The organism is Streptomyces sp. NPDC007346 (assembly GCF_040703535.1).
Taxonomy (GTDB): Bacteria; Actinomycetota; Actinomycetes; order Streptomycetales; family Streptomycetaceae; genus Streptomyces.
The window spans coordinates 1-56014 of the sequence record NZ_JBEYKR010000014.1 but is presented as its reverse complement, the minus strand read 5'-3'; the positions used below and the strand labels follow the sequence as shown (position 1 = coordinate 56014).

The window sequence follows — 56014 nt, the reverse complement described above, 5'->3', positions numbered from 1 at the left end:
GGACGGCACGGGCGATGGCCACGCACTGGCGCTCGCCGCCGGAGAGGGTGCCGATGGGCTGGTCGACGTCGCGCAGGTCGATGCCCATGCGCAGCAGCTCGGCGCGGGTCGTCTCGCGCATCCGCCGGACGTCGAGGCGCTTGAAGGGGCCGGTGCCGAGCGTGGGCTCGGAGCCGAGGAAGAAGTTCCGCCAGACCGGCATCAGCGGGACGACGGCGAGATCCTGGTAGACGGTGGCGATGCCCCGGTCCAGGGCGTCGCGCGGGTTGGCGAGGGTGACCTCCTCCCCCTCGATCAGGAACCGGCCGGCGTCGTGCCGGTGCAGCCCCGCGATGATCTTGATGAGGGTGGACTTGCCGGCGCCGTTGTCCCCGAGGACGCAGGTGATCCCACCCGCGTGGACCTCCAGCGAGACGTGTTCCAGGGCTTTGATGTTGCCGTAGAACTTCGATACGTCGTCCAGCTCGACCAGGGGGCCCGCGCTCTTCTCGGACGTGGCCGTCATGTTGTCGCCTCCGCGCGCTTGCGCACCCACGCGTTGAGCAGGGTGGCCAGGAGCAGCATCGCTCCCAGGAAGAATTTGAACCAGTCCGGGTTCCACTCGGCGTACACGATGCCCTTGCTGGTCATGCCGAAGATGAAGGCACCGACCGCCGAGCCGATCGCGGAGCCGTAGCCGCCGGTGATCAGGCAGCCGCCGATGACGGCCGCGATGATGTACGTCAGCTCGTTGCCGACGCCCTCGCCGGACTGGACGACGTCGTAGCTGAAGAGCAGGTGCTGTCCGGAGACCCAGGCGGCGAAGGCGACACCCAGGTAGAGCCCGATCTTGGTACGGATGACGGGGACGCCGACCGCGCGGGCGGCGTCGGCCTCGCCGCCGACCGCGAAGATCCAGTTGCCGAAGCGGGTACGGAGCAGGATCCAGGTGGCGAGCGCGACGAGCGCCACCCACCACAGGATCGTCACCTTGAACTCGACGCCGCCGAGGGTGAGCGTCGAGGCGAACAGGGCGCGGGCGGACTCGAAGCCCTCCATGTCCCCGATGGCCTTGGTGGAGACCGTGCCGCTGATCAGTTTGGTGAGGCCGAGGTTGAGCCCGGTGAGCATCAGGAACGTACCGAGCGTGATGATGAAGCTCGGCAGCTTGGTGCGGGTCAGCACGAACCCGTTGAACGCGCCGATGGCGAGCGTGACCAGCAGCGAGACGAAGACGCCGACCCAGACGTTGGCCGTCATCTGGTAGCTGAACATCGAGGAGATCAGCGCGGAGCTGGTCACCAGGACACCGGCGGAGAGGTCGAACTCGCCGCCGATCATCAGCAGCGCGACCGGGGCGGCCATGATGCCGAGGACGGAGGCCGCGTACAGCACGGTCCCGAAGCTGGAGGCCTGGAGGAAGCTGTCGGCGACGATCGCGAAGAAGAGGAAGACCGCTGCCGCGCCGACGACCGAACCCAGCTCGGGGCGGCCGAGCAGCTTGCGCACCGGCGAGGTGCGCACCAGGCGCTCGTCCGCCTTCGTCGGCTTCTCCGGGGCGGCGGCTGTGGAGCCGCTCATCGGGTGCCCCGCTTGGTGTAGTCGGCCAGGGCGTCCGCGTCGTCGGCGGTGATGATCTGCGGGCCGGTCAGAACGGGCTGGCCGCCGCCGAGGACGTTGAGGTTGGAGCGGTAGAGCCAGAGCAGGTCGACGGCCTGGTAGCCCTGGAGGTAGGGCTGCTGGTCGACGGCGAAGCCGAGCTTCTCGGTCTGGAGGCCGGTGGCGACCTTGGCGTTCAGGTCGAAGGTGTCGATCTCGGCCTTGCTGCCCGCCGTCTGCTTGGCCTGGACGGCGGCGTCGGCGAAGGGGGCGCCGAGGGTGACGACCGCGTCGATGCTCCTGTCCGACTGGAGCTTGGCCTCGATGGACGCCGTGACGTCGGGCATGTTGGTGCCGTCGACGTACAGGTTCAGCATCGTGCCGTCGAAGGTCTTCTTCGCCCCGGCGCAACGCTGCTCGTGGCCCACGTTGCCCTGCTCGTGCAGGACGCACAGCGCCTTCTTGCGGTCGCGCCTGTTCAGCTCGTCGCCGACGGCCTCGCCGGCGATCGACTCGTCCTGGCCGATGTGGGTCAGGGCGCCGAACTCCTTGGACTCGGCGGAGCCGGAGTTCACCGTGACGACCGGGATGCCCGCCTTGACGGCCTTGGCGACCACGGCCTTCATGGCGTCCGGCTTGGCCAGCGAGACGATCAGCCCGTCGACCTTCTTGTCGATCGCGGTCTGGACGAGCTGGGCCTGCTGGTTTCCCTCGTCGTTGTGCGAGTAGAGGAAGTTGATGTTGTCCTTGAGGGCCGCCTGCTCCGCGCCCTTCTGGACGATGTCCCAGAAGGTGTCGCCGTCGCCCGAGTGGGTGACCATGGCGAAGGTCCAGCGGGGCGTGTTCACCGCGGCCCGCCCCTCGGCGGCCTCGGCCGCGCGCTCTTCCGCCCGCTTGCCGCCGGTGCTGCTGCATCCCGCGAGGGAGGCGCCCAGCACCACTGCCAGCACGGCGCCCATCGCGCGTACCCCTGTCCGAACCCTTGCCACGACGCCGTGCCCTTCTACTGCTGCTCGCTGTGCGCTTGACCGGGCCGGGGAGCGTACGGCCCCGGGCCGGCTGCCCAGTATCCCCGAGCCTGGGCCTGGCGCGCCCGGCAGGGGCGGCGGGATCCCCCTGCCGGGCCGTGCGGGGCTCTGCCGGCCCGTCCTCGAACGCCGGACGGGCCGGAGCCGACGGGCCGGCGGTGGCGCCCCTGCTCAGGGGCGGGAGAGGAGCTGGAAGGCGAACGCGTAGCGCGAGGCCCGGTAGACGTGCGCGCCGAACTCGACCGCGCGGCCGGTGTCGTCGTACGTCGTGCGCTCCATGGTGAGCAGCGGCGCGCCCGGCTCCTCGTCCAGGGCCTCGGCCTCCCCGGCCGTGGCGGCGCGTGCGCCGACGGACTGGCGGGCGCTGTGCAGCGTGATGCCCGAGGCGCGCATCATCCGGTAGAGCCCGGTGGACTCCAGCTCCCGCACCGGCAGGGCGAGCAGGTCCGGGGGCAGGTGGTTGAGCAGGAGGGCCATCGGCTCGTCGTGGGCGTAGCGCAGCCGCTCGACGCGGTGGACCTCGGTGCCCTCGGCGACGCCGAGTGCGGCGGCGATCTCGGCGGTGGCCGGCTCCGTGGCGATGCGCAGGACCTTGGTGGCGGGGCGCTGGCCGGCCGCCTCCAGGTCGTCGTAGAGCGAGCTGAGCTCCAGCGGGCGGCGGACCTGGCTGTGCACGACCTGGGTGCCCACGCCCCGGCGGCGCACCATCAGCCCCTTGTCGACGAGCGACTGGATGGCCTGGCGGACGGTGGGGCGGGAGAGGCCGAGGCGGGCGGCGAGCTCGATCTCGTTGCCGAGCAGGGTGCCGGGGGCCAGTCGGCCCTGTTCGACGGCGGCCTCCAGTTGCTGCGCCAGCTGGAAGTAGAGCGGCACCGGGCTGGTGCGGTCCACGCTCAGCGGCAGCGGCTGATCGGCTCCTTGTGCGGTCACGGAGCGAGCGTAGTTCGATTGTCCGGACAAAGCCATGGCAGGCGGGAGGGGGAACCGTCGACCGATGCGGCCTCCCTGCGCATGTGTACGGCCGCCCTGCGCACCCGTACGGCCGCCCTGCGCGTCGGTCCGGCCGCCCTGTGTATCGGTGCGGGCGCCCTGCGTATCGGTGCGGGCGCCATTTGTCAGGACAAACGCTTGACATGATGACCGGGCAACGCCACCTTGGGGCCCATGCGCATCGGACTGATCGGAACGGGACGGATCGGCACGTTCCACGCGGGGGTGCTGAGCCGTCACCCCGCGGTGGAGACGCTGCTGCTGGCGGACGTGGACCCGGAGCGGGCCGCGGTGGCCGCCGCACGGACGGGGGCGACGGCGGTGTCGGTGGACGGCCTGTTCGCCGGTGGGGGCGAGGCGGGGGGCCCGCCCGACGCCCTGGTGATCTGTTCGGCGACCGCGTCCCACGCCCCGCTCATCGCCCGCGCCGCGCGGGCCGGGCTGCCCGCGTTCTGCGAGAAGCCCATCGCCCTGGACCTGCCCGGCACGCTCGGCGCCCTCGCGGAGGTCGAGGCGGCGGGCAGCGTCCTCCAGCTGGGCTTCATGCGGCGCTTCGACGCCGGGTACGCCGGGGCGCGGGCGGCGGTCCGGGAGGGGAGGCTCGGGCGGCTGCACACCGTACGGGCCGTGACCTCGGACCCCGCCCCGCCGCCCGCCGACTACCTCCCGCTCTCCGGCGGGCTCTACCGGGACTGCCTGGTCCACGACTTCGACATCCTGCGGTGGGTCACGGGCCGCGAGGTCCGCGAGGTGTACGCCACCGGGTCGGACGCCGGGCCCGCGATGTTCCGCGCGGCGGGCGACGTGGACACGGCCGCCGCCCTGCTCACCCTGGACGACGGCACGCTCGCCACCGCCACCGCGACCCGCTGCAACGGCGCCGGGTACGACGTCCGCATGGAGCTGGCCGGTGAGCTGGACCAGCTAGCCGTCGGCCTGGACGACCGTACGCCGCTGACCTCGGCCGAGCCGGAGGGGCCGGGCGCTCCGCCGAAGCCGTGGCCGGGGTTCCTGGAGCGGTTCGCCCCGGCGTACGAGGCGGAGCTGGACGCCTTCCTCCGGGTCGCCCTGGGCGAGCTGGCCAACCCGTGCGACGGGCGAGAGGCCCTGCACGCGCTGCGGATCGCCGAGGCCTGCGAGACCTCCCGCCGCGAACGGCGCCCGGTGGCACTGGAGGAGATCCCGGGCGGGTGAGCCAGGAGCTGGGGTTGGGGGGTGAGCCGGGGCCGGGCGGGTCAGCCGGGGCCGGGCGGGTCAGCCGGGGCCGAGCGGGTCAGCCGGGGACAGGCAGGTCAGCCAGGACCGCGCCGGTCAGCCGGGGACAGGCAGGTCAGCCGAGGCCGCGCAGGTCGGCCAGGGCCAGGCGGGTCAGCCGAGGCCGCGCAGGTCGGCCAGGACCGCGCCCGCCGCACCAGGGGCGGGGCGGGCGCGGTGTTTCCGTACCCCCTCTACCAGGCCACCGGCAGGCTCAGCGGCCCCCGCATCAGGATGCCGGTGCGCCAGTCGAGCGTGGCCGGGTCGGCGGTCAGGCGCAGTTCGGGGCAGCGCTCCAGCAGCGACCGGAGGGCGACCCGGGCCTCGATCCGGGCCAGCGGGGCGCCCAGGCAGTAGTGGATGCCGTGCCCGAAGGCGATATGGCCCCGGGCGTCCCGGGTGATGTCGAAACGGGCCGCGTCGGGATACCGGGCGGGGTCCCGGTTGGCGTCCGACATCGCGACGAGGACCAGTTCACCGCCGCCGGGGATCACCGTGCCGCCGATGTCGATCGATTCGGTCGTGAAGCGGTACGTCGGGGTCTCCACGGGCCCCTCGAAGCGCAGGATCTCCTCCACCGCGCTGTCGATCAGCCCGAAGTCGGCACGCAGGGCCGCGAGTTGGTCCGGATGGGCGAGGAGGTTGTGCACGCCGTTGGTGATGAGGTTGACGGTGGTCTCGTGACCGGCGACGAGCAGCAGCCAGGCCATGCCCATCAGTTCGTCGGCGGAGAGCCGGTCGCCGCCCTCGTCGGCGGTGTGGATCAGCGCGCTCATCAGGTCGTCGCCCGGCCGCTCCCGCTTGTCCTGGAGCAGTCCGGTCAGGTAGGCGGCCATCGCCTTCCTGGACGAGTCACGCTTCGATACGTCGACCGAGGAGACCGCCTGGTCGGACCACTCGCGGAAGGCCGTCCGGTCCAGGAACGGCACACCGAGCAGCTCGCAGATGACGTTCATCGGCAGCGGGTAGGAGAGCGCCTCGACGAGATCGGCCCGCCGGTCCGGTGCGGCCAGCATCCGGTCGAGCAGTTCGTCGGTCATCTCCTGGACGCGCGGGGCCAGTTGCTCCATCCGGCGCGGAGTGAACTCCCGGGCGACGAGTTTGCGCAGCCGGGTGTGGTCGGGGGCGTCGCTGCCGAGCATCGAGGTGCCGGCGGAGACCTTGGTGACGCCGAGCGCGGGCGAGGCGTTGGCCCAGTCCTTGGAGAGCCGCTGATCGGCGAGGAGTGCCCGCCCGGCCTCGTACCCGACGACGAGCCAGGCGTCGGAGCCCTCGGGGATGCGGACCCGGTGGACCGGGCCCCTGGCCCGTAACGCGGCGTAGACGGGATACGGGTCGCGGGTGAACGCGTCGCCGAGCGCGGCGAGATCAACCAGCGCATCGGTTCCTGAGGTCGCTTCGGCGGTCAACGCGGTTTCCTTCCGGGAGAGTTGTCGATGCGCACCGGACTCACCACCGCACCGGGAGCCGCCGCACACCGCGCATCAGCAGGCCGGGCAGCCACTCGGGCTCCCCTCCCGCCGGGTCGCGGGCGAGGTCCGGGCAGCGCTCCAGCAGGGCCCCGATCGCGATGCGCGCCTCCATACGGGCGAGCGGGGCGCCCAGGCAGTAGTGCGCCCCGTGCCCGAAGGCCAGGTGCCCCTGGGGTCCGCGGCGGATGTCGAAGGTGTCCGGCTCCTCGAACCGTTCGGGGTCCCGGTCGCCCGAGGCGAGGGCGACGAGCACCGCCTCGTCGTGCGGGATCACGGTGGAGCCGACCGTCACCTCTTCACGGGTGAAGCGGAAGGTGGCCGTCTCCACCGGGCCGTCGTACCGCAGCATCTCCTCCACCGCCCCGTCGAGCAGCCCGGGATCGGCGCGCAGCAGGGCGAGTTGGTCCGGGTGGTCGAGCAGCGCCCGTACCCCGTTGGAGATCAGGTTGACGGTGGTCTCGTGCCCGGCGACGAGCAACACGAAGGCCATGCCGACCAGTTCGTCGGCCGACAGCCCGTCGCCGCCCTCGTCGCGGCTCCTGATCAGCGCGCTCATCAGGTCGTCGCCGGGCGAACTGCGCTTGTCCTCGATGAGTTGGACGAGGTAGGCGCTCATCGCGCCGACCGGGTCGGCCTCCCGCTGCGCCGGGGTGGGGGTCACGATGCCGTTGGAGAGCGTACGGAAGGTGTCCCGGTCGATGTCGGGGACGCCGAGCAGTTCGCAGATGACGGTCATCGGGAGCGGGAAGGCGAGCGCGTCGACGAGATCGGCGGAGCCGGCCGGGACCATCGCGTCGAGCAGCTGTGTGGTGATCTCGGTGACCCGGGGGCGCAGCGCCTCGATGCGGCGGGCGGTGAACTCACGGGCGACGAGCCTGCGCAGCCGGGTGTGGTGCGGGGCGTCCAGCTCCAGCATGTTGGCGCTGATCGGGTTGGCCTCGGCGGCCCAGCGCCCGGTGGTCCGCCAGTCCTTGCCGAAGCGCTGGTCGGCGAGGACCGAGCGGGCCTCCTCGTACCCGACGATCAGCCAGATCCGCTCCATCTCCTCGGTGCGCACCGTGTGCACCGGACCCTCGGCGCGCAGCTTCGCGTAGTACGGATAGGGATTCGCCGTGAAATCCGGCAGGTCCCGCAGATCGAGCACAGCCATCGTGGTCAGCCCCCTCTTCCCGGTTCGGACCACTCAGCGTAGGCTGCCGCTCCCCTCGTCGCCCATGTCGAGGAGGCCGGCGTCGTGAACCAGCAGCGCGATCTGTACCCGGTTGTTCAGGTCGAGTCTGGCGAGAATGCGCGAGACATGGGTCTTGACGGTGGCGACGCTGAGGTACAGCTCGCCCGCGATCTCCGCGTTGGAGTGCCCGCGTCCGACGGCGAGGGCCACCTCTCTCTCCCGCTCCGCCAGCTCCGCGAACCGCCCGCGGGCGCGCTCGGTCCGGCTGGTGCGGTCGTCCCGCGCACCGCCCGCGGCTCGGGCCATGAGCTGCCGGGTGACGGCGGGCGAGAGCACCGGGTCCCCGGCGGCGACCCGGCGGACGGAGTCCACGATCCGGGCGGGCGGGGTGTCTTTCAGGACGAATCCCGCCGCTCCGGCGCGGATGGCCCGCAGGACCTGTTCGTCGGCGTGAAAGGTGGTCAGGACGACGACTTCGGGCGCGTCGGGGCGGCGGCGCAGCTGCTCGGTCGCGGTGAGCCCGTCCATGCCGGGCATCCGGATGTCCATCAGGACGACGTCGGGACGCAGCCGTTCGACCAGGGCGGCGACCTCGCTGCCGTCCGCGCCCTCCCCCACGATGTCGATGTCCTCGGCCCCGCCGAGCATCAGCGTGAGCCCGGCCCGCACGAGCGGGTCGTCGTCGACGATGAGCAGCCGGACGGGCGGGGGCGCGGAAGGGGTCGGGGAGGCCGGAGGGGTCGGGGAGGCCGGAGGGGTCGGGGAGGCCGGAGGGGTCGGGGAGGCTGGGGTGGTCATGACGGCCACCGTAGCCAGCCGGTCCGGCGGGCCGGTGGGGTGGGCGCCGTACGGGGGTGGCCGGCGCGTGGGCCGCGCCACGGACCCTTCCACCTGCCGCGGACCACGCCGGCCAAGCCCTCCCTCCCACCGCGGGCCACGCCAGCCGGGCCCGTCCTCACGCCGATGGCCACGGCAGCGGGTCTCCGTCTCCCACCGTGGGCCACGCCAGTCGGCTCACTCCTCCCACCGCCGGCCACGCCAGCCGGGCCCGTCCTCACACCGATGGCCACGGCAGCGGGTCCCCGTCTCATGCGGCGGCGGGCCACGGCAGCCGGGCGCGGACGACGAAGCCGCCGTCCGCCGTAGGGCCGTGTTCCAACCGGCCCCCGGCGAGGTTGGCACGTTCGGTGAGGCCGATGAGGCCCTGGCCGGAACCGGGCACCCGTTCGAAGGGTTCAGTGGGGGCCGGGTTCGCCACCTCGATGGTGAGCCCCTCCCCGGGCCCGCCGGTCACCGTGACGGTGACCTCGGTGCCGGGTGCGTGCTTACGGGCGTTGGTCAGGCACTCCTGGGCGATGCGGTACACCGTGCGGCCGGTCGCGGCGGGGGCGTCCGCCGGGGCGGCGACGCGCTGGTCGACGGTGACCTTCATGCCCGCCCGGCGGGACTCGTCGATCAGGGCGTCCAGGGTGGCGAGGGTGGGCTGCGGCCGCTCACCCTCGCCGGTCTCCCCGGGGCCGCGCAGCACGCCGATGATCTCCCGTAGATCCTGGAGCGCCTCGTGGGCGCTGTCCCGGATGACCCCGGCGGCCCGAGCGATCTCGGCCGTGGGGGCGTCGGGCCGGAATTCCAGGGCGCCGGCGTGGACGCTGAGCAGGGTGAGCCGGTGGGCGAGGACGTCGTGCATCTCCCGGGCGATGGCCTCGCGGGCCAGTCGCTGGGCCTGTTCGGCCCGGAGCTCCGCCTCGGCCTCGGCGCGGCGCGCCCGTTCGCGGAGCGTGAGCACGAGCTGGCGCCGGGAGCGTACGACCATGCCCCAGCTGAGCACCAGCAGGACGAGCAGGAGCCCGATGATGGACGAGGCGACGAAGGAGGTGGCCGGGTCGGGGCGCAGGATGGGCTGGAGGGGCGTGACGGCCAGCGCCCCCGCGCCGACGATCGCCACCGGCTTGAAGGGGCGGTGCACGGCCAGGCTGAAGAGGGCGACCAGCAGTGCGCCGGCGGCGACGGGTTCGACGATGGAGACGACGGTCAGGCCGACGGCGAGTCCGACGGGCCAGCGCCGCCGGAGCCAGAGCGCGCAGCAGGCCGCCGCACCGATCACCGAGTCCACGAACACGACCGCGTCCGCCGTGGTGTCGTCGGCTTCGATCGCGGCGAGGACGAGCAGGCCGAAGAGGGCCGAACAGAGGAAGACCGTGATGTCGACGGCCCAGTCACGCACGGTCCGCCGCGTCCGGTTCCGGTCGCCGGGCAGCTCGGGATCGGCCATCGCCGAGGGGAGCAGCCAGCGGTACTCGGTGCGCGTCATATCGACAAAGTTACGCAGACGGGCAGCCGGGACGGACCCCGCGCGACCGGGGCGCGACCAAAGTCGCAGGGTTCGCTACTTTCGGCGCGACAGGGGCGACCGGTGGCCGACGCGGCGGGGGCGGGGCGGACGGGAGGCTCGGCGCATGAAGAAAATCGTCGAGACGATCGGGTTCCTCGTCTTCATCCAGGGCGTCGGCGGGCTGCTGTACGAGTGGACCGGCTGGTTCCGGCTGGGGACGCTGGTGCGGCACATCGACTTCCTCAGCGACCACTCGCTCTTCGTCAACATCGTGCTGGTGGTGACAGGGGTCGCCGTCATGGTCGCGGCGGACGCGATCAAAAACTGAGGCAAGACCTGGGACGAGACCTGAGACGGGGCCTATCCCGAGACCAGACCCGGCCCCGGCCCCGGCCCCGGCCCCGGCCCCAGTCCCACTCCCACTCCCAGCGCGACACATGACCCGAGCCCCGGCCCAAGGCCTGGTCATGCACCTGTCCCTCCTTTGTGGTCCCCCCGTTCCACGCCGCGCCACCCCCACGCAGTGCCCGCCAAAACAGGCAGGTCGGTCACCCAGGCCCTGTGAAGTGGCGCGAGGTGGCGCGAGGGCGGACGCGGCGGAAGGGAACACCTGTCTCACCGGACGCATCCCGCCCGGATCATCCGCCGGCATCGCCCGTGGTCAGAGGCGGGCGCACCGCCGGACGGCCCGGTCGGCCGGGCGGCGGGTGGTCCGGCGGCACCTTCGGCCGTCCCTAGAATGACGCCTCGATAACTCTGAGGTACGGAGTGGTCACATGGCGGCAGTACGGCTGGACGGGCGGGTCGAGCGGGGCAACCAGACGCGGCAGCTGATCCTGGGGCGGGCGGTGCAGATCGCCTCGGTGGAAGGGCTGGAAGGGCTCTCCCTCGGGCGGCTGGCCACCGAGCTGAGGCTCAGCAAGAGCGGTGTGTTCGCTCTCTTCGGATCGAAGGAGGAGCTGCAACTCGCCACGGTGCGCGCCGCGGTGGCGGTCTACGTCGACCATGTGCTGCGTCCGGCCCGCTCGGTGGAGCCGGGGATCGGCCGGGTCTGGCGGATGTGCGAGGCGTGGATCGCGTACTCGCGGGAGCGGGTCTTCCGGGGCGGCTGCTTCTTCTACGCCGCCACCGCCGAGTTCGACGCCCGTGGCGGCAAGGTGCACGACGCCCTGGCCGCCGCGCAGACAGGCTGGGTCACCTTCGTGGAGGAGACGATCGAGGAGGCGCGGGCCGCGGGCGAGCTGGCCGGGGACACCGACGTACGGCAGCTGGCCTTCGAGGTGATCGCCTTCCTGGAGCTGGCCAACGCGGAGTCGGTGCTGCAGAACAACAGCCACGGGTACACCAAGGCGGCACGGGCGATCCTGGCACGGCTGCGGGCGGCGGCGACGGAGACGGCGCCGCCACTCTGAGCTTCCCGAGCTCAGAGCGCGAGTTCGATTCTCGTCACCCGCTCTTCCCACGAACCCTCAGGTCAACGGCCTGGGGGTTCGTCGTTTCCTGGACGCCGTGTGGGCCGCGTGCCTTCTACGCGACCCAAGTCGACGTACGGTGCCCTCCTCGGGGCGCTCATGTACGGCGCTGGACAACTCGGCGCCTGGGCACGCCGGGTAGCGAATGGCCCTTCCTTCGCCCTGCACGCGTGCCCTCGGCGCCCACCAGCCACCGCGGGGAAGCCCAGATCGGGTTTCCTGATCGCGGCAGGAGCCGCATCCGAGGGCATCCGCCCCTCGGGCCACGAGAGTTTTCGGTCCTGCGACCGGCAGCAATCCGCCGATGTCCCTCTGCAGCGTGAGGGGAGCATTCTTCAGCGGGCTGAATGATTCCCTGCCCATACCGTGGGGATTCGGCCTGACCACGGACTTGCCTGTTCGAGTTGTCCGGCGAGGCGGAAGAGCCGGCCTTCGAGGCCATATCCGGCGGCGAACTGCATGCCGACCGGGAGCCCCGTCCCTGCGTCGGCCGTCACGGGTACGGATATGGCGGGTGTGCCTGCCACGTTGAACGGCATGGTGAACGGCGACAGGTCATTGATGCGCTCGATCCAGCCGAGGCCGTCCAGTGCCTCCGCACCCTCCGTGTGAGTGCCGAGAGACACGGGAGGCTCCGGCAGGGTTGGCGTGAGGAGGATGTCGTACTCGTCGAAGTACCGCGCCAGGCTTCGGGCCACCCGGTTCCGCATCGCGAGAGCAATGTGGAATTGCGCGCCGCCGACCCGATGCCCGTAGTGGTAGCCGGCGAGGGTCGCCGGTTCAAGGGTCGAGGAGTCGATGGGACGGCCGAAGGCGGCGGCCAGCCCGTCGACCAGGGTGGTGAGGTTCACCGTCATGAGTCGGGCGTTGGCCAGGACGAATTCCTCCCAGCCGACGCCGAGGCCGACCTCAACCTCCGTTACCTGATGACCAAGGAATTCAAGCAACCGCACGGTGCGGGAGAGGGCGTCGGTCACCGGTGCGGTGGTGCGGCGTCCGCCCCACGCCTGGGCGAGAACACCGATGCGCAACGAGCCCGGATGACGGGTGACTTCCTCCGCGTACGGCCGTGACGGCTGCGGGGCGAAGTAGGGGTCGCCCGATTCCGGGCCGCGTATCTGGTCGAGCAGTACCGCACTGTCGCGTACGGTGCGGCTGACGCTGCCGTGGACGGCCAGGCCGCTGAAGACCTCGTCGACGTCGGGCCCCATGGACACCCGGCCACGGGTCGGCTTGATCCCGAAAAGGCCGTTGTAGGCGGCGGGGATACGGAGCGATCCGGCGGCATCGGTGCCATGGGCGACCGGAACCACCCCGGCGGCGACAGCGGCGGCAGCGCCTCCACTGGACCCGCCTGCGCTGCGCTCCAGATCCCACGGGTTACGGGTCACGCCGTACAACGCAGATTCCGTCGAGATGCCATAAGCCATCTCCGGTGTCGCGGTGCGCCCGAACGTCACGAGGCCCGCGCGCCGGAAGCGCTGCATCAGCGAGGAGTCGGCGCCGGCGACGTTACCGGCCGCCAGGCGGCTTCCCAACTCCATCCGCCTCCCGGCCATGGCCACCGCGATGTCTTTGATCAGAAAGGGGACGCCGGCCAGTGGTGTGCTGCCAGGGGCAGGTTCGTCGTCGGTCAGCCAGGTCTCCACGACGGCGTTGATCTGCGGATCAACTGCCTGCACAGCTTGGCGTGCGACTGCCTCCAACTCGGCGGGGAGTACCTCGCCCTCGGCCACCAGCTCCGCCAGCCCGACCGCGTCGAAACTCACGTACTCAGAAGCTTTCACTGCCACTCCCCACCAAGAAAGATACCGTTGAGTGCCGAACGATACCCAACGGTATCGAGTGGGTCCGACTGGTACCATGGCGTGAACCGCACGATCGACCGGAGTAGTCATGGCATCGACCTTCAGCAGGCCGAGCAGAGTGGCGAAGCTGCCGCCTCGTGAGCGCATCCTCGACGCCGCCGAAGAGCTCTTCGAGAGAGAAGGGATCCGACTGGTGGGGGTCCAGGCGATCGCCGACAAGGCCGAGACCACCAAAATGGCGATCTACCGGCACTTCGAGACCAAGGACGCGCTGGTCGCGGAGTGGCTGCGGATCGTCGCCGCGGACTATCAGGCGGCTTTCGACCGGGTGGAAGCCGAATATCCCGACCAACCCGAGGAGCAGATTCTGGGCCTGGCCCGATTCATCGCCGAGGGGCTGTCGGCGATCTCATACAGGGGTTGCCCGTTCATCAACTCCCTCGCCGAGCTTCCCGACCGCCTTCATCCGGCACGGCAAGTGATCGAGGACCACAAGGCCCGCCAGACCCACAGGCTGATCGGCATGTGCACCGAAGCGCAGATGCGCGACCCCGGACAGGCCGCGGCCGAGATCACCTTCGCACTCGAAGGAGCCCAGGTCAGCACACAGAACGGAAGCATCGATCAGACGGAAGACCGCCTGATGAAAGTTGTCGAGGGAATCGTGGACCGGCACCGCTCCCCCCTCGGCGCACACAGCGCGGCCGACTGACCGTCCGCGCCCCGGCCCGAATCCCACTCAATGCAGGCATGCGAGTGCGTGGCCGTACCTTGGGATCGTCGTGGTCGTCTGCGTGATCGACGCACTGAGTTGGTCGACCGAGAGTGGCGGACCCGGAGACGTCAGCCGGGCGGACTCGAGACCCACGCAGCCCCTCGTGCCGAGGCCGCGCTCCTGGAGGCGGATAACAGCGGATGAAGGCCCTGAATCAATGACGGGGGCCCTTCGCTTGCTCACCAACAGGATCGGCCCGTGGCCTCCCCCACCGCTGACAGCCAGGGCGCAGTAACCCTGTTCACCGTCCGGACCCTGCCCTCTCGGCGTTCAGCATCGAGAGCAGAAGCCCAGGCGGTGCGTGCATACTCCAGCATGCTGGGTTCATGTCCTCAACGACTCGCATCACCGTCACGCTTCCCAGCGACCAGGTGGCGGAGCTTCGCAAGCTCACGGACAACGTCTCCGGCTATGTGGCGGAGGCCGTGGCCCGCCAGATCCGGCACCAGCTCCTGGACGACGACCTCCGCCGCCATGAGGAAGAACACGGCTCCTTCAGTGACGAGGAGCTCGCTGCGGCTCACGCGAAGATCTTCGGCTCCGCCGGCTCTTCCCAGGGCGCGGACGCCGCGTGAGCGAGCGCATCGAGACCGTCGTCCTGGACTCGGAAGGACTGTCCGCCTGGATCGCACAGGACCGCAAGCTCCTCGCGATGCTGCAGGTCTTCCACGACATGGGAGCCGACCTCGTGATCGGGGCGAACACCATCGTGGAAGTCAGCCACTCCCGCACCGACATGCCCCGCCTGAACTGGGCCCCGTCCCGAGTCAAGGTTGAGCCCGTCACCGAGCAGGCGGCGAAAGCGGCGGCCGAGCTCCTCAAAGGCGCCGGACTGCACGGCCACAAGTACGCCATCGACGCCACGGTCGCCGAGGTCGCGCTCCGCCAGCCGAAACCCGTCGCCCTACTGACGTCCGACAGCGATGACATGACCAAGCTCTGCGGCAGCCAAGTCCGCATCATCCCCCTCTGACCAGCCGGCCCGCCCGGAGCGCGCGTCGCACTGCTGGTCTTGTGCCCCATCCGTGCCCAGCAGAGCGGGCAACAGCGGTCAGATACGGTTCCCAGAGAGCGGGAGCCGCTCATCTGACCAATTCAAAATTGCAGGTCAGAGCCTCTGCAGCAACCTAGGAACCGGTGATTCTCCAGCTCGGAGCGCGAGTTCGATCCTCGTCACCCGCTCCATGAAAAAGCCCCAGGCCAACGGCCGGGGGCTTTCTTGTTGGCCCGGAGCGGAACGCGGATGTCGCCCACCGGCTTCGGTCGTCGGCCAGGCCGGGGAGTCAGGCGGCGATGAGGTCCTGCTCACGGTCCGGCGTTCCGACTTTGGGCCGCTTGTTCGGCAGGGAGAGCCGGAAGACCTTGTGCCACGCGGAGAACACCTGCTTGGGCAGCGGGCCGGTGACGTACTCCAGCTCGTACTTCTCGAACAGCGCGCGCACCTTCACCGCGACCTCGGCGTACCGGTTGCTCGGCAGGTCCGGGAACAGGTGGTGCTCGATCTGGTGCGACAGGTTGCCAGTCATGAAGTGCATGGCCTTGCTGCCGCTGATGTTCGCCGAGCCCATCATCTGGCGCAGGTACCACTGGCCGCGTGTCTCGCCCGTGATCGACCGGCGTTCGAAGACCTTTACGCCCTCGGGGAAGTGCCCGCACATGATCACTGAGTGGGTCCAGATGTTGCGGACCAGGTTCGCGGTGAACGTGGCGGCGAGCGTGGTGAGGAATGAGGGGCCCGAGAGCAGCGGGTGGATCACGTAGTCCTTGAGCACCTGCTTGCGGATCTTGCGGCCCACGGCCTTGGCCCGCGCGCGGAACTCCGGGTTCTTGCGGCGGCGCTTGTGGAGGTTCTTGCCGAGCTCCAGGTCGTACGCGGCGATGCCGTACTCGAAGAAGCAGGCGTTGAGGAAGTTCCACAGCGGCTGGCCGAGGTGGAAGGGGTGCCACTTCTGGTCCTCGTCGACGCGCATGATGCCGTAGCCGAGGTCGTTGTCCTTGCCGATCACGTTGGTGTACGTGTGGTGCAGCTCGTTGTGCGAGTGCTTCCACTGATCGGACGGCGAGACGTGATCCCACTCCCAGGTGGTGGAGTGGATCTTCGGGTCGCGCATCCAGTCCCACTGGCCGTGCAGGACGTTGTGGCCGATCTCCATGTTGTCCATGATCTTCGCCACGGACAGCCCGGCGGTGCCGATCAGCCACGCGGGCGGGAAGATCGAGAACAGCAGCACACCCCTGCTGACCAACTCCAGCTTGCGCTGCGCCGAGATGATCCGCCGGATGTAGGCGGCGTCCTTCTCGCCGCGGTCGGCGATCACCTCGTCGCGGATGGCGTCCAGCTCGCGGCCCAGTTCCTCGATCTGCTGCGCGGTCAGGTGGGCGGTGGGGTCGATGGCGGTCAAGGTGCTCCTACCGTTCGATGTCGCAGGGGCCCGCCGCGGCGGACACACAGGTCTGGATGAGGACGCCCGGCTCGGCCTCGGTGATCTCGCCGGTACGCAGGTCGCGGACAGCGCCGGCCTTGAGCGGCGTGACGCACCCGAAGCAGATGCCCATACGGCACCCGGAGGGCATGAGCACGCCGGCTTCCTCGCCGATGTCCAGCAGCGGCGTGGCGCCGTCCGCGTCGACGGTCTTGCCGGTGGTGCTGAACGTGACCTCGCCGCCGTCGCCGACGACGGCGATGCCGGGGCGGAAACGTTCGGTGTGCAGGCGCTCATGGACGCCGTGCTCGGTCCAGTGCTCCTCGGCGGCGTCGAGCAGGCCCGCGGGCCCGCACGCCCAGGTCTCGCGCTCGGCCCAGTCGGGTACGAGTTCGTCGAGACGGGCGATGTCGAGCATGCCGTCCGTGTCGGTGTGCACCTCGGTGAGCCGCAGTTTCTCGTCCGCGACCAGGCCGTGCAGTTCGTTGCGGAAGATCACGTCTTGCGGCTGTGGCGCGCAGTGGACCAAGACGACGTCGTCGAACGCGGTGTCGCGCAGCATGCCCATCACAGGCGTGATGCCGCTGCCGGCCGTCAGGTAGAGCACCTTGGCGGGCTTGGCCCGCGGCAGCACGAAGTCACCGGTCGGCTGGTCGATCTGGATCAGCGTGCCCGGTTTCGCCCTGCGGACCAGGTAGTTGCTGACCTTGCCGTCGGGGATCGCCTTCACGGTGATCGTGACGCGGCCGTCCTGGCGATTCGTCGGTGAGGTGATGGAGTAGGCACGCCACAGACGCACCCCGTCGACGTCGACCCCGATCCGCACGTACTGGCCGGCTGTGTGGCCGCGCCAGCCCCGTCCTGGCCTGATCACGACAGTCGCGGCGTCATCCGTCTCGGGGTGTACGGCCTCGATGCGCCCACGGAGGTCGGCGCCCGCCCGCAGTGGGCTGACCAGGTCGAGGTAGTCCGACGGCAGCAGCGGCGTCGTGACCATCTCCAGCAGTTTCCACGCCCTGCTGCGGAGGGCTGTACTCGTCATGGCTCCAGCTTGCTGTGCTTCAAGGTGTAAAGTCCTGACCGCAAGACGTGAATCTGGTCGGCGGAATTGTTCGCAAGGAACAAAAAGTGAGTCATGCAGTCCGGAGGGCCAGCGAGCTGGCTCTGGATGAGACGACGGTCACCGCACTTCGGGCCGCGTTGAAGACCACCGCCGACGAGGTCGTCCAGGCGATCATCGACGAGGTCCCGTCCTACGCCAACGCCCTTTCGGGCCGCATGGGCGGCACCATCCGCCGGGCCGTCCGCACCGCCCTGGGGCACTACCTGGACCTTGCGAGCGGGAATGCCACAGGCGGCGACGGCGATGACGCAGCCTACGAGCTGGGCCGCGGCGAGGTGCGCGACGGGCGTTCGATGGACGCCCTGCTCAGCGCCTACCGCGTCGGCGCCCGCGTGGCCTGGCGATGCCTGGCAGCGGGTGCCGTACCCGCTGGGCTGCCTGCCGCCGAGGTCGCCAAGTTCGCCGAGCTGACCTTCGCGTACATCGACGAGCTCTCCGCCGCGAGCGCTGCGGGCCACGCCGACGAACTGGCCGCCCGGGGCAGGGCCCACGAGCGCCACCTGGAACACCTGGCCCGCGAGCTCCTCGCCGGCGCCAGCTCGGACGTGCTGCTGGCCTCCGGCCAACGGGCCGGGTGGCAGCCTCCGGTCTCGCTGACCGCGGTGCTGCTGCCCGCCGCCCAGGCCCGACCTGTCTACCGTGCGCTCGACCCGAGCACCCTAGTCCTCGACGATCTGCCGGATGCCACCGGTGTGCTGCTCGTCCCCGATGCCGACCGGTCACGTCTCCTGCGGCAGCTGACCGACCGCGCCGCCGTGGTCGGCCCGGCCCGGCCGTGGATCCGCGCGTCCGCCTCGTACGCACGAGCCGTACGCGCACGCGCCCTCTCCTCCGATATTCGCGACACCGAGGATCACCTGCCCGACCTGGTGCTCAGCGCCGACGTGGACGCGTTCGCAGACCTGCGCGCCCGGGCCCTCGCACCGTTGCAGACCCTGCCTGCCGCAACCGCACGACGGCTGGAGGAGACGTTGCGGGAGTGGCTGCTGCATCAGGGCAGGCGGGACGAGGTCGCGGCGGCGTTGTTCGTCCATCCCCAGACGGTTCGATACCGGATGTCGCAGCTGCGGGAGCTGTTTCCCGATCTCGCATCACCACACCGGGTCCTTGAACTGACGCTGGCGGTCGGTCTCCGGGTCCGCTGACGCGTCACCCGTCCACCGCCGCGTCCGCGAGCGTCGGAAATCGTGTTCGCTCCCGGTGCCGAACCGCTATGACCCTGGAAACGGCTTTCCGGTCGTCGTGACAAGGGGCCGGGCCGCTCGTCCCAGGGACCACCGCCGTCCTGCGACAGCCCGTACCTCCCTCCCGGCAGCCGGCTGGACGACCGGCCGGGGCCGACCTGGCACACCGCGCGAGGGATGATGGGATGGAGTACGAAACCTGAGGTCAGGAGCTCCCATGACACAGCTGGTTCACCGACCTCGTGAGGACGCGGAGTTCGATTTCATCCTCGGGAGAAGCAAGGTTCCGGTTCTCGCATACTTCACCGGAGCATGGCCCAAGGCAATCGAGCCCTGTCGGGCGATGGACTTCGTCGCGGGCGACATCGCCGCCGCCTACACGGGCCGCCTGATGGTCGTCCGCACCGACATCACGCGTTGCCCGGCGGCAACCGAGCGATACGGGATCACCGGAGCCCCGTCCTGCCTCCTGCTGAAGGAGGGAGCGGCGGTGGCGCACGGCACGGGGCCTATGACCGTCGACGAGGTACGGAAGTTCCTGGACGATCACCTCTGAGCGGCCGCTGCGGCGCCCGGACCGCCGCTTCTCGTCGCGTTCGAAGCGGACGCGGGCGGTTGGCAGCCCCTCGCCCGCCTTACCACCGCAGGGCGGTTCGAGGTCGTGCGCGAGACCGTGCTCAGGTACTGGCGGGACAATGCAGCCCCCGGTCAGAGCTTCGCTTCGTGGGTGCGGCCTCCGATGTAACGAATGCGTCGTGGCGGCGCTCCGCGATCTGCTCCCGAGAACTCTCTTCACGACGTCCACCCCTACATCTACATCCCGCCCGGAGACTGTCACGGACGCGGCCGTCGCGGAGGTCCCACTGGAGGACTGCCCGACTCGGCCGGTGAAGCCCTTGGCCGCCGCCTCCGCTCGTGCCCCATCCGTGCCCAGCAGAACGGGCACCAGCGGTCAGGTACGGTGCATCGAGGCCGCCCCCACCCTGTGCGTCTCGGCCACCCGTGCAGGTCAAGGCAGGAAAGACCGCTCAAGAACCGCTGATTCCCGAGCTCAGGAAGCTGCGGGCACGGTTCGTTTCCTGCCGCTCTGCCAAGAGCCTCCGGCGTCAAGAAGGTGCCAAGCCAGCAGCACATAGGAACGCCACCAGGGCCGGCTCATCGCGGTGCCGGCCCTGGTGGTGTGCCGATGTACTCAAGGGCTCAGAGCGGTGCCTCGGCTCCGAGGCTCCCCTCACTGATGGCTCCCCGTAGGACGTGGGCGATCTCCTCGGGCTTGAGGTCGATGCCGTCGATGCCTTCGGGGGTCAGTGGGACCTCTTCCAGCGCGTACTCGCCCCGGCCCTCGGCGCTGAACTCGGGCCCGGTGCGGTCATCGAAGGACCAGGTCGCGATGCGGGCGAGATAGAAGAGCTGACGTTCGTCGTCGGACTCCATCGTGTGGAGGAGACGGATGATGTCGGCCTTTCCCGCGATCTCCTCGTGGATCTCCCGGTGGAGGGCGGCCTCCCGGGACTCGTCGCTCGGTTCGACGCCGCCGCCGGGCAGGACCCAGTATTCGGGGATGCCGGGTCCTGGTGCGGCGGATGACCAGCATCGTGTCATCAGCGGTGACGAGGACGGCACGGACTCGTTCGATCATTTCGGTTCGTCTCCTTGCTTGTCGGCGGTCTCAGTGCAGCAGCCAGCCGCCGTCGACGTGGACGGATTGCCCAGTGATGAACGAGGCGGAAGGGGCCACGAGAAACGCCACCAAGGCCGCGACGTCTTCGGGCCGGCCACGGCGCGGGACGCACTGGCGCTTGATCTGTTCCTCGGGCCGGGCACGGTGCTGGGCGGGGAGGGCATTCTCGGCCTCAACCTGGATAGCCCCGGGCATGACGGTGTTGACGCAGATCCCGTACGGGCCTAGTTCGCGGGCGAGGGAGCGGGTCAGTCCCAGCAGCCCTGCCTTCGCGGTGCTGTACGCGACAAGGTTCGTCCGGCCGGCGCGGGCGTTGACGCTGCCGACGTTCACGATCCGGCCCCAGCGGCGCTCGACCATGCCGGGGGTGAACGCGTGGCAGGTGCGGTAGTGGGCGGTGAGGTTCACGTCGAGGGAGTAGCTCCAGGCGGTCTCGTCGGTGTCCTGCCAGGCGACGCGGGGGTAGGCACCGGCGTTGTTCACCAGGATGTCGACGGGTCCGATCTCGGCGCGGACGAGGTCGGCCATGGTCTGGACGGCGCCCAGGTCGGTCAGGTCGGCGTTCACCGCGATCCCGGGGCTGCCCCGGTGCGGTAGCGCCTTCGGCCCTGGGCGGGCGGTCACACCATGTCCGATTGCCGCCGGTCTCCGGGCCCACGGGCGACTTTGCTGGTTCCTGTCGCCGGATCGGCGGCACTCCCACGAAGTCAAGGAACCCCACCATGTCCAGCACCACCAGCACCACCAGCACCGCCCCCGCTCCCCGCGCCGCCCTGGTCACCGGAGGCAGCCGCGGGATCGGCGCGGCCGCCGCCCTGCGGCTCGCCGAGGCGGGGGCGGACGTCGCCATCACCTACGTACAGGACGAGGAGGCCGCCCGTGCGGTCGTGGCGAAGATCGAGGGAAGGGGCCGGCGCGGGGTCGCCCTGCGCTGCGACGCGGCGGACGCCGGGGCCGCCGCCGGAGCGGTGCACGGCGCGGCGGACGCGTTCGGCCGGCTCGATGTCCTGGTCAACAACGCGGGCATCGGCGTCCTCGGCCCGATAGGGGGCCTGCCGGACGCCGAGGTCGAGCGGGTCCTGGCGGTGAACGTGCGGGCGGTCTTCCTCGCCTGCCGGGCGGCGGCGGACCGGCTGGCCGACGGCGGCCGCGTCATCTCGGTCGGCTCCGCGCTGAGCCGGTACGCGGGCGGGCCCGGATCGACGCTCTACGCCATGAGCAAGTCGGCCCTCGCCGGGCTGACCAAGCCGCTCGCCCGGGAGCTGGGGCCGCGCGGCATCACGGTGAACCTGATCCAGCCCGGCCCGGTGGACACCGACCTCAACCCGGCCGGCGGGCCGTTCGCCGAGGGCCAGCGGGCGGCCACCGCCCTGGGCCGCTTCGGTACGGCGGACGAGGTGGCGTCCCTGGTGGCGTACCTGGCGAGCGCGGACGCCGCGTACATCACCGGCACGGAGGTCGTCGTGGACGGCGGCCACGCGGCCTGACCCCGGCCGCGCCCCCTCCCGGCCGCGCCCCGTCGAGCTGCCCCGTCCCTTCCGCCCGCCTACGCTGGCCGGGACGGGGCAGGACGTGACGTGACAAGGGGCTTACGGAAAGGTCAGGACGGACCATGGGCGAGACACCGGTTCACCAGCTCAACGACGGCACCACCCTGCCGGCGGTGGGCCTCGGCACCTACCCGCTGGACGACGCGGAGGCGGAGGAGGCCGTCGCGAGAGCCCTGGGGCTCGGTTACCGGCTCGTCGACACGGCCCTGAACTACGGCAACGAGACCGGCACCGGCCGGGGCATCGCCCGCAGCGGCGTCCCGCGCGAGGAGGTCCGCCTCACCACGAAGGTGCCGGGCCGGCATCACGGGTACGAGGAGACCCTGGCCTCGTTCGAGGAGTCGCGGGCCCGGCTGGGCGTCGACTACGTCGACCTGTACCTGATCCACTGGCCGCTCCCCCGCATCGACAAGTACGTCGAGACCTGGAAGGCGATGATCAGGCTCCGCCAGGACGGTCTCGTCCGCTCCATCGGCGTCTCCAACTTCACCGCCGCCCATCTGGATCGGCTGGAGCGGGAGACGGGCGTGCTGCCTTCGGTGAACCAGATCGAGATGCATCCGCTGCTCCCCCAGGAGGAGTTGCGCGCGGTGCACGCGACGAAGGGCATCGTCACGGAGTCCTGGAGCCCGCTGGCCCGGGGCCGTGAGGTGCTGGAGGACCCCTCGACGGTGGCCATCGCCGAGGATCACGGGGTGACCCCGGGGCAGGTGGTGCTCCGGTGGCACACGCAGGTCGGTGCGGTGCCGATCCCGAAGTCGGCGGATCCGGGGCGGCAGCGGGAGAACCTGGACCTGTTCGGGTTCGAGCTGACGGCGCAGGAGCTGACCACGATCGCGTCCGGGCGGCAGCGGCGCTTCGGCGGTGACCCGGACACGCACGAGGAGGTCTGAGCAGCCGGAGGCGCCGGGGATGTCAGTGGCCCGGCGCCATCGGTGATGCGGACCGCCCGGCGTGCCGCCGCGACCCCCCGCGGTCGTGGCGGCGCGCCGCTCCGGTGTCAGCCGCCGAGCAGCCGGTGGCGGGCGGCCAGCGCGTCCGCTCCGTCCTCGGTGAGGGAGCCGTACAGCCGGAGCCGTGAGATGCCGCCGTCCGGGAAGATGTCGACGCGTACGTGGGTGGCGCGCACCGGACCGTCCAGGACGAAGCGGTGGTCGGTGTCGGGCTGGAGCCGGGTCCGGGGCAGGATCTCCGACCAGTCGCCGTCCTCGCCGTCCCGTACCGAAAGGCTCGCCCAGCCCGCCGAGTTGCCCTTGAGGTAGGCGGTGTCGATCTCGACGGCCCGGATCTCGGACCGGGCGGCGAGCCGGTAGCGGATCCAGTCGTTGCCCCGGTCGCGTCGGCGGCGGGTCTCCCAGCCGTCGTCCATCTTGCGGGAGCGGCCGGGCTGGATGGTGTGGGTGGCCGGGGAGTAGAAGCGGTCGGAGGCGTCCTCGACCTGGCCGCCGTTCTCCAGGGCCGCGAGGTCGAACGTACCCAGGGCGGTGAGCCAGGCGGGGTCCGGGGCGACCTCTCCGTACACGCGCAGCCGGGCGATCCCGCCGTCCGGGTGCTGGTTGATCCGCAGGTGGGTGAAGCGCTGCTCGGCGTCGACGGCGAAGCCGTTGGCCGCGTGGCCGCCGACCGGCGTGCGCGGGACGAGCGTCGTCCACTTCACGTCGGGGGCGAGGAGGTCGTCGGGGGACGGGGCACCGGGCAGCGAGGTGCCCTCGACGGAGACCGCCTGCGGGTAGTTGCCCCGGAAGTGGGCGGTGTCCAGGACGATGCCCCGGATGACGCCGGGGGCGCCGAGGCGGACGAGGGCCCAGTCGTGGTCGTCCGGGGTGGGGTGCGGCTCGGCGGCGCTGACACCGCGTCGGCGGCGGGTCTCCCAGCCGTCCATGATCTTGCCCTTGTGGCCGAAGTGCTCGGGGTCGAAGACGGCGGGCCCCGGCTTCAGCAGGTTCTCACGCTCGGCGAAGAACTCGTCGTTGGCGGCGATGGCCCCGGCCCCCAGGCGGCGGTCGGCCAGGTCGACGAGGTGGGCGAAGGGGAAGTCGGCGGTGCGGTGGTCGGCGTACGGGTCGCCGCCCGCGTACGGGCGGGCGTCACCGGTGAAGCGGGGTATCGCGGCGTCCGTCATGGTCAGGGGTCCTTTCGGGGGCGGGCAGTGGTCTCGTACGGAGAGCCCGCCGGGCGGGCGGGTGGTGAACGTGGTCAGTGGTTCCGTTCCAGGAGGCGGCCGGTGGGCTCGGCGAGGACGCCGTCGGCCGCGATGCGGACACCGCGCAGCCAGCTGGAGCGCACCACGCCGTGCAGGGTCCTCCCGGCGTAGGCGGTGACCTGGTTGCGGTGGAAGAGCTCGGCGGGGTCGACGGTGAAGGTCGCCTCGGGGGCGAGGACCGCGAAGTCGGCGTCGCGCCCGGCCTCGATGGCGCCCTTGCGGCTCAGCCCGGCGAGGGCGGCGGGGGCGGCGGACATCCAGCGGGCGACGTCGTCCAGGGTGTGGCCGCGCCTGCGGGCCTCGGTCCAGATGGCGGGCAGGCCGAGCTGGAGGGAGGAGATCCCGCCCCAGGCGGAGGCGAAGTCCGGGGTCTTCAGGTCGGTGGTGCAGGGCGAGTGGTCGGAGACGATCGCGTCGATCGTACCGTCGGCGAGCCCGGCCCACAGGGCGTCCTGGTTGGCGGCCTCGCGGATCGGCGGGCAGCACTTGAACTCGGTGGCCCCGTCCGGGACCTCCTCGGCGGTGAGGGTGAGGAAGTGCGGGCAGGACTCGACGGTGACCCGGACGCCCTCCCGTTTGGCGGCGGCGATCAGCGGCAGAGCGTCGCCGGAGGAGAGGTGCAGCACGTGGACCCGGGCGTTCAGCCGCTCGGCGTGGGCGATGAGCCCTTCGATCGCGGTGTTCTCGGCGTCGCGCGGGCGGGAGGCGAGGAAGTCGGCGTAGGCGGGGCCGGGGCGCTGCGGGGCCTCGGCCAGGTGGTGCGGGTCCTCGGCGTGGACGATGAGCAGCCCGCCGAAGCCGGCGATCTCCGCCAGGGAGCGGGCCAGCTGCTCCTGGTCCAGCTCGGGGAACTCCTCCACCCCGGAGGGCGAGAGGAAGCACTTGAAGCCGAAGACCCCGGCCTCGTACAGCGGGCGCAGGGCCTTGACGTTGGAGGGGATCGCACCGCCCCAGAAGCCCGTGTCGACGTGTGCCTTGGGGGCGGCCACCCGCTGCTTGGTCCGCAGGTGCTCGACGGTGGTGGTCGGCGGGAGCGAGTTGAGCGGCATGTCCAGGAGCGTGGTGATGCCGCCGGCCGCCGCCGCGCGGGTGGCGGTCCAGAAGCCCTCCCACTCGGTGCGGCCGGGGTCGTTCACATGGACGTGGGTGTCGACCAGGCCGGGGAGCAGGACGTCGTCGCCTAGGTCCTCCAGGCGGGCGCCCGGGGGCGCCCCGGTGTCGTACGGCAGGACCGCGTCGATGGTGCCGCCCGCTACGGCGACGGTCGCGGGGCGGGTGCCCTCGGGGGTGACGACGCGCGTCGAGCGCAGTACCAGGTTCACGTCCGGACCGGACACCCGTGCTCCTCACACTCCAGAAATGATCACGGCAGGGATGATCACGACGAGAATTCAACGAACTGTTGAAGTTGCCGAGGAGTCTTCACTCGGGAGCCACCCTCGTCAAGACCCCACCTTCCACCGGGAGGGAGTCCACCGGGTCGCCGAGAGGGGCGTGACGGGCCACCGAGAGGGGGCGGGACGGGCCGGCGAGGGGGGCGGGACGGGCCGGCGCTCACGGCTCGGCCCGATCCGGCGGAACCCGGAGAGAGCCGACTGGAGGTTTCCACAAAGTAGAAGTCACATTTCGGAGTGTGGAACGTAGCATGGGCCAGGAGAGACAGCACCACCCCGTCGCACCGGCGGTCGGCACCCGGACAAAACAGCCCCTGACCGGCACGGACGCCGTCCGGACGGCTGTGGGCCGATCGGGAAGCGCCCGGTAGGCTGCTGTCTTGCCTTCCGCTTCGAAAGGACCGTTGACGTGCCGCCGTCCCACGCCAGCACAGCCGACTCCAAGCCCTCCGGTTCCAGCGGCGGGGTGCAGTCCCTCGAGCGCGCCTTCGACCTGCTGGAGCGGATGGCCGACGCCGGGGGCGAGGTCGGGCTGAGCGAGCTGTCCGCGAGCAGCGGCCTGCCCCTGCCGACCATCCACCGGCTGATGCGGACGCTGGTCGTCTGCGGTTACGTACGCCAGCAGCCCAACCGCCGCTACGCGCTGGGCCCCCGGCTGATCCGCCTGGGCGAGTCCGCCTCCCGGCTGCTCGGCACCTGGGCCCGCCCCTACCTCCAGCGGCTGGTGGAGGAGACCGGCGAGACGGCGAACATGGCCCTGCTGGACGGCGACGAGATCGTGTACGTCGCCCAGGTGCCCTCCAAGCACTCCATGCGGATGTTCACCGAGGTCGGCCGCCGGGTCCTCCCGCACTCCACCGGCGTCGGCAAGGCGCTGCTCGCCGACACCCCGGCCGACGAGGTCCGCGCGCTGCTCGCCCGTACCGGCATGCCGGCCGCGACCGAGAAGACGATCACCACACCCGAGGGCTTCCTCGACGCCCTGGAGCAGGTGCGCCGGGCCGGATACGCGGTGGACGACAACGAGCAGGAGATCGGGGTCCGCTGCCTGGCGGTCTCCGTGCCGAACTCCCCCACCTCGGCCGCGATCTCCATCTCGGGCCCGGCGGGCCGGGTGACGGAGAGCGCGACCGAGCGGATCGTGCCGATCCTCCAGCAGGTCGCGGGCGAGCTGTCGGACGTGCTGGCGAACAACGGCACGGGCGGCTGAGCGCCGTAGCGCCTGTGCGCTTCAGGCCGGTGCCGGTACGGTCAGCCGGCCTGAGCGCCGTAGTGCCCGTGCGCCTCAGGCCGGCGCCGGTATGGTCAGCCCGCCTGAGCGCCGTAGCACCCGTGCGCCTCAGACCGGCGCCGGTATGGTCAGCCCGCCTGAGCGCCGTAACGCCCGTGCGCCTCAGACCGGCGCCGGTACGGTCAGCCGGCCGTCGTCCATGCTCACCGTGCGGTCCATCCGGTCCAGCTGCGCCAGGTCGTGGGTGACCAGCACCGTGGCGGTGGCGCGCTCCCGGGTCAGGGTGACCAGCAGGTCCAGCACGGCCGCGCCGCGCTCGTGGTCGAGCGCGCTGGTCGGCTCGTCGACGAGGAGCACCTCGGGCTCGTTCATCAGGGCGCGGGCGATGTTGATCCGCTGGCGCTGACCGCCCGAGAGCTGGTGCGGCCGCCGGTCCGCCCGGTCGGCCAGGCCCACCGCGTCCAGCAGCTCCAGCGCCCGGCGCCGGGCCGTGCGGGCCGAGCCGCCCGACAGATGGGCCATCACCTGGAGCTGCTCGGCGGCGGTGAGCGAGGGCAGCAGGTTCGGCTGCTGGAAGACGATGCCGATGTGCTCCCTGCGCAGGGCCGCCCGCGCCGCCGGGGTGAGCGGCCCCGTCCGCGTACCGGCCACGACGACCTCGCCGGAGTCCGGGGTGACCAGGGTCGCGGCGGCGGCGAGCAGGCTGGACTTGCCCGAGCCGGAGGGCCCGACGACGGCGGTGAGCGTGCCCGCCACGGCCTCCAGCGAGACCCGGTCCAGGGCGGTGAGCCGCCCGTCGCCGTCCGGGTAGGTGAGGGTCACATCGGTGAGGGTGAGCGTCATCGGGCACTCCCGAGTGCGGTGAGGGGGTCGACGGCGGTGATCCGCCGGATGGACAGGGCGGCCCCGAGGGCGCCGAGGGCGATCATGATCACGGCCGGGACCAGGACGGTCGCCGCGTCCAGCACGAACGGCACCGGCCCCCCGCCGATCAGGAACCCGGCCCCGGCGGCGAGCGCGGTGCCCAGCCCCGTACCGAGGGCGAGCATCACCACGGCCTGCCCGAGCGCGTCGCGCAGGAGGTACGGGGTGGAGGCGCCGAGCGCCTTCAGTACGGCGACGTCGCCGCTGCGCTGGATGGTCCACACGGTGAAGAAGGCGCCGATGACCAGGGCGGAGATGGCGAAGAGGAAGCCGCGCATCAGTTGCAGCGAGCCGTTCTCCGCCTGGTAGGAGCCGATCGCGGTGAGCGAGTCGTCGAGCGAGAGCGTGCGGGTGCCCGCCGCCTCGTCCCCGGCCGCCAGGTCGGCGGAGCCGGTGGTGGTCAGGGCGATCACGGTGGCCTGTTCGGCGGGGCCCGCGCCGTCGTGGCCGATCTGCTGCCAGTCGTCGAGGGTGGTCCAGACGACGGGCGTGTGGCTGTACGAGGCGTCTCCCGCGACGGCGGCGACCTCGCGCTCCGCCCGGCCGAGCGCGATCCTGTCCCCGGCCGCGGCGCCGAGCTCCTCGGCCGCCTTCTCCGAGAGCACGACCCGCCCAGGGCCGATCCCGGCGGGCCCCTGCCCGCCCGGCGCGAGGGTGCCGTCCGGCTCGACGCCGAAGGCCGACACCACGGCCGTACGGTCACCGGGTGCGGTGGCGTTCAGGGACCGGATGCCCAGCGGCTGGGCGGCCTCGACCCCGGGGCGCTCGGCCCAGGCCCGCCAGGCGTCCTCGCGGACGGTCGAGTTGGTGAAGGACACCGACTGGTCGCCCGGTGGGGCGGCGAAGGCGAGGTGGTCGGCGTCGAGGCCGGTGACGGCCGAGACGTTCTCCCGGGCCAGGCCGGCCGTCAGGCCGGACAACAGGCCCACGAGCAGCGTGATCAGGACCACGACCGATCCCATGAGTGCGAAACGGCCCTTGGCGAACCGAAGGTCTCTCCATGCGACGAACATGGCTCCATCGTCGGCCGCCCGGGGCGCGGAAACATCGCGCGGGGGACGGGCCGCCAATCAACCTTTCGATTGACCGCCGGCGCGGGGGCCGCCGCTACGCTGGACGAACCATGGATTCGCGTTCGCACACCCACGTCACCGCTGCCCTGCGGCTCTGCCTGCACGCGCTGCTGACGGGCCTGCTGGCCCTGGTGGCGGTGCGCGCGGTGGGCGAGGGCGCGCCGCACGCGGGGGCGGTGGTGGCGCTGACACTGGTGACGGCGGGGGTGTACGGCGCGGGCGCGCTCGCCGGAACACCGGGACGGTGGGGGCCCCGGACGCCGACCGGGAGGCCGGAGCGAACCGGCCCACGGACCCCGACCGGGCCCCCGGAGCAAACCGGCGCACAGACACCGCCCGGACCGCCGGGGCGGACCGAGGCGCTCACCCCGTCCGCGCGGCCCCAGACGGTCCCCCCGTCCGAGCCGCTCGAAATGGTCACCCCGACCGGGACGCCGGGGCGAACCGAAGCACTCACCCCCTCCACCCGGCCCCGGACGGCCACCCCGTACGTGCGGCCCGGGACCAGGGCGGCGGCCCTCTGGCTGGCCGTGCTCTGGGCCCTGTGGCTCGCGCTGCTCGTCCTCTCCCCGGACGCCCTGTGGGTCGCCTTCCCGCTCTACTTCCTCCAGCTGCACCTGCTGCCCACCCGCTGGGGCGTGGCCGCCGTCGTCGTCACCGCGGCGGCCGCCATCACCAGCTTCGTCGCGCACCGGCAGGAGATCGCCCCGGGCGCCTTCATCGGCCCGCTGCTCGGCGCGGCCGTCGCCATCGCCACGGTCCTCGGCTACGACGCGCTGTTCCGGGAGAGCGAGCGGCGCCGGGAGCTGATCGTGGAGCTGGTCGCCACCCGGGCGGAGCTGGCCGAGGCGGAACGTACGGCGGGCACCCTCGCCGAGCGCGAACGTCTGGCCCGGGAGATCCACGACACGCTCGCCCAGGGCCTGTCCAGCATCCAGCTCCTGCTGCGCGCCGCCGAGCGCACGCTCCCCGAGGACGCGCCTGCCGCCGCGCACGTCCGCGCCGCCCGTGAGGCCGCCCAGGCCAACCTGGCCGAGGCCCGTTCCTTCGTACGCGCCCTGACCCCGCCGGACCTGGAGCACGGTTCGCTGGCGGCCGCGCTGGAGCGGCTCTGCGCCCGGACCACGGGGCCGGACCTCACCGTGCGGTTCGCGGTCAGCGGTACGCCGGTGGAGCTGCCGACACCGTACGAGGTGGCGCTGTTGCGCACCGCCCAGTCGGCGCTGGCCAACACGGTGCGACACGCGGGGGCGAGCCGGGCGGAGATCACGCTGAGCTTCATGGACACCTCCGTGGCGCTGGACGTCGTGGACGACGGGCAGGGCTTTGACCCCTCAGGAGCACCGGTGGACGAGCGCGGTGACGGTGGTTTCGGGCTGCCCGCGATGCGGTCGCGGGCCGCCACGCTGGGTGGCACGCTGAGTGTGGAGTCGGCGCCGGGCCAGGGCACAGCGCTGGCGGTCACCCTGCCGATGGCAGGTCCGCCCCAGGACCGCACGACCGGCCGGGAGCGCGCCGCATGAACGAGGAGAACGCCATCCGACTGCTGCTGGCCGACGACCACCCCGTCGTCCGGGCGGGGCTGCGCGCGGTCCTGGACACCGAACCGGACTTCCGCGTCGCGGGCGAGGCGGCCACCGCGGAGGAGGCCGTGGCCCTGGCGGCGGCGGGCGGTTTCGACGTCGTCCTCATGGACCTCCAGTTCGGTCCTGGGCCGGGCATGCACGGCTCCGAGGCCACGGCGGCGATCACCGCCGTACCGGACGGCCCCCGCGTCCTGATCCTCACCACGTACGACTCCGACGCGGACATCCTGGCGGCGGTCGAGGCGGGCGCGAGCGGCTACCTGCTGAAGGACGCGCCCCCGCAGGAGCTGGCGGCGGCGGTACGCACGGCGGCGGCGGGCCGCTCCGCACTGGCCCCCTCGGTGGCCCACCGGCTGATGGACCGGATGCGTACGCCCGCCGAGGCGCTGACGCGGCGGGAGCTGGAGGTGCTGCACCTGGTCGGGGAGGGTCTGTCGAACCTCCAGATCAGCAAGAAGCTGTTCCTGAGCCAGGCCACGGTCAAGTCCCACCTGGTGCACATCTACGCGAAGCTGGGCGTGGACTCCCGTACGTCGGCGGTCGCGGCGGCGACGGCCCGCAGGCTGATCCGCCGCTGAGGCCGGGGCCGCCGCTGAGGCCGGGGGCCGCCGCTGAGGCCGGGGGTCGCCGCTGAGGCCGGGGGCCGCCGGCGCGGGCCTCACCCGCGCGGCGGCTCCCCGAAGAGATCCACCGCGTTGCGTACGTCGCGCAGCGCGGCGGCGAGAGCGCTCACCGAGCCGATCGACCCCGCGATCAGCAGCAACGAGCTGCGCATACGCGGAATCTCCGGGACCCCGCCGACCGCCATGGCATCGAGCGCCGCGAGCTCTTCCTCCGCGATGGGCCGGTCGGGGAATTCGAAGGCGAGTGAGGCCAGTTCGCGGCGGAGCCGGGAGACGGCTATCCGCAGCTCCGCCACCCTCGGGTCCTCGCCGCTGCCGGTGACCCGCTTCTGCCCCACGCTTCGCAACACAGCACTCCCCCTCGCACGTCCTTGTGCCGGTGTGACCGCCGAGCCCCGGACGGTGGCCAAGTGCCGGGGTTCGTCCGCAAGTTAACGCCATGACAGGCAGTGCGCGCCACTCCACGGACAGAAATCAGGGTGACCCCTGAGAGTGACATGCGTGTCGCGTGTGCGAACGGCTCGGTGGTATCCAGGGCCCATGGCTTATCGAGCGAAGAATCCCGAGGTGGCGGGGGTGCTGCTCGCCGCGGGCGGCGGCCGGCGGCTCGGCGGCCGCCCCAAGGCCCTGCTGGAACACCGCGGCCGCCCCTTGGTCGAGCACGCCCTGCGGGCCCTGCGCAACGGCGGCTGCGGCCCGCTCCACGTGGTGCTGGGGGCGGCCGCCGACGAGGTGCGGGCCCGCGCGGACCTGACGGACTCGACGGTGACCGTGAACCCGGGGTGGGAGGAGGGCATGGGCTCCTCGCTCCGGCTGGGCCTGGCCGCCCTGACCGGTACGGGGGCGGACGCGGCGCTCGTGCTGCTGGTGGACCAGCCGGGGATCGGCGCGGAGGCGGTGGCGCGGGTGCGGGCCGCCCACCGGTCGCGGACGAGCCTGGTGGCCGCCTCGTACGACGGGGAGCGCGGCCATCCGGTGCTCTTCGGGGCGGAGCGGTGGGCGGACATCGCGGCGGGGGCGGTGGGCGACCAGGGGGCTCGGGCGTATCTGCGGGAGCACCGCGATGCGATCACGCTCGTGGAGTGTTCGGATGTGGCGCAGGCGTACGACATCGACACGGCGCGGGATCTGAGCCGTCTGGAATGAGCCGGACGGACGCTCCGTACCCGCCCTGGCACGCCGCGCCACCGAGGGGGCGTTTCTGTCGACCCGGAGAATCTCGACATCAACAAACCATTGAACTTCCACCATGAGGAAACTACTATCCACTGATCAGAAGCCCTCTGAACCTCAGACGGCACCCACGGCCGTATCCCCGGAGCCACGGCACGCCGTGCCGTCTCAGGCGACCCGGCGGCCCTGAGACGCCGCCGCCCGCTGAAGGAGTGACCGCTCATGTCCGCACCAGCGCCGTCCACGCTGGCCATCGTCGACGCCGAGCCCCTGCCCCGGCAGGACGAGGTCCTGACCGACGCGGCCCTCGCGTTCGTGGCCGAGCTGCACCGGCGGTTCACGCCGCGCCGCAACGAGCTGCTCGCCCGGCGCACCGAGCGCCGCGCCGAGATCGCCCGTACCTCCACGCTGGACTTCCTGCCCGAGACGGCGGCGGTCCGTGCGGACGACTCCTGGAAGGTCGCGCCGGCCCCGGCCGCTTTGAGCGACCGCCGGGTGGAGATCACCGGTCCGACCGACCGCAAGATGACGATCAACGCGCTGAACTCGGGCGCCCGCATCTGGCTCGCCGACTTCGAGGACGCCTCCGCTCCCACCTGGGAGAACGTGATCCTCGGCCAGCTCAACCTGACCGACGCCTACGAGCGCCGCATCGACTTCACCGACCCGAGGTCCGGCAAGTCCTACGCGCTGAAGCCCGCCGAGGAGCTCGCCACGGTCGTCACCCGCCCCCGCGGCTGGCACCTGGACGAGCGCCACCTCCAGCTGGACGGCACCCCCGTGCCCGGTGCGCTGGTCGACTTCGGCCTCTACTTCTTCCACAACGCCCAGCGCCTGATCGACCTCGGCAAGGGCCCGTACTTCTACCTGCCGAAGACGGAGTCGCACCTGGAGGCCCGCCTCTGGAACGACGTCTTCGTCTTCGCCCAGGACTACGTCGGCATCCCGCAGGGCACGGTCCGCGCGACGGTCCTGATCGAGACGATCACCGCCGCGTACGAGATGGAGGAGATCCTCTACGAGCTGCGCGACCACGCCTCCGGGCTGAACGCGGGCCGCTGGGACTACCTCTTCTCCATCGTCAAGAACTTCCGTGACGGCGGCCCCAAGTTCGTCCTGCCGGACCGCAACGCGGTGACGATGACCGCCCCGTTCATGCGGGCCTACACCGAACTCCTGGTCCGCACCTGCCACAAGCGCGGCGCGCACGCGATCGGCGGCATGGCGGCCTTCATCCCCTCACGCCGGGACGCCGAGGTCAACAAGGTGGCGTTCGAGAAGGTCAAGGCCGACAAGGACCGCGAGGCGAACGACGGCTTCGACGGCTCCTGGGTCGCCCACCCCGACCTGGTCCCGATCGCCCTGGCCTCCTTCGACGCGGTCCTCGGCGAGAAGCCGAACCAGAAGGACCGGCTGCGCGAGGACGTCTCGGTGGCGGCGGGCGACCTGATCGCCATCGACACCCTCGACGCCAAGCCCACGTACGACGGCCTGCGCAACGCCGTCGCGGTCGGCATCCGCTACATCGAGGCCTGGCTGCGGGGGCTGGGCGCCGTCGCCATCTTCAACCTGATGGAGGACGCGGCCACCGCCGAGATCTCCCGCTCCCAGATCTGGCAGTGGATCAACGCGGACGTGGTCTTCGAGAACGGCGAGCACGCCACCGCCGACCTCGCCCGCAAGGTCGCCGCCGAGGAACTGGCCGCGATCCGCGAGGAGATCGGCGAGGAGGCCTTCACCGCCGGCACGTGGCAGCAGGCCCACGACCTCCTGCTCCAGGTCTCCCTGGACCAGGACTACGCGGACTTCCTGACCCTGCCGGCGTACGAACAGCTGCGCTGACCCCTCCCGTACGGGCCTCGGCCCCCGGCACCGCGCCGGGGGCCGAGGCGTTCGTCCCACGGCGCACCCCCTCCTCACGTCCACACCGCCCCCAGCGCCACGAACCCGCAGATCAGGACGGCCAGGACGGCCAGCAACGACCGTCCGGGGTCCTCGCGGACGCGGCCCGCGTACCGGAGCACGTAGGCGATCGTCACCCCCGTCAGCACCACCCACATGATCGCGCGCAGCACGATGCCGTCGCCGGGTGACGGTGAGCTGGATGCCGGACCGGCGGGAGGACTCCGGATGGGTGACGGACGGGCCCGGCCGCTCGACGCGCTCGACGCTCGCGCCGTGCGGCAGGTCCACCGGGAGGTCGTGGACCTGCCGCACGGGCTCGGGCGGGAAGCCGGGGAAGGCGGTGGAGGGGACGGCCTCCGACCGTTCCCGGCGGGCGGCGAGACCGCCCGTCAGCGTGTCGGCCCGTGTGCCCGGGTCCTCTCCCAGGTCCATGGTTCAGCCCCTTCGGTCCGCCGGCCCCTTCCGGGACCAAGGGACTAAGGGACCAAGGGACCAAGGGGCCGAGTGCCGCACGCCTGGGAGGCGAATGCCGCGACGGGGCGTCAGTCCGCCAGGACGATGGTGGGCTGGGCCGAGAAGTCACCCCACTTGCCGTCCGGGAGCTTGGCCCTGAGCTTCACCGAGTAGCGGGTGCCGGCCGGGTCGGACAGGTGCAGCCGGTAGGTGGCCCGGCCCTTGGGAGGGGTGCCGCCCCAGACGATGGTGGTGGTCAGCTTGCCGTTCATGTAGAGCTGGTAGGCGGGGATGACCCCGCCCGTGTCGGGCTGGTCCCAGGACAGGTCGACGGTGAACTCCCCGCCCTCCTTGCCGATCTCGCTGCGCAGCCCGGTGGGGGCGGTGCTCGCGGGGGCGCCGGGGGCGGAGGCGGTGGTGAGGTCGAGCGCGTTGCTGTCGGCCGAGGACTTGTCGGAGGCGTCCCGGGCCCGGACGGTGAAGGTGTAGACGGTCCCCGGGCGCAGACCGGTGAGCTTCGCCGTCGTCTCGGAGGCCGGGACGCTGTGGATCCGGGAGCCCTCCTGGTAGACGTCGTACGAGGTCACGCCGACGTCGTCCGTGGAGGCGCCCCAGGTGAGGGTGGCCCCCCGGCTGCCGTCGGCGGTGCCCGTCAGCTTCGTCGGCACGGTGGGGGGCGCGTCGTCCTTGGGCGGGGTGGCCTGGGTGGTGACGGGGATGGCCTTGCTGGGCTCGGAGAGGTTCCCGGCCGCGTCCTTGGAGCGGACGGAGAAGGTGTAGTCCGTCGAGGCCGTCAGCCCGTTGACGTCGATCATGGTCTTCGTCGCCGGAACGCTCTTGACCTTGTCCTTCCCGCGGTAGACCTCGTAGCCGGTGACCGCCTTGTTGTCGGAGGCGGGCTCCCACATGACGTGCACCGAGGTGGAGCTGCTGGCCTGCGCGGTCACCCCGCCGGGGACGCTGGGGGGCTGCGTGTCGGCTTCGGCGGTGCCACCGCAGGCGGTGAGGAGAGGCGCGAGGAGCAGGCCGGCGGTACAGGCCAACGCGGCAGAGATGTGGGGGCGTTGCACGGTGGTGCCTTCCATCCGGACAGCAATGGTCCAGACCTGTATGACATGGCGCGGGGGTCGCCGACAAGAGGACGGCGAGGAACCTTCCGCTATGTGGTGGTGTGCGCCGCACACCTCCCCCGGTCCGGCAGCCCTGCGCCCGGCCCTCGCGCCCCGCACCGGCCGACCCGAGCACGGATCGGCGGCCGGCCGGACGGAGGGGCGGGCGGCTCCGCGCATCCCTGACCGATCGGTCAGTTATCATGACGCATGCCTCGTCCGCGTTCCGAGATGCGCCAGCACATTCTGGTCACCGCCCTGCGCCTGTTCGCCCAGCACGGCTTCAAAGGCGCGTCCTTGCAGGACATCGCGGCCGATGTGCCGTGCTCGAAGGCGTCCCTGCTGTACCACTTCGCCGACAAGGACGCGATCCTCGCCGAACTGCTGACGCCGCCGGCCGGGGGGCTCTCCGCCCTGAGCGAGGAACTGTCCGCCCTGGACGGCCCGCGAGCGGTACGGCCGGCCGTGACGGGCTACGTCGACCTGGCGATGCGCTTCCGCCTGGAGCTCAAGATCATCTTCGCGGAGCTGCCGGAGATGCTCGGTCATCCGGTCCTGGCCGTCATCCCCCCTGCCGTCGACCAGCTCGCGGATGCGCTGGCGGGCCGCTCGCAGGATCCCGGTGCACTCGTCTCGGCCCGCATGGTGATCGGCGGCGTGGCCGTCGCCGTCGCCGGCGGCGTCGATGTCCGACCGGACGCCGTGCGCGACGAATTGATCCGAGGGTCACTGAGGACCCTCGGGCATCCTCACAGCTGAGACAAGCTGTGCAACCGAAGAGAAAGGCGCCGCTTCGCATGGCTGTCCTCCTGTACCGGCTCGGCCGGCTGTCCTTCCGCCGCCGAGGCCGCGTACTCGCCCTGTGGCTGTTGCTGCTCGCCCTGCTCGGTGGCGGTGCGATCGCCTTCAGCGGCCCCACCACCAGCGAGTTCTCCATACCCGGGACGGAGTCCCAGAAGGCCCTGGACGCGCTGTCCCGGGAGTTCCCGCAGGCCGGGGGTGCGACCGGCACGATCGTGGTGGCCGCCCCCGAGGCCGAGAAGCTCACCCCCGCCGCCGTCGCCCCGGTGGTCGAGGACGCGGCGAAGGTTCCCGGCGTCCTCGCGGCCATCGACCCGTTCGCGTCGCAGGCCGTGTCGCAGGACGGCCGATACGCCCTGGTCCAGGTCCAGTTCGACGCGGTGGCCGACAGCATCACCGACGCGCAGCGGGAGGCCTTCACCGCAGCGGGCGCCTCCGCCGAGAACGTACGCGTGGAGCACGGCGGCGAGATCATGCGGGGCGCCCCGGAGATCGGATCGACCGAGATCGTCGGCGTCGGCGTCGCCGCCCTCGTACTGATCCTCACGTTCGGCTCCCTGGTGGCCGCCGGAATGACCCTGCTCAACGCCCTCGTCGGGGTGGCCGCCGGCATGGCGGGGCTGTTCTCCCTCAGCAGCGTCGTGGAGCTGACCAGCACCGCGCCCATCCTGGCCCTCATGCTGGGCCTGGCCGTGGGCATCGACTACGCGCTGTTCATCACCTCCCGCTACCGGCAGTACCTCGCGGAGGGCATGGACGGGGAGGAGGCCGCCGGACGGGCGACCGGGACGGCCGGTTCCGCGGTCGTCTTCGCCGGCGCCACGGTCGTCATCGCGCTGGCGGGACTCGCCGTCGCCGGTGTCCCCTTCCTGACGGTCATGGGCCTCGCCGCCGCCGCCACGGTCGCCCTGGCGGTGCTGGTCTCCCTGACCCTGCTGCCGGCCGTCCTCGGGTTCGCGGGCGTACGCGTCCTGCCCCGCGCACGCCGTACGCAGGACCGCACGCCCTCGTCCGACGGCGCCAGGACGGCCTTCGGCTTCCGCTGGGGCCGGATCGTGGCACGGCTGCGCGTCCCCGTCCTCCTCGTCGGCGTGGTGTGCCTCGGTGCCCTCTCGCTGCCCGTACTGGACATGCGCCTGGCCCTGCCCGACGCGAGCACCGAGGCGGCGGGGTCGCCCAACCGCGAGGCCTACGACCTGACGACCGAGGGGTTCGGCGAGGGCTTCAACGGGCGCCTGGTCGCCGTCGTGTCGGCGCCCGGCCGGGCGGCGACCGCTCGGGCGGCCGAGGAGGCCACCGCCCTGATCTCGGACACCGACGGGGTGCTGGCCGTCGCCGCCCCGCAGTTGAACGAAGAGGGCACGACCGCCCTGCTCGCCGTGATCCCCACGACGGGACCCACCGCGGCCGCGACCGAGGACACCGTCAACGAGATCCGTGACCGGGTGGCGGGCGTGGCGGGCGCCGACATCGCGCTCACCGGCGTGACCGCGGTCGGCATCGACGTCTCGGAGAAGCTCGCCGCCGCCCTGCCGGTCTATCTCCTGCTGGTGGTGGGGCTGTCGGTCCTGCTGCTCATGCTGGTCTTCCGGTCGGTCCTGGTCCCCCTCAAGGCCGCCCTGGGCTTCCTGCTCACCATCGGGGCCACCTTCGGCATCACCGTCGCGATCTTCCAGGAAGGCCATCTGGCGCGGCTGGTCGGTCTCGACACCCCCGGCCCGCTGGTGAGTTTCCTGCCCATCCTCCTGATCGGCATCCTCTTCGGCCTGGCCATGGACTACGAGGTCTTCCTCGTCTCGCGGATGCGGGAGGACTTCGTCCACGGGACCGAGGCGCGCGAGGCCGTCATCAGCGGCGTCGGCCACAACGCACGGGTGGTCACCGCGGCGGCGGCCATCATGACCGCGGTCTTCGGCGGGTTCGTGTTCATGCACGACCCCGTCATCAAGTCCATCGGATTCGCCCTCGCCATCGGCGTGCTCATCGACGCCTTCGTCGTCCGCATGGCCCTGGTGCCCGCCGTCATGCACCTCCTGGGCCGTACCGCCTGGTGGCTGCCCCGCCCGGTGGACCGCGTCCTGCCCGACCTCGACATCGAGGGCGAGCGGCTGCAACAGGAGATCCCCGTCCAGCGACAGCGGGAGGAACTCGTGGGGTCCTGAGCCCGGTTCGGCGGCGTCGGCGCCCGCCCACGGCAAAGGCCCAGGTCACCGGCCTGGGCCTTCGCCGTTGAGCGGTGTCCGACGAGAGGGCCACCGACGGCATGGCCACCGTGAAGGGCGCTCCCGAGCCGCCGAGGCCGCGGTGGCCCCGTGGGACGGACGGAGCCCGTCAGCTGGTGAAGAACTCCGTGATGTGCGCGGCCACCTGGTCGGCGCGGGTCTCGTGCATCGTGTGGCCGCCGGGGACCGTGATCAGCCGGCAGTCCGGGATCAGGGAGGCCATGTCGGCCTGGCGCTCCTGCGGCATGCGGCTCTCGGGGCCGCCGCTGATGATCATCGTGGGGGCGACGATCTCGCCGAGGCCCTCGGCCGCGTCCGGTCCGGGGTCGGCGAGCTGGTCGCGTACGGCGGGCACCGCGTTCTCGTCGTAGTCCACCGGGCCCTCGGGCCGCCCGGCCGGGCCCGGGTCGCCGGGGAACGGGGCCGGGGTCTCCACCAGCACCAGCCGCTCCACCCGGTCGGAGTGCTCGTGGGCCAGCAGCCGGGCGACGACGCCGCCCATGCCGTGGCCGACCAGGCCCACCCGGTTCAGCTCCAGCTCGTCGAGGAAGCCCACGACGTCCTCGGCCATCAGCTCCAGCTCGTACGCGTCGGGCCAGTCGCTCTCGCCGTGGCCGCGCAGGTCCAGGGCGAAGACCCGCCACTCCTGGCCCAGCAGGGGGCCGGCCGCCTCCCAGTCCGCGGCGGAGCCGCCGAGCCCGTGCAGCAGCACGACGGGCGAGCCGAACGGATCGCCCCAGGTCCGGTACGCGAGGCGCACATCGCCGACATCCACAACTGACTGATCTTCCATACCCCTGACGCTACAGCCGCCGGGCGGCCCTCCGCTCCAGGGCCCCGGCCTGGCAGGCTGGGCGGGTGAACCGCTTCGTCCGCGCCCTGCGCCTCCCTCTCGCCGTCACCGCCCTCACGGCCGCCGCCCTGACCGGCTGCTCCGGATCCGCCCCCGGCTCCCCGGACGCGGGGCTGGCCGACCCGGCGAAGAAGGGGATCGCCATGCGGCTGGTCTCCAGCGCGGAGAACTCCTCGCTGGACTGGGAGGCGCAGTACCCGTACATCGAGGACATCGGGGACGGGCGGGGGTACACGGCGGGCATCATCGGGTTCTGCTCCGGCACCGGTGACATGAGGAGCGTCGTCGAGCGGTACGCGAAGGCGCGCCCCGGCAATCCGCTGGAACGCTTCCTGCCCGCCCTGCGCGCGGTGGAGGGCAGCGACTCGCACGCCGGGCTCGGTGAACCGTTCACGAAGGCGTGGGCGAAGGCGGCCGAGGACCCCGCCTTCCGTGGAGCGCAGGACGCGGAGCGGGACGCCTCCTACTTCGACCCGGCGGTGGAGCAGGCTCGGAAGGACGGGCTCGGGGCGCTGGGGCAGTTCATCTACTACGACGCGTACGTGATGCACGGCGCGGGTGACACCGAGGGCTCGGTCGGGTTCCGGACGATGCGCGGCGAGGCCCTGGCGGCGGCCACGCCGCCCGCGCGGGGCGGCGACGAGAAGGCGTATTTGAACGCGTTCCTCGATGCCCGGGTCGCCGCGATCGGCCGGGAGACCTCGCACACCGACACCAGCCGGGTGGAGAGCGCCCAGCGGGTCTTCGTACGGGAGGGGAAGCTGCGGCTGGAGACGCCGCTGCGGTGGAAGGTGTACGGGGACAGCTACCGCATCGACGAGGCGTGAGGCGCAACCTCCGCCAGGCGCGCGGACGCGGCCGAAGCCCCGTGCGGGGCACAGGGCTTCACCGGGCGGCGGGTGGCCGATACGTCAGTGCACGCCCACCCCGGCCGCCGCCGGCACGACGTGTTCGCCGCTGCGCTGCTCCTCGTCCTCCGCGTCCGGCTTGCGGCCGAAGTGGTTGAAGGCGAGGTTCAGCACGATGGCCACCACGCAGCCGGTCGAGATGCCGGAGTCCAGGACGACCAGCAGGTCCTCGGGGAAGGCGTGGTAGAACTGCGGCGCCGCGATCGGGATCAGGCCGATGCCCACGGCCGCCGCCACGATCAGCGCGTTCTCGCCCTTCTCCAGGGCGGCGGTGGCCAGGGTCTGGATGCCGCTGGCCGCGACCGTGCCGAAGAGGACGATGCCCGCGCCGCCGAGGACCGGCAGCGGTACGAGGGCGATGACGGAGGCGGCGACGGGGACCAGGCCCAGCACGATGAGGATCACGCCGCCCGCCGCGACGACGAAGCGGCTGCGGATCTTCGTCATGGCGACCAGGCCGACGTTCTGGGCGAAGGCACTGCACATGAATCCGTTGAAGACCGGGCTGATGGCGCTGCCCAGGGTGTCGGCGCGCAGGCCGCCCTCGATGATCTTCTCGTCGGCCGGCCGGCCGACGATCTTCCCCAGGGCCAGCATGTCGGCGGTGGACTCGGTCATGCAGACCAGCATCACGATGCACATGGAGATGATGGCGGCGATCTCGAACTGCGGGCCGCCGAAGGCGAACGGCGTCGGGAAGCCGACCACGTCGGCGTCCTTGATGGCGCCGAAGTCGGTGATGCCGGCGGGGATGGCGATCAGGGTGCCGACCACCAGGCCGAGCAGGATCGCGATCTGCTGGAGGAAGCCCCGCAGCAGCTTGCGCAGGGCCAGCACGATCACCAGCGTCACGGCGGCCATGGTGATGTTGGTCATCGAACCGTAGTCGTCCGCCGCCGCGTTGCCACCCTGGGACCAGTTGAAGGCGACCGGCAGGAGCGAGACACCGATCAGGGTGATGACGGTGCCGGTGACGACCGGTGGGAAGAAGCGGACGAGTTTGCAGAAGTACGGGGCGAGGACGAAGCCGAGCACGCTGGCGACGATGATCGCGCCGAAGATCACGGCGATGCCGTCGTGTCCCCGGTCCTTGCCTATCGCGATCATCGGGGCCACCCCGGCGAAGGAGACACCGTTGACGAAGGGCAGCCGGGCGCCCACGCGCCAGAAGCCGATCGTCTGGAGCAGGGTGGCTATCCCCGCGGTGAACAGGCTCGCCCCCATCAGGAAGGCGGTCTCCTTGGCGGTGAGGCCGACGGCCGGCCCCACGATGAGCGGCGGGGCCACCACGCCCGCGTACATCGCGGCCACGTGCTGGAGGCCGCTGGTGAACATCTTCAGTGGAGGCAGGGTCTCGTCGACCGGGTGTTTCCGGCCGTCCGTCGCTTCTGCGACGGCGTCGTCCGTCGCGTCGGGGGCTGCTGCTTCTGCGTCTTTGCGAAACCTGGGCTTGGCGGCCACGGCGGTTCCTCCGGTCGGTTACACGTCGTCGGCGACGTGGGTGTCAGGGAGGTGGTGCGTCAGTGGTGCGGTGGTGCGGCTCTCTCAGGTGGTGCAGGGCGTGCGGAGGGGGTACGGGGAGGCTCACGCGGTCACGGTGCGTGCCGGGCGCGCGGTCGAAGCGCGTGCGGGGAGCGCGGTCAGGGTGCGTGCCGGGCGCGCGCGGTCGGGTGCGTGCGGGCAGCGTCGGTCACCGGTCCGGCGGGCGCCCACCATCGGGTGCGCGTCCGCCGGACCGGCTGTGCCGAGGACCCCGCTCGGGTCCACGGCGGCCGGTCTCGGGCCGTCCCCCTCGACCGGCCGGTTCCGGGGATACCGCCGGGTCAGGGAGTGTCGGACACCTCTACGCCCCGGCGGCGATCTGCGCGAGGCGGCGGGCCTCGTCGCGGGTGGTGCGGGCGATGGCGTCCTCGTCCACCGTGGTGAGGTGGTTGCCCTCGACGACCGGCTTGCCGTCGACGAGGGAGAGGGTCACCGGGGCGGCCGCGCCGAAGATGAGCGCGGTCACCGGGTCGGCGATCGAGGAGTGGGCCAGGGTGTCCAGCTTCCACAGGACGAGGTCGGCGAGCTTGCCGGCCTCCAGGGAGCCGATCTGGTCGGCGCGGCCCAGGACCTGGGCCCCGCCGAAGGTTCCCAGGCGCAGGGCCTGACGGGCGTTCAGGGCGGCCTCGCGGTGGGCGCCGAGGCGGTTGATGAGCAGGGCGTTGCGCAGCTCGGTGTGGAGCTCGCCGGACTCGTTGGACGCGGTGCCGTCCACGCCCAGGCCGACCGGGACACCGGCGGCGAGCATGTCGGGGACCCGGGCGATCCCGGCGGCGAGGCGGGCGTTGGAGGACGGGCAGTGGGCGACGCCCGTTCCCGTACGGGCGAAGGCGGCGATGTCGGAGTCGTTCATGTGGACGCAGTGCGCCATCCACACGTCGTCGCCGAGCCAGCCGGTGGACTCGAAGTACTGGGTCGGGCCCATCCCGAACAGCTCCTTGCAGAACTGCTCCTCCTCCACGGTCTCCGAGCCGTGGGTGTGCAGCCGTACGCCTCTCCTGCGGGCCAACTCAGCACCCTGGCGCATCAGTTCGGTGGAGACCGAGAACGGTGAGCAGGGGGCGACGGCGACCTGGGTCATGGCGTCGAAGGAGGCGTCGTGGTGGGCGTCGATGGTGGCCTCGGTGGCGGCGAGCGCGCCTTCGAGGGTCTCGACGGCGAAGTCCGGGGGCAGGCCGCCGTCCTTCTCGCTACGGTCCATGGAGCCCCGGGCGAGGGTGAACCGTACGCCCGTCTCGCGGGCGGCGCCGATGATGGCGCCGGACAGGTCGCCGGAGCCCTTGGGGTGGACGTAGTGGTGGTCCATGGCGGTGGTGACCCCGCCGCGGGCCATCATCGCGAGCGAGCCCTGCGCGGCGGCGCGGGCCATCGGCTCGTCGATGCGCGCCCAGGTCGGGTAGAGGGCGACCAGCCAGTCGAAGAGGTTGTGGTCGGTGGCCAGGCCCCGGGTGATCCACTGGTAGAAGTGGTGGTGGGTGTTGACCAGGCCGGGCGTCGCGAGGTGCCCGGTGGCGTCGATGCGCCGGACGACCCCGGTGAGGCCCTGCGGCGCCTTGCCGGCGCCGACGGACTCGATGCGGTTGTCCGCCACGACGATGTGGCCGGAGGCGTACTCCGTGTCGTGGGCGTCGACGGTGGCGATCGAACAGTTCTCGATGATGATGCGCTGAGGGTCTGCCGAAGCTGCCATGGCGCTTCCTTCTTCTCTCTGTGGCGATGTGGGCACGGCAGGACCCTAGGAGGATTTGAGTGCCACAGCGGTGCGGCTGTGGGTGCCGAGAGGGTGGAGGAACAGGTTGAGCACGACCGCGACGGGCGCTCCCGCGCCGGTCGCGAAAGGTCGGTGTCCGGGCGTGCCGGTCGCGGCGACGGCGAGCACCGGGGCGGTACCGGTGGAGGAGGCCGCGTCGCCGAACGGCGGCCGGTTCCCGGCGAAGCCGCCGGGGCCGGTGGCCGGCGAAGGGGTGACGACGGCCGCGCCCATGGGGGCGATGTACTGGAGAGCCGCGGGAGGGAGCCTCCCGTCGACCGGGTGGGCCGCGCCCGGGTGAACTGCCGTGGCGGTGACGGTGCTGGGAGCTGTGCGCGGGCCTTCTGCCGGCCCCGTTGCGGGCTGTGCCATGGGTTTCCCTCCGGGATGACCGGCCCCCGCCCGACTGCGGGCGGGCGGGGGCCGGTTCAGCGCCGCGTCAGAGGTTGGTCATGTCGACCGGGATCTTCGGCTCGACGCCGTCCCGGAGCACGGTGGCCTCGATCAGACCGTAGGGGCGGTCCGCCGCGAAGTAGACAGCACCGTCGGCGGTGTCGTTCTTCAGTCCGAACGGTTCGAGGTCCACCAGGAAGTGGTGGTTGTTCGGCAGCGAGAAGCGGATCTCGTCGATCTCGCTGCGGCTGTTGATGATCCGCGAACCCATCTGGTACAGGGTCTGCTGGAGCGAGAGGGAGTACGTCTCGGCGAAGGCGTGGAGCATGTGCTTGCGCGCCTGCGCGTAGGACTTCTCCCAGTTCGGCATCGGCTGTTCGTCGCCGGTCCAGTTGTAGCGCCAGCGCGCGGAGACGTCGGTCGCCAGGATGCGGTCGTACGCCTCCTTGAGCGTCGTGTACTTGTCCTTGACGTAGCCCCAGAACTCGGAGTTGGTCGAGTTCAGCACCGTCAGGTCCTTGAGGCCCGAGATGACCTCCCAGCTCGCACCGTCGTAGGTGATCTGGGAGACGCGGGTCTCCTGCCCCTTGCGGACGAAGGAGTGGTTGACCTCGTCGGCGCCGATGAACCTGGAGTTGCCGTCGGAGGTCGCGATGCGCTCCCAGGCGTACTCCTCGATCCGGATCCGGGCGCGGTGGATCGGCTCCTGCGAGGTGACGAAGTGCCGGGCGAGGTGGATGCCGAACTGCTCGGCGGAGTCGATCCCGTGCTCCTTGGCGAACGCGAACACCGTGTTCTTGGTGGTGTCGGTCGGCAGGACGTTGGCGTTGGAGCCGGAGTAGTGCACGTCGTCCATGTCGCCGGAGAGGGCGACCGAGACGTTCAGGTCCTTTATGTGGTGGGTGTCGCCGTCCCGCGTGATCTTCACGACGCGGTTCTCTGCTTTGCCGTACTGGTTCTGGCCGAGAATCGTGGGCATGTCGGTGCTAGCTCCCTCGGTAAACGGAGTAGCCGAACGGGTTGAGCAGCAGCGGTACGTGATAGTGCTCGCCCTGGGCGACCGCGAACGCGATGGTCACCTCCGGGAAGAACGCGCCGCTGTCCCTTACGCGGGGGGCGTCCTGCTGCGCCTCGGCTTGCTTCTTGGAAAAGTACGTCTCGGTGTCGAAGACGAGACGCACATGGGTCGTTCCCTCCGGCAGCGCCGGCAGGTCCTTGCAGCGCCCGTCCGCATCGGTCGCGGAGGCTCCGAGCGTCACGTACGGCGAGCCGCTGCCGCTGCGGGCGGCGAGCGAGACGGCGACGGAAGCGGCGGGGCGGCCGATGCTGGTGTCCAGGATGTGGGTGGACACCGATGCGGTCGTGTCGGTACTCAAGACCGTCACTCTCCTAGATCTCAAGAGTCCTGCACGGGAGCTTCCTCCGCGAGGGTCTCCCGTACGAGACGGGTCAGCCGGATGCGGTTGATCCTGCCCAGTTCGGTGCGCACGACCTCCTGCTCCCGCTCGGGTGAGTTCCCGATCCGGGACTTCACCGCGTCGCGCATCCGCTCACCGGTGGCGCCGGTGGCACAGATCAGGAAGACATGTCCGAACCGCTCCTGGTAGGCCAGGTTCAGTTCGAGCATCTCGGCCTTGAGCTCCTCGGAGGCGCCGGCCATCCCCCGCTGTTCGCGGGAGGAGGTCGGGTCACCGGGGATCGGGCGGCCGATCGGCGGGTGGCCCGCCATCGCCTCGGCCAGGTCCCCGGCGGTGAGCTCGGCCGTGGCGGTGTCGCTCGCGGAGAGCAGAGCTTCCTCGGTGGCGTACGGACGGCCGGCGAGGACGGTCGCCCCCCAGGCCGCACTGGCACAGACCTCGTGGAGCGCGGGGGCGGCCTCGCCGTCCGCCAGGGTGTTGAACCGGGTGAGGCCCGGTGTGGAGCTCGAAGTCACGGGAGCCTCCGTGGCTGTTCCTCGCTGTGCGTTGTTCGGGCTGCGGACAGCTAACGCCCTCCGCAACACGACGTCAACACTTTGTTGAAATTTCGCGAACGAAGAAAGCCGCCGTCCCGGCATGCGGACGGCGGCTTTCCTGTGCGTTCGGCCAACTACTCACCCTTGGCCGTATGTTCCCGGTTCAGGTAGTTGTACACGGTGAACCGGGAGACGCCCAGGGCGCCGGCCACGGTCTCCACGCCGTGCCGTACGGAGAAGGCACCGCGTGCCTCCAGGGCCCGGACGACGGACTGCTTGGTCTTCCGGTCCAGGTCGGCGAGTGGCATCCCGTGTCGTCTCTCCATCGCGGCGAGAATGTGGTCCAGCGAGTCGGAGAGCTGGGGCAGGCGTACGGCGATGACGTCCCGGCCCTCCCACGCGAGCACCACGTCGTCCGGCTGGGCCTGCTCGGGGCCGAGCAGCTCGGCGCCCATCGCGTCGACGAGCGGCTTGACGGCCGCTACGAAGGGGTGGTCGACGGTGACCGGGACGTCATCGGCGGATTCGGTCACCGGACGTCCCCCTCGATCACGTTGACCTGGAGCGAGACCCGGGTGGCGCCCGAGGCCAGGGCCCGGCGCAGCAGGGAGTCCACGGCGGTGAGCACCTCGTCCGCGCCCCCTTCCGCCGTGTTGCCGAACGGGCCGACGTCCACGGCGTCGAGCTCGGCGCTCTGGATGACCTCGCGGGCCACCACCGCGTGGGCGGGCGCCTCGTCGAGATCGAAGGGCTCGGTGGTGAATTCCACCCTCAAGCGCACTGTGCCTCCCTGATGTCCTCGCCGCGGGTGCGGGCTCGCGCGGCTCGGCCACGACTGTAACCGCTGGGGAGGGCCCCGCCCCCGGCGCGACCGGGCGCCCGCCGCGCGGGGACACGGCCGCGGCGGGGCGGTCACGCCAGGGGCGGCGGACGGACGGTCAGGGCAGTGGCAGGACACAGACGGCGACCGGCGCCGGAAGCGGATCGCCCGCCGGGGTCAGGGAGCCGTCGGAGCCGACCCGGAAGGCGGTGACGGTGGAGGAGCGCTGGTTGGCGGCGAAGAGCATCGAGCCGTCCGGGGAGAGGGCGAGCTGGCGCGGCCAGTCACCGCCGACGGGCACGGTGTCCAGCAGGCGCAGGGCCGCCCCGTCGTCCTCCACCGCGTACCGGGTGAGGGTGTTGGGGCCCCGGTTGGCGAGGTACGCGTACGAGCCGTCGCCGGTGACGACGAACTGTGCGGGGTAGCCGGTGTCCGTACCGGTGGACCGGCCGGGGCCCGGGGTGAGGGTGCCGGTCTCGGGGTCGTACGCGCAGACGACGGCGGTGTTGTCCAGCTCGCAGGCCAGGTAGGCGGAGCGCCCGCCGGGGTGGAAGGCGAGGTGGCGCGGGCCGGAGCCGGGTGCCAGGGCGGCGCGGGAGACCTCGGTGAGCGTTCCGGCGGTCTCGTCGAGGCGGTACGTGTACACGGTGTCGGTGCCCAGGTCGACGGCGAGGACGTGGCCGCCGTCGGGCGAGGTGACGATCTGGTGGGCGTGCGGGCCGCTCTGCCCCGGGCCGGGCGGCGGCGAGCTGTGGGTGACCAGGTCGGTGCGCTCGCCGAGCGAGCCGTCCTCCGCGACGGGGTGCACGGCGACGCTGCCGGAGGTGTAGTTCGCGCTCAGCAGCCAGCGCCCGGAGGGGTGGACGGAGAGGTGGGTGGGGCCGGAGCCGCCGGTGGGGCGGGTGCCGAGCACCTCGTACGTCCCGTCCGGCGCGAGCGCCACGGCGGTGACCGCGCCCGCGTCCTGCTCGGCGACCGCGTAGACCGTGGAGCCGGAGGGGTGGAGGGCCAGGTAGGAAGGGTTCTCGACGCCGGTGATCACCGGGCCGGGGGTGATCGCTCCGGTGCCGGTGTCGTACGCGGCGGTGCCGATGCCCGTGCCGCCGCCCTCGTCGGAGGTGTAGGTGCCGAGCAGGAGGGGGCGGGTGGCCCGGGGGCTGCCGGGCGGGGTGGGGGCCGGGGGTGAGGCCGGGTGCGGGGTGGCGTGGGCGGGAGCGGCGAGGGCGGGGGTGGCCGCCAGGGCGGCGCCCGCGAGCAGGCCACCGAGGAGGCTCCGGCGGCTGGGGTGGGCGGGGGCGGGAGAGGCCGGGGAGGCGGGGAGGCCCGCGCCGGGGGTGGGGGTGGGGCGTCCGGGGGCAGCATTGGGTACGGCGTTCATGCGAGGCACCTCGTGGGGGGGGAGGACGGTTGCTTCTCGTATGGGGGTTGCTTCTCGTGTGGGCTACTTCTCGCGCCGGGGAGGTTGCTTCTCGTGCGGGGGGGTGCTTCTCGTGCGAGGTTGCTTCTCGTGTGGGGGGTTGCTTCTCGTCCGGGTTGCTTCTCGTCCGGGTCGCTTCTCGTGTGGGGTCGGCTGCTTCGGATGTGTCCGCCACCCTGACCCGCCGAACCCCCCAACGACAAGAGGCGCAACCGGAGTTGCACTCCACGCAACGCCGATCCGGGCCGGGGATCAGGCCCGCGCCTGGATGTCCCCCCTGGTCGATGAGGTGATCGCGTCGCCGTGGGCGAAGTCGCCCGGCGGGATGCCCGGGTGGTGCCCCTCCCGGTCCTGGGCGACCTCGGCGGCCGGGCCGAGGGCGAGGCGGGAGACGATCCGGTAGCGGTCGCCCCGGTAGAGCGAGTGCACGTACTCCACCGGCCGGCCGGTCGTGTCGGAGGTCAGCCGTTCGAAGAGCAGCGCCGGGGAGAGTTCGGGGACGTCGAGCAGCTTCGCCTCGGCGCGGGTGACGACGGTGGGCTCGATCGCCTGGACCGCCTCGTGGACGTGCACGCCGTGGCCGGTGCGCAGATGCTCGTACAGGTCACCGCTCTCCAGCTCCTGGGCGCTGAGGCCCGGCACCAGAGCGGCCCGGATGTGCAGGTGCTCGATGGCCATCGGCGCCCCGTCGACCAGCCGCAGCCGGGCCACGTAGACGATCTCGTCGGCGGGCGACATCCGCAGCTTGCGGCCGACCCGGGCCCCCGCCTGGAGCCTGGCGAACTCCAGCAGCCGGCTCGACCAGGCGCCCGCCGCCTGCGGCACGGTCAGCGACCGGTCCCCCGCCACCAGCTCCTGGGTGATCTTGGCAGGCGCGACGAACATGCCCCGGCCGTGTTCGCGCACCAGGAGTCCGGCGGCGACCAGCTCGTCGACGGCCGCGCGCACGGTGGGCCGTGATACGCCGAGCAGGGAGCACAGGGCCCGCTCCGAGGGGATCGCGTCGCCGGGGCTGCGCGACTCGATCAGCTCCAGCACGGCATCGCGCGTCCGCTCCCGTTTGAGCACCGTCCCCGGCACATCCGCGTCCATGCGCTCCCCTCCCAACGCCTTCTTCTCTTACCAGTTCACCGATCAGCGCACCCAACTGGCTTGCTGGTCAGGCGAAGTGTAGCGCTTTCCCGGTGGCGTACGAGCGGTGATGTTACGCGCACGTCACCAAATCCCCTTTCTACGCAGGGGGTTGACGCCCCCATTGGTCTATGCCACCTTCAACCCCCATCGAGAGGTCAGCTGTCCAGTGACACCCACTGGTCAGGTGGTGGTCAGGTCCGAACAGCCCTGCATTCCCCGTCCCGCTCCCCCGTCCCGCTCTCCGAGGTGAACCGTGAAGTACCGCTTGCTCGCCGGTGGGTCCGCGCTCGTCCTGGCCGCCACGCTCAGTGCCTGTAGTTCGCCGTCCGACTCCGCGAGCGGGGACGGACGGACGAGGGTGGATGTCTGGCTGATGCGCGACAGCGTCTCGGACGCCTTCCAGAAGGAGTTCACCGCGGACTTCGCCGAGCGCCACCCGGGGATCGACGTGAGGATCCAGATCCAGGAGTGGGACGGCATCGGCCAGAAGATCACCGCCGCCCTGGCCAGCAACGACGCCCCGGACGTCATCGAGGCGGGCAACACCCAGGTGGCGCAGTACGCCGAGAGCGGCGGGCTGCTCGACCTCAGCGACCGCAAGGACGAGCTGAACGGCGAGGACTGGCTGAGCGGGCTGGCGGAGCCGGGGGCGTACGAGGGCAGGCAGTACGGCATCCCGTACTACGCGGCGAACCGGGTCGTGGTCTACCGCACCGACCTCTTCGAGAAGGCGGGCATCGACGCCGAGTCGATCCGGACCCGTCAGCAGTGGATCGACGCCACCACCGAGCTCAACCGGGGCGGTACACAGGGCATCTACCTGCCCGGCCAGATGTGGTACGCGCTCGCCGGCTTCATCTGGGACGAGGGCGGCGACCTCGCCACCGAGTCCGGGGGGAAGTGGTCCGGCGCGCTGGACACCCCCGAGGCGCTGCGTGGCATGGCCTTCTACGAGAAGCTCCAGGCGCTCGGCAAGGGGCCCAAGGACTCCGACGAGGACGACCCGCCGCAGGCCGAGGTGATGGCGCAGGGGCAGGTGGCCCAGGTCATCTCCACCCCGGGCGGAGCCAACGTCATCGTGGAGAAGAACCCCGAACTCCAGGGCAAGCTGGGCTTCTTCCCCATCCCGGGCAAGACCGCGGACACCCCGGGCGCGGTCTTCACCGGCGGCTCCGACCTCGTCGTGCCGGCCGCCGCGGGCCATCCCGAGGAGGCGGTCACCTTCATCAAGGAGCTGACCGGGGACGTCTGGCAGAAGAAGCTCGCCGTCGCCATGAGCTACGTACCCAACCGCACCTCGCTCGCCTCCGCCGTGGCCGGTGACCCGGGTGCCGCCGCGATGGCGGCCGGAGCGGCCAACGGCCACGCCACGCCCAACACCCCGGGGTGGGCGGCGGTCGAGGCGGAGAACCCGATCAAGGACTACATGACGGCCGTGCTGACCGGGGGCGACCCGGCCACGGAGGCGGCGAAGGCCTCGCAGGACATCACCCGGGCCATGAACGCCGGTTCCTGACCCGCCCCGCACCGATCGTCCAGCCAAGGAAGGAGGCGTGCCGTGCCGGTCGTCGACCAGCGGACCGCACCTCGCACCCCCCGGCAGCGCCCGGCCCCGCGCCTCGCCGTCCGCAAGGCCCCCTCGGGCAGGGGCCACGGCCTGTGGCCGTACGCGCTGATCGCCCCCGCCGTCGGCGGCATGCTCTATCTGCTGGTCTATCCGCTGGTGCGGGCCGTCCTGATCTCCTTCCAGGACTTCCGGCTACGGCAACTGATCAGCGGAGACGCGGAGTTCGTCGGACTACGGAACTACCGGACGCTGTTGTGGGACCCGCGGTTCTGGGAGGTGGTCCGCCGCACCTTCCTGTTCATGGCGCTCAACGTCGTCCTGATCATGGTGATCGCCACCCTGGTGGCCCTGATGGTGGAGCGGCTGCGCCGGGTCGGGCGGACGGTGGTGCTCTGCTCGCTGGTGCTGGCCTGGGCGATGCCGGTGGTGGCGGCGACCACCGTGTTCCAGTGGCTGTTCCACTCGGAGTTCGGCATCGTCAACTGGGCGCTGACCTCGATCGGCCTCGAATCCTTCGAGCGCTATCCGTGGTTCGCGAACGGGAGCGCCGCCTTCGCCATCCTGGTGACGCTGATCGTCTGGCAGTCGGTGCCGTTCGCCGCGATCACCCTGTACTCCGCGCTCACCACCGTGCCGCTGGAGCTGTACGAGTCGGCGCGGCTGGACGGGGCGGGCGCGGGGCGGATCTTCCGCTCGGTCACCTTCCCGATGCTCCGGCCGATCTTCCTGCTGGTCCTCTCGCTGGAGGTGATCTGGACGTTCCGGGCGTTCGTCCAGATCTGGGTGATGACCCGGGGCGGTCCGGGTGACGCCACCACGATCCTGCCGGTCTACGCGGTGCAGAGAGCCCTCTCCAGCCAGCGGTACGACCTGGGTTCGGCCGCCTCGATGATCACCGTGGTCCTGATGTCCGGGGTGCTCGTCCTCTACTTCCGCCAAATGTTCCGCCAGGAGGACGAGACCCGATGAACAGACCTGCCGTACGCCCTCGGCTCCGCCGGCTCCCGCTGAACATCGCCGCCGCCGTGACCGTCGTGGTCTGCCTCTTCCCCGTGTACTGGATGATCTCCACGGCCTTCAAGCCGTCGAAGGACATCCAGTCGCCCGACCCACGGCTCCTCCCGCGCACCTGGACGCTGACCCACTTCCAACGGGCCGTGGAGGCCGACGGGTTCGCGCTCTTCTGGCGCAACAGCGTCCTCGTGACGCTGGGGGCGGTCCTCCTCGCGCTGCTGGTGGCGCTGGGGGCGGCCTTCGCCGTGGCGCGGATACGGTGGAAGGGCCGGCGGCAGTTCATGCTGATGATCTTCATCGCGCAGATGGCGCCCTGGGAGTCGCTGATCATCCCGATCTACATCATCTCCCGGGACACCGACATGCTCGACCGGCTGCCGACGCTGACGCTGATCTACTTCATGATCACGCTGCCGTTCACCATCGTGGTGCTGCGCGGCTTCCTCGGGACGATCCCGCCGGAGCTGGAGGAGGCCGCCCAGGTCGACGGCTGCACACGGACCGGCGCGTTCTGGCGGGTGGCGATGCCGCTGCTGGCGCCGGGGCTGATGGCCACGTCGCTGTTCGGCTTCATCACCGCCTGGAACGAGTTCGCCTACGCCAACTTCCTGATCATCAAGCAGCAGGACAACCGGACGCTGCCGGTCTGGCTGTCGTCCTTCCAGAACACCTTCGGCACCGACTGGGGCGCCACGATGGCCGCCTCCACGCTCTTCGCGCTGCCCGCCCTGGTGATCTTCCTGCTGCTCCAGCGCCATGTCACCTCCGGCTTCGCCGCCGGTGCCGTCAAGGGCTGAGAGGCCGGGCCACCCGCACCCACCCCCCGTAAGCCCGCGAACCGAACCCGGAGACCCCGTGCCCGCATCGCGCCCCGACCTCGCCCTCCTCCCCCGGCCCAGCAAGGTCTCCCCGCTGGGCGGCCGGCTCACCCTCGACCGTGCCACCACCGTCCGGGCCCTGCCGGGCGCCGAACCGGCCGCCGGCCTGCTGCGCTCGCTGGTCGGGCCGGCCGCCGGGCTGCCGCTGGCCCCGTCGCCGGAGGGCCGGATCGTGCTCGCCCTGGACGGTCAGCTCGGCGGCCTCGGCGAGGAGGGGTACGGGCTCACCGTCGGCCCGCAGGCGCTGCTCCTGCGGGCCGCCCACCCGACCGGGCTGCTCCGGGGCGTCCAGACGGTCCGCCAACTGCTGCCCGCCGAGGCCCTGTCGGGCGGGGCGCGGGGCTCCGGCTCCTGGGAGCTGCCGTGCGTCGAGATCACCGACGTACCGGAGCTGCCCTGGCGCGGGGCGATGCTGGACGTGGCGCGGCACTTCCGGCCGGTCGGGTATCTGCGCCGGTACGTGGACCTGTTGGCGCTGCACAAGCTGAACGTCCTGCACCTCCACCTCACCGACGACCAGGGCTGGCGGATGCCGGTCGACGCCTACCCCCGGCTGACCTCGGTCGGCGCCCGGCGGGCCAGGTCGCAGCAGGGCCCGGCCGGCCCGGACGGGGTGCGCTTCGACGCCGTACCCCACGAAGGGGCGTACACCAAGGCGGAGTTGCGGGGGCTCGTGCGGTACGCGGCGGAGCGCGGGGTCACCGTCGTGCCGGAGATCGAGATGCCCGGCCATGTGCGGGCGGCCCTCGCCGCCTATCCGGAGCTGGGCAACCATCCGGAGCGCCGGCTGGAGGTGTGGGACCGCTGGGGCGTGTGCGAGACGGTGCTCGGCGTGCACGAGGAGGTCTTCGCCTTCTGCCGGGCGGTGCTGGAGGAGGTGATGGACCTCTTCCCGTCGCCGTACATCCACATCGGGGGTGAGGAGTGCCCGACCACGGAGTGGGAGAACAGTCCGGCCGCCCGGGAACGTGCGGCGGCCGAGGGGCTCGCGGACCCGGCCGCCCTGCACGGCTGGTTCATGGGGCGGATCGGCGCGTTCCTCGCGGAGCGGGGGCGCATCCCCCTCGGCTGGGCCGAGACGGGCACCGAACTCCCCCTGGATTTCACGGTGATGACCTGGCGCGCCCCCTCCCACGCCCTGGCCGCCGCCCGCCGCGGTCACCAGGTGGTCGCCGCGCACCACCGGGCGACCTACCTGGACTACGCCCAGTCCGGCGACCCGTGCGAACCGGTCGCCCAGCCGGGCGCCCCGGTCACCCTGCACACGGTCCACGGCTACGAACCCGCCCCGCCGGGGTGGGCACCGGCCGAGCGGGCCCGGGTGCTCGGGACGCAGGCCCAGCTGTGGACCGAGTACGTCCGCACGCCCGAGGAGATCGAGTACCTCAGCTACCCCCGGCTCTGCGCGCTGGCCGACCGCTCCTGGTCCGGCGGGCGCGGCGACTGGCCGGGGTTCGTCGAGCGGCTGCGCCACCACACCGCCCGGCTGGACGCCCTGGGCGTCCCCTACCGCCCGCTGGACGCACGGTCGCTCGCGGCGGCCGCGTCCACGTACCCGCCCGCCCCCTCAGGAACAGCGCGACCCCACTCGTAGGCCGATCCCCCACCACCGTTCCGGAGAGGAACACACCGTGAAGACACCAGCCCACGCACCCCGTACGGCCCACCGCGGGTCCAGGCTGCGCACCGTCGCCGCCTCCGCCGCCGCCGTGGCCCTGGCGGCCACCGGGCTCGCCGCCCTGCCGTCCTCGGCGAACGCCGCGGCCGACGGGATCGTCGTCCAGTACCGTACGAGCGCGACCGGAGCGAGCGCCGACCAGAGCGAGCCGTGGCTGAAGGTACGCAACGCCGGCTCCACCTCCGTACCGCTGAGCAGCGTCAAGGTGCGCTACTACTTCACGGCGGACTCGCCCTCCGCCGCCTACCGGTTCGCCTGCTCCTGGGCGGTGAAGGGGTGCGCGAACATCACCGGTACGTTCGGGACGCTCGCCTCCCCGACCGCCACCGCCGACCGGTATCTGGAGATCGGCTTCACCCCGGGCGCGGGTTCGCTGGCGCCGGGGGCGGACACCGGGGACATGCAGCTCCGGTTCCACCAGGCGTCCTGGGCCCCGCTCCTCCAGTCCGACGACCACTCCTTCGGCCCGGACCGCACCGCGTACGGCGACTGGTCCAGGGTGACGGCCCATGTGTCGGGGGCGACCGTCTGGGGCGAGGCCCCCGGGGGCAACGGGCCGGCCGACCCGCCGGACCCCACGGACCCGCCCACCGACCCGCCGGGGGACGGAGCCCGGCTGTTCGACGACTTCGACTACAGCTCGCACACCGACCCGAGGATCAACGCGAACGGCTGGAGCGTACGGTCCAACTCCGGCGGTCCGGGGGTGCCGGGCGCGACCTGGGCGCCGGAGAACGTCACCTTCGCCTCGCAGAACGGGAATTCGGTGATGAACCTGGAGACCTCGACGGCCGGGACCGGGGCCTCGACCAAGCACACCGAGTTCCTGACACAGCGGATGAAGTTCAAGAACGGGACGTACGCGTCCCGGGTGAAGTTCAGCGACGCTCCGCGCTCGGGACCGGACGGCGACCGGATCGTGCAGACGTTCTTCACGATCAACGACCTCACGGCGCCGATGGCGGACGACTACGCGGAGTACGACTTCGAGTACCTGCCCAACGGCGGCTGGGGCGAGCCGGCCAACATCCTCTACACCACCTCCTGGGAGACCTACCGGCCCGACCCGTGGGAGGCGGTCAACGCGCACACCGAGTCCCGGCAGTCGTACGCGGGCTGGCACGACCTGGTGGTGACCATCGACGACGACGAGATCACGTACTACGTCGACGGGGAGCACTTCGGGACGCACGGGGCCGCCTATCTGCCCGAGCGGCCGATGTCGATCAACTTCAACCAGTGGCTGATCGACCTGGAGGGTCAGCCGAGCACCACACCCCGCGCCTACGACCAGCAGGTGGACTACGTCCTGCACGTGAAGGACCAGGTGCTCACCCCCTCGCAGGTGAACGCGATGGTCGGGTCGTACCGCAGTGCGGGGACGACCTTCGAGGACACGGTTCCGGCCGGGTAGGGGGGCGACGGGCGGGAGAAGCCCGTACGGCGTGAGAGCGGGCGGGGGGGGGGGGGGGGGGGCGCCCCCCCCCCCCCCCCCCCCCCCCACAAACCACCCCCCGCAACAGGAAGGGGGCCCCCCCCCCGGGGCGGTAAAACCCCAAGCCCACGGA

General features: G+C 71.7%; 52 protein-coding genes, 1 tRNA gene and 2 pseudogenes (1 of these 55 cut by a window edge). 24 read left to right on the top strand and 31 right to left on the bottom strand.

The genetic code is table 11. The features are described 5' to 3' along the window. The 4 genes from AB0917_RS07135 to AB0917_RS07120 form a co-directional block, all read right to left on the bottom strand. Positions 1-505 carry the 5' portion of an ATP-binding cassette domain-containing protein gene (locus AB0917_RS07135; RefSeq protein WP_366818473.1) on the bottom strand. It extends 341 nt beyond the left edge of the window, so 505 of the gene's 846 nt are visible here — the first part of the coding sequence; it begins with the start codon at positions 503-505; its stop codon lies off the left edge, out of view. Beyond that, positions 502-1560, bottom strand: coding sequence for an ABC transporter permease (locus tag AB0917_RS07130; RefSeq protein ID WP_366818472.1), 1059 nt, complete (start codon positions 1558-1560; stop codon positions 502-504). Before AB0917_RS07130 ends, AB0917_RS07135 begins: the two co-directional genes overlap by 4 nt. Then, complete coding sequence (locus AB0917_RS07125; RefSeq protein ID WP_366818471.1) at positions 1557-2537, bottom strand: sugar ABC transporter substrate-binding protein; 981 nt, start codon at positions 2535-2537, stop codon at positions 1557-1559. Before AB0917_RS07125 ends, AB0917_RS07130 begins: the two co-directional genes overlap by 4 nt. 240 nt (positions 2538-2777) lie before the next feature. Further along, a complete protein-coding gene (locus AB0917_RS07120; RefSeq protein ID WP_366818470.1) occupies positions 2778-3536 on the bottom strand; it encodes a GntR family transcriptional regulator in 759 nt (252 codons plus the stop codon). Positions 3537-3770: 234 nt separating this feature from the next. On the opposite strand from AB0917_RS07120, the gene AB0917_RS07115 reads away from it, so the two are divergent. After that, positions 3771-4790, top strand: coding sequence for a Gfo/Idh/MocA family oxidoreductase (locus AB0917_RS07115; protein WP_366818469.1), 1020 nt, complete (start codon positions 3771-3773; stop codon positions 4788-4790). 254 nt (positions 4791-5044) lie between these two features. Here the strand turns inward: AB0917_RS07115 and AB0917_RS07110 are convergent, their stop codons facing one another. The 4 genes from AB0917_RS07110 to AB0917_RS07095 all read right to left on the bottom strand — a co-directional run bounded on the left by AB0917_RS07110 (position 5045) and on the right by AB0917_RS07095 (position 9804). After that, a complete protein-coding gene (locus AB0917_RS07110) occupies positions 5045-6259 on the bottom strand; it encodes a cytochrome P450 (RefSeq protein ID WP_366818468.1) in 1215 nt (404 codons plus the stop codon). A gap of 40 nt (positions 6260-6299) precedes the next feature. Beyond that, a complete protein-coding gene (locus AB0917_RS07105; protein ID WP_366818467.1) occupies positions 6300-7472 on the bottom strand; it encodes a cytochrome P450 in 1173 nt (390 codons plus the stop codon). Between the two features lie 33 nt (positions 7473-7505). Next, the gene (locus AB0917_RS07100) at positions 7506-8291 is read right to left on the bottom strand and encodes a response regulator transcription factor (protein WP_366818466.1); all 786 of its coding nucleotides are present in this window, start codon (positions 8289-8291) and stop codon (positions 7506-7508) included. A 289-nt stretch (positions 8292-8580) separates the two neighbouring features. Further along, positions 8581-9804, bottom strand: a complete 1224-nt coding sequence (locus tag AB0917_RS07095) for a histidine kinase (RefSeq protein ID WP_366818465.1) — start codon at positions 9802-9804, stop codon at positions 8581-8583. A 145-nt stretch (positions 9805-9949) separates the two neighbouring features. Between AB0917_RS07095 and AB0917_RS07090 the strand changes: the two genes are divergently transcribed. The 3 genes from AB0917_RS07090 (at position 9950) to AB0917_RS07080 (ending at position 11280) form a co-directional block, all read left to right on the top strand. Further along, complete coding sequence (locus tag AB0917_RS07090) at positions 9950-10153, top strand: hypothetical protein (protein ID WP_366818464.1); 204 nt, start codon at positions 9950-9952, stop codon at positions 10151-10153. 448 nt (positions 10154-10601) lie between these two features. Then, on the top strand, positions 10602-11237 hold the full coding sequence (locus AB0917_RS07085) for a TetR/AcrR family transcriptional regulator (protein WP_366818463.1): 636 nt from the start codon (positions 10602-10604) through the stop codon (positions 11235-11237). Then, positions 11201-11280: transfer RNA gene (locus AB0917_RS07080), tRNA-Gly, on the top strand. Before AB0917_RS07085 ends, AB0917_RS07080 begins: the two co-directional genes overlap by 37 nt. Positions 11281-11632: 352 nt before the next feature. Here the strand turns inward: AB0917_RS07080 and AB0917_RS07075 are convergent. Beyond that, on the bottom strand, positions 11633-13084 hold the full coding sequence (locus AB0917_RS07075; protein ID WP_366818461.1) for an amidase: 1452 nt from the start codon (positions 13082-13084) through the stop codon (positions 11633-11635). A 109-nt stretch (positions 13085-13193) separates the two neighbouring features. Between AB0917_RS07075 and AB0917_RS07070 the strand changes: the two genes are divergently transcribed. The 3 genes from AB0917_RS07070 to AB0917_RS07060 all read left to right on the top strand — a co-directional run bounded on the left by AB0917_RS07070 (position 13194) and on the right by AB0917_RS07060 (position 14853). Further along, positions 13194-13817, top strand: coding sequence for a helix-turn-helix domain-containing protein (locus AB0917_RS07070; protein WP_366818460.1), 624 nt, complete (start codon positions 13194-13196; stop codon positions 13815-13817). Positions 13818-14206: 389 nt separating this feature from the next. Then, positions 14207-14455, top strand: a complete 249-nt coding sequence (locus AB0917_RS07065) for a type II toxin-antitoxin system CcdA family antitoxin (protein ID WP_366818459.1) — start codon at positions 14207-14209, stop codon at positions 14453-14455. Next, positions 14452-14853, top strand: a complete 402-nt coding sequence (locus AB0917_RS07060) for a DNA-binding protein (protein ID WP_366818458.1) — start codon at positions 14452-14454, stop codon at positions 14851-14853. The genes AB0917_RS07065 and AB0917_RS07060 overlap by 4 nt, the downstream gene beginning before the upstream one ends. 310 nt (positions 14854-15163) lie before the next feature. On the opposite strand, the gene AB0917_RS07055 is transcribed toward AB0917_RS07060, so the two are convergent. Then, positions 15164-16282: an acyl-CoA desaturase gene (locus AB0917_RS07055; protein WP_366818457.1), complete on the bottom strand. Its 1119-nt coding sequence runs from the start codon at positions 16280-16282 to the stop codon at positions 15164-15166. Between the two features lie 7 nt (positions 16283-16289). Then, positions 16290-17345: a ferredoxin reductase gene (locus AB0917_RS07050; protein WP_366818456.1), complete on the bottom strand. Its 1056-nt coding sequence runs from the start codon at positions 17343-17345 to the stop codon at positions 16290-16292. 86 nt (positions 17346-17431) lie between these two features. Between AB0917_RS07050 and AB0917_RS07045 the strand changes: the two genes are divergently transcribed. Continuing rightward, positions 17432-18571, top strand: a complete 1140-nt coding sequence (locus tag AB0917_RS07045) for a helix-turn-helix domain-containing protein (RefSeq protein ID WP_366818455.1) — start codon at positions 17432-17434, stop codon at positions 18569-18571. 256 nt (positions 18572-18827) lie between these two features. Then, positions 18828-19166: a thioredoxin domain-containing protein gene (locus AB0917_RS07040; protein ID WP_319335994.1), complete on the top strand. Its 339-nt coding sequence runs from the start codon at positions 18828-18830 to the stop codon at positions 19164-19166. Between the two features lie 644 nt (positions 19167-19810). Here AB0917_RS07040 and AB0917_RS07035 read toward each other — a convergent pair. Continuing rightward, positions 19811-20249: pseudogene (locus tag AB0917_RS07035) on the bottom strand (NUDIX domain-containing protein). Positions 20250-20279: 30 nt separating this feature from the next. Further along, positions 20280-20915 (bottom strand): SDR family NAD(P)-dependent oxidoreductase, encoded by a 636-nt coding sequence (locus AB0917_RS07030; RefSeq protein WP_366818454.1) that lies wholly within the window; start codon positions 20913-20915, stop codon positions 20280-20282. 98 nt (positions 20916-21013) lie between these two features. On the opposite strand from AB0917_RS07030, the gene AB0917_RS07025 reads away from it, so the two are divergent. Both AB0917_RS07025 and AB0917_RS07020 read left to right on the top strand, forming a co-directional pair. Further along, positions 21014-21778 carry an SDR family oxidoreductase gene (locus AB0917_RS07025; RefSeq protein ID WP_366818453.1) on the top strand — a complete coding sequence of 255 codons (765 nt, stop codon included), beginning with the start codon at positions 21014-21016 and terminating at the stop codon, positions 21776-21778. Between the two features lie 125 nt (positions 21779-21903). Next, positions 21904-22734, top strand: a complete 831-nt coding sequence (locus tag AB0917_RS07020; RefSeq protein ID WP_366818452.1) for an aldo/keto reductase — start codon at positions 21904-21906, stop codon at positions 22732-22734. A gap of 107 nt (positions 22735-22841) precedes the next feature. Here AB0917_RS07020 and alc read toward each other — a convergent pair whose 3' ends face one another. Together alc and allB are read right to left on the bottom strand one after the other, a co-directional pair. Beyond that, positions 22842-23963, bottom strand: a complete 1122-nt coding sequence (alc, locus tag AB0917_RS07015; RefSeq protein WP_366818451.1) for an allantoicase — start codon at positions 23961-23963, stop codon at positions 22842-22844. A gap of 74 nt (positions 23964-24037) precedes the next feature. Next, the gene (gene allB, locus AB0917_RS07010; protein ID WP_366818450.1) at positions 24038-25381 is read right to left on the bottom strand and encodes an allantoinase AllB; all 1344 of its coding nucleotides are present in this window, start codon (positions 25379-25381) and stop codon (positions 24038-24040) included. Positions 25382-25847: 466 nt separating this feature from the next. Between allB and AB0917_RS07005 the strand changes: the two genes are divergently transcribed. Then, positions 25848-26648, top strand: a complete 801-nt coding sequence (locus AB0917_RS07005; RefSeq protein ID WP_366818449.1) for an IclR family transcriptional regulator — start codon at positions 25848-25850, stop codon at positions 26646-26648. A 183-nt stretch (positions 26649-26831) separates the two neighbouring features. Here AB0917_RS07005 and AB0917_RS07000 read toward each other — a convergent pair whose 3' ends face one another. Together AB0917_RS07000 and AB0917_RS06995 are read right to left on the bottom strand one after the other, a co-directional pair. After that, complete coding sequence (locus AB0917_RS07000) at positions 26832-27512, bottom strand: ABC transporter ATP-binding protein (protein ID WP_366818448.1); 681 nt, start codon at positions 27510-27512, stop codon at positions 26832-26834. Next, entirely contained in the window at positions 27509-28606 is a 1098-nt protein-coding gene (locus AB0917_RS06995; RefSeq protein WP_366818447.1) for an ABC transporter permease, read from the bottom strand. The genes AB0917_RS07000 and AB0917_RS06995 overlap by 4 nt, the downstream gene beginning before the upstream one ends. 110 nt (positions 28607-28716) lie before the next feature. On the opposite strand from AB0917_RS06995, the gene AB0917_RS06990 reads away from it, so the two are divergent. Together AB0917_RS06990 and AB0917_RS06985 are read left to right on the top strand one after the other, a co-directional pair. Next, entirely contained in the window at positions 28717-30189 is a 1473-nt protein-coding gene (locus tag AB0917_RS06990) for a histidine kinase (RefSeq protein WP_366818446.1), read from the top strand. Further along, positions 30186-30830 (top strand): response regulator transcription factor, encoded by a 645-nt coding sequence (locus AB0917_RS06985; protein WP_366818445.1) that lies wholly within the window; start codon positions 30186-30188, stop codon positions 30828-30830. Before AB0917_RS06990 ends, AB0917_RS06985 begins: the two co-directional genes overlap by 4 nt. Positions 30831-30910: 80 nt before the next feature. Here AB0917_RS06985 and AB0917_RS06980 read toward each other — a convergent pair whose 3' ends face one another. After that, positions 30911-31213: a DUF5955 family protein gene (locus AB0917_RS06980; RefSeq protein WP_366818483.1), complete on the bottom strand. Its 303-nt coding sequence runs from the start codon at positions 31211-31213 to the stop codon at positions 30911-30913. A gap of 202 nt (positions 31214-31415) precedes the next feature. On the opposite strand from AB0917_RS06980, the gene AB0917_RS06975 reads away from it, so the two are divergent. Then, positions 31416-32021 (top strand): nucleotidyltransferase family protein, encoded by a 606-nt coding sequence (locus tag AB0917_RS06975; RefSeq protein WP_366818444.1) that lies wholly within the window; start codon positions 31416-31418, stop codon positions 32019-32021. 249 nt (positions 32022-32270) lie between these two features. Then, the gene (gene aceB, locus AB0917_RS06970; RefSeq protein ID WP_366818442.1) at positions 32271-33890 is read left to right on the top strand and encodes a malate synthase A; all 1620 of its coding nucleotides are present in this window, start codon (positions 32271-32273) and stop codon (positions 33888-33890) included. A 74-nt stretch (positions 33891-33964) separates the two neighbouring features. Here the strand turns inward: aceB and AB0917_RS06965 are convergent, their stop codons facing one another. Both AB0917_RS06965 and AB0917_RS06960 read right to left on the bottom strand, forming a co-directional pair. Next, positions 33965-34123, bottom strand: a complete 159-nt coding sequence (locus AB0917_RS06965; protein WP_366818441.1) for a hypothetical protein — start codon at positions 34121-34123, stop codon at positions 33965-33967. 372 nt (positions 34124-34495) lie between these two features. Further along, positions 34496-35491 carry a fibronectin type III domain-containing protein gene (locus tag AB0917_RS06960; RefSeq protein ID WP_366818440.1) on the bottom strand — a complete coding sequence of 332 codons (996 nt, stop codon included), beginning with the start codon at positions 35489-35491 and terminating at the stop codon, positions 34496-34498. A gap of 234 nt (positions 35492-35725) precedes the next feature. On the opposite strand from AB0917_RS06960, the gene AB0917_RS06955 reads away from it, so the two are divergent. Further along, positions 35726-36274, top strand: coding sequence for a TetR/AcrR family transcriptional regulator (locus AB0917_RS06955; protein ID WP_366818439.1), 549 nt, complete (start codon positions 35726-35728; stop codon positions 36272-36274). Positions 36275-36312: 38 nt separating this feature from the next. Continuing rightward, entirely contained in the window at positions 36313-38478 is a 2166-nt protein-coding gene (locus AB0917_RS06950; RefSeq protein ID WP_366818438.1) for an MMPL family transporter, read from the top strand. 169 nt (positions 38479-38647) lie between these two features. Here AB0917_RS06950 and AB0917_RS06945 read toward each other — a convergent pair whose 3' ends face one another. Then, positions 38648-39331, bottom strand: a complete 684-nt coding sequence (locus tag AB0917_RS06945) for an alpha/beta hydrolase (protein WP_366818437.1) — start codon at positions 39329-39331, stop codon at positions 38648-38650. 65 nt (positions 39332-39396) lie between these two features. Between AB0917_RS06945 and AB0917_RS06940 the strand changes: the two genes are divergently transcribed. Next, positions 39397-40218 carry a chitosanase gene (locus AB0917_RS06940; RefSeq protein WP_366818436.1) on the top strand — a complete coding sequence of 274 codons (822 nt, stop codon included), beginning with the start codon at positions 39397-39399 and terminating at the stop codon, positions 40216-40218. Between the two features lie 84 nt (positions 40219-40302). Here AB0917_RS06940 and AB0917_RS06935 read toward each other — a convergent pair whose 3' ends face one another. The 10 genes and pseudogenes from AB0917_RS06935 to AB0917_RS06890 all read right to left on the bottom strand — a co-directional run bounded on the left by AB0917_RS06935 (position 40303) and on the right by AB0917_RS06890 (position 49267). Further along, positions 40303-41760, bottom strand: a complete 1458-nt coding sequence (locus AB0917_RS06935) for a nucleobase:cation symporter-2 family protein (RefSeq protein WP_366818435.1) — start codon at positions 41758-41760, stop codon at positions 40303-40305. Positions 41761-42142: 382 nt separating this feature from the next. Further along, positions 42143-43531, bottom strand: coding sequence for an 8-oxoguanine deaminase (locus AB0917_RS06930; RefSeq protein WP_366818434.1), 1389 nt, complete (start codon positions 43529-43531; stop codon positions 42143-42145). 150 nt (positions 43532-43681) lie between these two features. Beyond that, positions 43682-43963 (bottom strand): annotated as a pseudogene (locus AB0917_RS06925) (purine permease); the annotation flags it as partial. Between the two features lie 67 nt (positions 43964-44030). After that, positions 44031-44963 (bottom strand): factor-independent urate hydroxylase, encoded by a 933-nt coding sequence (gene pucL / locus AB0917_RS06920; protein WP_366818433.1) that lies wholly within the window; start codon positions 44961-44963, stop codon positions 44031-44033. Between the two features lie 7 nt (positions 44964-44970). Next, positions 44971-45360 (bottom strand): hydroxyisourate hydrolase, encoded by a 390-nt coding sequence (gene uraH, locus AB0917_RS06915; protein ID WP_366818432.1) that lies wholly within the window; start codon positions 45358-45360, stop codon positions 44971-44973. Positions 45361-45380: 20 nt separating this feature from the next. Beyond that, positions 45381-45917 carry a 2-oxo-4-hydroxy-4-carboxy-5-ureidoimidazoline decarboxylase gene (gene uraD / locus AB0917_RS06910; RefSeq protein ID WP_366818431.1) on the bottom strand — a complete coding sequence of 179 codons (537 nt, stop codon included), beginning with the start codon at positions 45915-45917 and terminating at the stop codon, positions 45381-45383. A gap of 155 nt (positions 45918-46072) precedes the next feature. After that, entirely contained in the window at positions 46073-46471 is a 399-nt protein-coding gene (locus AB0917_RS06905; RefSeq protein WP_366818430.1) for a helix-turn-helix domain-containing protein, read from the bottom strand. Next, complete coding sequence (locus AB0917_RS06900) at positions 46468-46719, bottom strand: hypothetical protein (protein WP_366818429.1); 252 nt, start codon at positions 46717-46719, stop codon at positions 46468-46470. The genes AB0917_RS06905 and AB0917_RS06900 overlap by 4 nt, the downstream gene beginning before the upstream one ends. A gap of 157 nt (positions 46720-46876) precedes the next feature. Next, entirely contained in the window at positions 46877-48136 is a 1260-nt protein-coding gene (locus AB0917_RS06895; protein ID WP_366818428.1) for a lactonase family protein, read from the bottom strand. Between the two features lie 291 nt (positions 48137-48427). Then, positions 48428-49267 (bottom strand): GntR family transcriptional regulator, encoded by an 840-nt coding sequence (locus tag AB0917_RS06890; RefSeq protein ID WP_366818427.1) that lies wholly within the window; start codon positions 49265-49267, stop codon positions 48428-48430. Positions 49268-49562: 295 nt separating this feature from the next. On the opposite strand from AB0917_RS06890, the gene AB0917_RS06885 reads away from it, so the two are divergent. The 5 genes from AB0917_RS06885 to AB0917_RS06865 are packed head-to-tail and all read left to right on the top strand — an operon-like array spanning position 49563 to position 55860. Next, positions 49563-50825: an extracellular solute-binding protein gene (locus AB0917_RS06885; protein WP_366818426.1), complete on the top strand. Its 1263-nt coding sequence runs from the start codon at positions 49563-49565 to the stop codon at positions 50823-50825. Positions 50826-50867: 42 nt separating this feature from the next. Beyond that, complete coding sequence (locus tag AB0917_RS06880; protein ID WP_366818425.1) at positions 50868-51845, top strand: sugar ABC transporter permease; 978 nt, start codon at positions 50868-50870, stop codon at positions 51843-51845. Then, the gene (locus AB0917_RS06875; RefSeq protein WP_366818424.1) at positions 51842-52687 is read left to right on the top strand and encodes a carbohydrate ABC transporter permease; all 846 of its coding nucleotides are present in this window, start codon (positions 51842-51844) and stop codon (positions 52685-52687) included. The genes AB0917_RS06880 and AB0917_RS06875 overlap by 4 nt, the downstream gene beginning before the upstream one ends. A 58-nt stretch (positions 52688-52745) precedes the next feature. Next, positions 52746-54362 (top strand): beta-N-acetylhexosaminidase, encoded by a 1617-nt coding sequence (locus AB0917_RS06870; protein WP_366818423.1) that lies wholly within the window; start codon positions 52746-52748, stop codon positions 54360-54362. 37 nt (positions 54363-54399) lie between these two features. Continuing rightward, positions 54400-55860 (top strand): cellulose binding domain-containing protein, encoded by a 1461-nt coding sequence (locus AB0917_RS06865; protein ID WP_366818422.1) that lies wholly within the window; start codon positions 54400-54402, stop codon positions 55858-55860. Positions 55861-56014: the final 154 nt, after the last annotated feature.

Excerpts from the sequence above, each read along its gene's own strand:
- AB0917_RS07130 (WP_366818472.1), bottom strand. The coding sequence starts at position 1,560 with ATGAGCGGCTCCACAGCCGCCGCCCCGGAGAAGCCGACGAAGGCGGAC.
- AB0917_RS07125 (WP_366818471.1), bottom strand. The coding sequence starts at position 2,537 with ATGGGCGCCGTGCTGGCAGTGGTGCTGGGCGCCTCCCTCGCGGGATGC.
- AB0917_RS07115 (WP_366818469.1), top strand. The coding sequence starts at position 3,771 with ATGCGCATCGGACTGATCGGAACGGGACGGATCGGCACGTTCCACGCG.
- AB0917_RS07105 (WP_366818467.1), bottom strand. The coding sequence starts at position 7,472 with ATGGCTGTGCTCGATCTGCGGGACCTGCCGGATTTCACGGCGAATCCC.
- AB0917_RS07100 (WP_366818466.1), bottom strand. The coding sequence starts at position 8,291 with ATGACCACCCCAGCCTCCCCGACCCCTCCGGCCTCCCCGACCCCTCCG.
- AB0917_RS07095 (WP_366818465.1), bottom strand. The coding sequence starts at position 9,804 with ATGACGCGCACCGAGTACCGCTGGCTGCTCCCCTCGGCGATGGCCGAT.
- AB0917_RS07090 (WP_366818464.1), top strand. The coding sequence starts at position 9,950 with ATGAAGAAAATCGTCGAGACGATCGGGTTCCTCGTCTTCATCCAGGGC.
- AB0917_RS07085 (WP_366818463.1), top strand. The coding sequence starts at position 10,602 with ATGGCGGCAGTACGGCTGGACGGGCGGGTCGAGCGGGGCAACCAGACG.
- AB0917_RS07070 (WP_366818460.1), top strand. The coding sequence starts at position 13,194 with ATGGCATCGACCTTCAGCAGGCCGAGCAGAGTGGCGAAGCTGCCGCCT.
- AB0917_RS07065 (WP_366818459.1), top strand. The coding sequence starts at position 14,207 with ATGTCCTCAACGACTCGCATCACCGTCACGCTTCCCAGCGACCAGGTG.
- AB0917_RS07050 (WP_366818456.1), bottom strand. The coding sequence starts at position 17,345 with ATGACGAGTACAGCCCTCCGCAGCAGGGCGTGGAAACTGCTGGAGATG.
- AB0917_RS07040 (WP_319335994.1), top strand. The coding sequence starts at position 18,828 with ATGACACAGCTGGTTCACCGACCTCGTGAGGACGCGGAGTTCGATTTC.
- AB0917_RS07025 (WP_366818453.1), top strand. The coding sequence starts at position 21,014 with ATGTCCAGCACCACCAGCACCACCAGCACCGCCCCCGCTCCCCGCGCC.
- AB0917_RS07020 (WP_366818452.1), top strand. The coding sequence starts at position 21,904 with ATGGGCGAGACACCGGTTCACCAGCTCAACGACGGCACCACCCTGCCG.
- alc (WP_366818451.1), bottom strand. The coding sequence starts at position 23,963 with ATGACGGACGCCGCGATACCCCGCTTCACCGGTGACGCCCGCCCGTAC.
- AB0917_RS07000 (WP_366818448.1), bottom strand. The coding sequence starts at position 27,512 with ATGACGCTCACCCTCACCGATGTGACCCTCACCTACCCGGACGGCGAC.
- AB0917_RS06995 (WP_366818447.1), bottom strand. The coding sequence starts at position 28,606 with ATGTTCGTCGCATGGAGAGACCTTCGGTTCGCCAAGGGCCGTTTCGCA.
- AB0917_RS06990 (WP_366818446.1), top strand. The coding sequence starts at position 28,717 with ATGGATTCGCGTTCGCACACCCACGTCACCGCTGCCCTGCGGCTCTGC.
- AB0917_RS06985 (WP_366818445.1), top strand. The coding sequence starts at position 30,186 with ATGAACGAGGAGAACGCCATCCGACTGCTGCTGGCCGACGACCACCCC.
- AB0917_RS06975 (WP_366818444.1), top strand. The coding sequence starts at position 31,416 with ATGGCTTATCGAGCGAAGAATCCCGAGGTGGCGGGGGTGCTGCTCGCC.
- aceB (WP_366818442.1), top strand. The coding sequence starts at position 32,271 with ATGTCCGCACCAGCGCCGTCCACGCTGGCCATCGTCGACGCCGAGCCC.
- AB0917_RS06960 (WP_366818440.1), bottom strand. The coding sequence starts at position 35,491 with ATGGAAGGCACCACCGTGCAACGCCCCCACATCTCTGCCGCGTTGGCC.
- AB0917_RS06955 (WP_366818439.1), top strand. The coding sequence starts at position 35,726 with ATGCCTCGTCCGCGTTCCGAGATGCGCCAGCACATTCTGGTCACCGCC.
- AB0917_RS06950 (WP_366818438.1), top strand. The coding sequence starts at position 36,313 with ATGGCTGTCCTCCTGTACCGGCTCGGCCGGCTGTCCTTCCGCCGCCGA.
- AB0917_RS06945 (WP_366818437.1), bottom strand. The coding sequence starts at position 39,331 with ATGGAAGATCAGTCAGTTGTGGATGTCGGCGATGTGCGCCTCGCGTAC.
- AB0917_RS06930 (WP_366818434.1), bottom strand. The coding sequence starts at position 43,531 with ATGGCAGCTTCGGCAGACCCTCAGCGCATCATCATCGAGAACTGTTCG.
- pucL (WP_366818433.1), bottom strand. The coding sequence starts at position 44,963 with ATGCCCACGATTCTCGGCCAGAACCAGTACGGCAAAGCAGAGAACCGC.
- AB0917_RS06895 (WP_366818428.1), bottom strand. The coding sequence starts at position 48,136 with ATGAACGCCGTACCCAATGCTGCCCCCGGACGCCCCACCCCCACCCCC.
- AB0917_RS06890 (WP_366818427.1), bottom strand. The coding sequence starts at position 49,267 with ATGGACGCGGATGTGCCGGGGACGGTGCTCAAACGGGAGCGGACGCGC.
- AB0917_RS06875 (WP_366818424.1), top strand. The coding sequence starts at position 51,842 with ATGAACAGACCTGCCGTACGCCCTCGGCTCCGCCGGCTCCCGCTGAAC.